This is a genomic window from Acinetobacter sp. CIP 101934 (assembly GCF_000369585.1).
GTDB classification, from domain to species: Bacteria; Pseudomonadota; Gammaproteobacteria; order Pseudomonadales; family Moraxellaceae; genus Acinetobacter; species Acinetobacter schindleri.
In genome coordinates this window covers 1,135,605-1,193,275 of the sequence record NZ_KB850094.1, presented here as the reverse complement: position 1 = coordinate 1,193,275, position 57,671 = coordinate 1,135,605, and the positions used below count along the sequence as shown (strand labels likewise).

The 57,671-nt window shown below is 42.5% G+C and carries 47 protein-coding genes and 3 tRNA genes (2 of these 50 cut by a window edge); 25 read left to right on the top strand and 25 right to left on the bottom strand.

Annotated elements, in window-relative coordinates:
* Positions 1-716 carry the 5' portion of an excinuclease ABC subunit UvrB gene (gene uvrB / locus F899_RS06040; protein ID WP_005221465.1) on the bottom strand. It extends 1,306 nt beyond the left edge of the window, so 716 of the gene's 2,022 nt are visible here — the first part of the coding sequence; the start codon lies at positions 714-716; its stop codon lies beyond the left edge, outside the window.
* A gap of 210 nt (positions 717-926) precedes the next feature.
* Positions 927-1,678 (bottom strand): IS5 family transposase gene (locus F899_RS15370; RefSeq protein WP_228127790.1). Its coding sequence is split into 2 segments (ribosomal slippage): positions 927-1,444 and positions 1,444-1,678, totalling 753 coding nucleotides; the frame shifts between segments, so codons are not numbered across the junction.
* A gap of 263 nt (positions 1,679-1,941) precedes the next feature.
* On the opposite strand from F899_RS15370, the gene F899_RS06030 reads away from it, so the two are divergent.
* Both F899_RS06030 and F899_RS06025 read left to right on the top strand, forming a co-directional pair.
* On the top strand, positions 1,942-2,730 hold the full coding sequence (locus F899_RS06030) for an A1S_2505 family phage non-structural protein (protein WP_005221462.1): 789 nt from the start codon (positions 1,942-1,944) through the stop codon (positions 2,728-2,730).
* A 186-nt stretch (positions 2,731-2,916) separates the two neighbouring features.
* Complete coding sequence (locus F899_RS06025) at positions 2,917-4,368, top strand: sensor domain-containing diguanylate cyclase (RefSeq protein ID WP_005221460.1); 1,452 nt, start codon at positions 2,917-2,919, stop codon at positions 4,366-4,368.
* A gap of 67 nt (positions 4,369-4,435) precedes the next feature.
* On the opposite strand, the gene F899_RS06020 is transcribed toward F899_RS06025, so the two are convergent.
* Positions 4,436-4,615: a hypothetical protein gene (locus tag F899_RS06020; protein WP_004810533.1), complete on the bottom strand. Its 180-nt coding sequence runs from the start codon at positions 4,613-4,615 to the stop codon at positions 4,436-4,438.
* A gap of 250 nt (positions 4,616-4,865) precedes the next feature.
* On the opposite strand from F899_RS06020, the gene F899_RS06015 reads away from it, so the two are divergent.
* The 4 genes from F899_RS06015 (at position 4,866) to F899_RS06000 (ending at position 8,435) form a co-directional block, all read left to right on the top strand.
* Positions 4,866-5,936, top strand: a complete 1,071-nt coding sequence (locus tag F899_RS06015; RefSeq protein ID WP_005221458.1) for an OmpW/AlkL family protein — start codon at positions 4,866-4,868, stop codon at positions 5,934-5,936.
* A gap of 224 nt (positions 5,937-6,160) precedes the next feature.
* Positions 6,161-7,375, top strand: coding sequence for an MFS transporter (locus F899_RS06010; RefSeq protein WP_005221457.1), 1,215 nt, complete (start codon positions 6,161-6,163; stop codon positions 7,373-7,375).
* Complete coding sequence (locus tag F899_RS15910; protein WP_004810539.1) at positions 7,368-7,502, top strand: hypothetical protein; 135 nt, start codon at positions 7,368-7,370, stop codon at positions 7,500-7,502. Before F899_RS06010 ends, F899_RS15910 begins: the two co-directional genes overlap by 8 nt.
* A 603-nt stretch (positions 7,503-8,105) precedes the next feature.
* Positions 8,106-8,435, top strand: a complete 330-nt coding sequence (locus F899_RS06000; protein ID WP_034433950.1) for a four-helix bundle copper-binding protein — start codon at positions 8,106-8,108, stop codon at positions 8,433-8,435.
* A gap of 130 nt (positions 8,436-8,565) precedes the next feature.
* Here the strand turns inward: F899_RS06000 and sthA are convergent, their stop codons facing one another.
* Positions 8,566-9,981, bottom strand: a complete 1,416-nt coding sequence (gene sthA / locus F899_RS05995; RefSeq protein ID WP_004810544.1) for a Si-specific NAD(P)(+) transhydrogenase — start codon at positions 9,979-9,981, stop codon at positions 8,566-8,568.
* Between the two features lie 217 nt (positions 9,982-10,198).
* Between sthA and lipA the strand changes: the two genes are divergently transcribed.
* From lipA to F899_RS05980, 3 genes are all read left to right on the top strand, one after another.
* Entirely contained in the window at positions 10,199-11,212 is a 1,014-nt protein-coding gene (gene lipA, locus F899_RS05990) for a lipoyl synthase (protein WP_005221453.1), read from the top strand.
* A gap of 351 nt (positions 11,213-11,563) precedes the next feature.
* Entirely contained in the window at positions 11,564-14,068 is a 2,505-nt protein-coding gene (locus tag F899_RS05985; RefSeq protein WP_005221451.1) for an acyl-CoA dehydrogenase, read from the top strand.
* A 166-nt stretch (positions 14,069-14,234) separates the two neighbouring features.
* Positions 14,235-14,627: a carboxymuconolactone decarboxylase family protein gene (locus tag F899_RS05980; RefSeq protein ID WP_004782744.1), complete on the top strand. Its 393-nt coding sequence runs from the start codon at positions 14,235-14,237 to the stop codon at positions 14,625-14,627.
* Between the two features lie 134 nt (positions 14,628-14,761).
* Here F899_RS05980 and F899_RS05975 read toward each other — a convergent pair whose 3' ends face one another.
* The 9 genes from F899_RS05975 to F899_RS05935 form a co-directional block, all read right to left on the bottom strand.
* Positions 14,762-15,601, bottom strand: coding sequence for an NAD(P)-dependent oxidoreductase (locus tag F899_RS05975; protein WP_005221450.1), 840 nt, complete (start codon positions 15,599-15,601; stop codon positions 14,762-14,764).
* 51 nt (positions 15,602-15,652) lie between these two features.
* A complete protein-coding gene (gene rutG / locus F899_RS05970) occupies positions 15,653-17,014 on the bottom strand; it encodes a pyrimidine utilization transport protein G (protein WP_005221449.1) in 1,362 nt (453 codons plus the stop codon).
* A gap of 33 nt (positions 17,015-17,047) precedes the next feature.
* The gene (rutF, locus tag F899_RS05965) at positions 17,048-17,566 is read right to left on the bottom strand and encodes an NADH-dependent FMN reductase RutF (RefSeq protein ID WP_416201955.1); all 519 of its coding nucleotides are present in this window, start codon (positions 17,564-17,566) and stop codon (positions 17,048-17,050) included.
* Positions 17,567-17,709: 143 nt separating this feature from the next.
* On the bottom strand, positions 17,710-18,090 hold the full coding sequence (gene rutC / locus F899_RS05960) for a pyrimidine utilization protein C (protein ID WP_005221446.1): 381 nt from the start codon (positions 18,088-18,090) through the stop codon (positions 17,710-17,712).
* 33 nt (positions 18,091-18,123) lie between these two features.
* Complete coding sequence (rutB, locus tag F899_RS05955; protein ID WP_004646492.1) at positions 18,124-18,885, bottom strand: pyrimidine utilization protein B; 762 nt, start codon at positions 18,883-18,885, stop codon at positions 18,124-18,126.
* Positions 18,882-19,988, bottom strand: coding sequence for a pyrimidine utilization protein A (gene rutA, locus F899_RS05950; protein WP_005221443.1), 1,107 nt, complete (start codon positions 19,986-19,988; stop codon positions 18,882-18,884). Before rutA ends, rutB begins: the two co-directional genes overlap by 4 nt.
* A 330-nt stretch (positions 19,989-20,318) precedes the next feature.
* A complete protein-coding gene (gene rutD / locus F899_RS05945; RefSeq protein ID WP_005221441.1) occupies positions 20,319-21,116 on the bottom strand; it encodes a pyrimidine utilization protein D in 798 nt (265 codons plus the stop codon).
* An 80-nt stretch (positions 21,117-21,196) separates the two neighbouring features.
* Positions 21,197-21,454: a hypothetical protein gene (locus tag F899_RS05940; protein WP_004810565.1), complete on the bottom strand. Its 258-nt coding sequence runs from the start codon at positions 21,452-21,454 to the stop codon at positions 21,197-21,199.
* A gap of 140 nt (positions 21,455-21,594) precedes the next feature.
* Positions 21,595-22,776: a trypsin-like peptidase domain-containing protein gene (locus F899_RS05935; protein ID WP_004810569.1), complete on the bottom strand. Its 1,182-nt coding sequence runs from the start codon at positions 22,774-22,776 to the stop codon at positions 21,595-21,597.
* A gap of 172 nt (positions 22,777-22,948) precedes the next feature.
* On the opposite strand from F899_RS05935, the gene F899_RS05930 reads away from it, so the two are divergent.
* From F899_RS05930 to F899_RS05905, 6 genes are all read left to right on the top strand, one after another.
* On the top strand, positions 22,949-23,707 hold the full coding sequence (locus tag F899_RS05930; RefSeq protein WP_005221439.1) for a Nif3-like dinuclear metal center hexameric protein: 759 nt from the start codon (positions 22,949-22,951) through the stop codon (positions 23,705-23,707).
* Between the two features lie 154 nt (positions 23,708-23,861).
* Positions 23,862-24,488, top strand: a complete 627-nt coding sequence (locus tag F899_RS05925; RefSeq protein WP_005221437.1) for a superoxide dismutase — start codon at positions 23,862-23,864, stop codon at positions 24,486-24,488.
* A 148-nt stretch (positions 24,489-24,636) separates the two neighbouring features.
* Positions 24,637-24,712: transfer RNA gene (locus tag F899_RS05920), tRNA-Asn, on the top strand.
* Between the two features lie 6 nt (positions 24,713-24,718).
* Positions 24,719-24,794: transfer RNA gene (locus tag F899_RS05915), tRNA-Asn, on the top strand.
* A gap of 288 nt (positions 24,795-25,082) precedes the next feature.
* Positions 25,083-25,158 (top strand) — tRNA-Asn (locus F899_RS05910).
* A 59-nt stretch (positions 25,159-25,217) separates the two neighbouring features.
* Positions 25,218-25,661: a DUF2726 domain-containing protein gene (locus tag F899_RS05905; RefSeq protein WP_026056769.1), complete on the top strand. Its 444-nt coding sequence runs from the start codon at positions 25,218-25,220 to the stop codon at positions 25,659-25,661.
* Positions 25,662-25,679: 18 nt separating this feature from the next.
* Here F899_RS05905 and F899_RS05900 read toward each other — a convergent pair whose 3' ends face one another.
* From F899_RS05900 to glnA, 6 genes are all read right to left on the bottom strand, one after another.
* Positions 25,680-25,946 (bottom strand): hypothetical protein, encoded by a 267-nt coding sequence (locus F899_RS05900; protein WP_005221434.1) that lies wholly within the window; start codon positions 25,944-25,946, stop codon positions 25,680-25,682.
* Between the two features lie 119 nt (positions 25,947-26,065).
* The gene (locus F899_RS05895; RefSeq protein WP_228127789.1) at positions 26,066-27,235 is read right to left on the bottom strand and encodes an alpha/beta hydrolase; all 1,170 of its coding nucleotides are present in this window, start codon (positions 27,233-27,235) and stop codon (positions 26,066-26,068) included.
* A gap of 163 nt (positions 27,236-27,398) precedes the next feature.
* On the bottom strand, positions 27,399-28,277 hold the full coding sequence (ubiA, locus tag F899_RS05890) for a 4-hydroxybenzoate octaprenyltransferase (protein ID WP_004893927.1): 879 nt from the start codon (positions 28,275-28,277) through the stop codon (positions 27,399-27,401).
* A gap of 6 nt (positions 28,278-28,283) precedes the next feature.
* On the bottom strand, positions 28,284-28,805 hold the full coding sequence (locus F899_RS05885) for a chorismate--pyruvate lyase family protein (RefSeq protein WP_017401580.1): 522 nt from the start codon (positions 28,803-28,805) through the stop codon (positions 28,284-28,286).
* Positions 28,798-29,073, bottom strand: coding sequence for a hypothetical protein (locus tag F899_RS05880; protein ID WP_004893922.1), 276 nt, complete (start codon positions 29,071-29,073; stop codon positions 28,798-28,800). Before F899_RS05880 ends, F899_RS05885 begins: the two co-directional genes overlap by 8 nt.
* A gap of 86 nt (positions 29,074-29,159) precedes the next feature.
* Complete coding sequence (gene glnA, locus F899_RS05875) at positions 29,160-30,569, bottom strand: type I glutamate--ammonia ligase (RefSeq protein WP_004810587.1); 1,410 nt, start codon at positions 30,567-30,569, stop codon at positions 29,160-29,162.
* An 806-nt stretch (positions 30,570-31,375) separates the two neighbouring features.
* Between glnA and F899_RS05870 the strand changes: the two genes are divergently transcribed.
* From F899_RS05870 to F899_RS05840, 7 genes are all read left to right on the top strand, one after another.
* Positions 31,376-31,960 carry an anthranilate synthase component II gene (locus F899_RS05870; protein ID WP_004893775.1) on the top strand — a complete coding sequence of 195 codons (585 nt, stop codon included), beginning with the start codon at positions 31,376-31,378 and terminating at the stop codon, positions 31,958-31,960.
* Positions 31,961-31,966: 6 nt separating this feature from the next.
* A complete protein-coding gene (trpD, locus tag F899_RS05865; protein ID WP_034434201.1) occupies positions 31,967-33,013 on the top strand; it encodes an anthranilate phosphoribosyltransferase in 1,047 nt (348 codons plus the stop codon).
* Positions 33,014-33,033: 20 nt separating this feature from the next.
* Positions 33,034-33,840, top strand: a complete 807-nt coding sequence (gene trpC, locus F899_RS05860; RefSeq protein ID WP_005221426.1) for an indole-3-glycerol phosphate synthase TrpC — start codon at positions 33,034-33,036, stop codon at positions 33,838-33,840.
* A gap of 350 nt (positions 33,841-34,190) precedes the next feature.
* Positions 34,191-34,874 carry a Smr/MutS family protein gene (locus F899_RS05855; protein WP_005221425.1) on the top strand — a complete coding sequence of 228 codons (684 nt, stop codon included), beginning with the start codon at positions 34,191-34,193 and terminating at the stop codon, positions 34,872-34,874.
* Between the two features lie 93 nt (positions 34,875-34,967).
* Entirely contained in the window at positions 34,968-35,516 is a 549-nt protein-coding gene (folE, locus tag F899_RS05850) for a GTP cyclohydrolase I FolE (protein WP_171063874.1), read from the top strand.
* A gap of 95 nt (positions 35,517-35,611) precedes the next feature.
* Complete coding sequence (locus F899_RS05845; protein WP_005221423.1) at positions 35,612-35,971, top strand: cupin domain-containing protein; 360 nt, start codon at positions 35,612-35,614, stop codon at positions 35,969-35,971.
* Between the two features lie 256 nt (positions 35,972-36,227).
* On the top strand, positions 36,228-36,791 hold the full coding sequence (locus F899_RS05840; protein ID WP_005221421.1) for a DUF4385 domain-containing protein: 564 nt from the start codon (positions 36,228-36,230) through the stop codon (positions 36,789-36,791).
* A 1-nt stretch (position 36,792) separates the two neighbouring features.
* On the opposite strand, the gene F899_RS05835 is transcribed toward F899_RS05840, so the two are convergent.
* The 5 genes from F899_RS05835 to hemE form a co-directional block, all read right to left on the bottom strand.
* A complete protein-coding gene (locus F899_RS05835) occupies positions 36,793-38,196 on the bottom strand; it encodes a diguanylate cyclase (RefSeq protein ID WP_034433947.1) in 1,404 nt (467 codons plus the stop codon).
* Positions 38,197-38,374: 178 nt separating this feature from the next.
* Positions 38,375-40,261, bottom strand: a complete 1,887-nt coding sequence (locus F899_RS05830) for an Lnb N-terminal periplasmic domain-containing protein (protein WP_005221418.1) — start codon at positions 40,259-40,261, stop codon at positions 38,375-38,377.
* 72 nt (positions 40,262-40,333) lie between these two features.
* Entirely contained in the window at positions 40,334-40,804 is a 471-nt protein-coding gene (locus F899_RS05825; RefSeq protein WP_005221416.1) for a DUF3015 family protein, read from the bottom strand.
* A 138-nt stretch (positions 40,805-40,942) separates the two neighbouring features.
* Positions 40,943-41,749 (bottom strand): DUF817 family protein, encoded by an 807-nt coding sequence (locus tag F899_RS05820; protein WP_005221414.1) that lies wholly within the window; start codon positions 41,747-41,749, stop codon positions 40,943-40,945.
* Positions 41,750-41,759: 10 nt separating this feature from the next.
* On the bottom strand, positions 41,760-42,830 hold the full coding sequence (gene hemE / locus F899_RS05815) for a uroporphyrinogen decarboxylase (RefSeq protein WP_005221411.1): 1,071 nt from the start codon (positions 42,828-42,830) through the stop codon (positions 41,760-41,762).
* Positions 42,831-43,028: 198 nt separating this feature from the next.
* On the opposite strand from hemE, the gene F899_RS05810 reads away from it, so the two are divergent.
* The 3 genes from F899_RS05810 (at position 43,029) to F899_RS05800 (ending at position 46,404) form a co-directional block, all read left to right on the top strand.
* The gene (locus F899_RS05810) at positions 43,029-44,252 is read left to right on the top strand and encodes a L,D-transpeptidase family protein (RefSeq protein ID WP_005221409.1); all 1,224 of its coding nucleotides are present in this window, start codon (positions 43,029-43,031) and stop codon (positions 44,250-44,252) included.
* Positions 44,253-44,415: 163 nt separating this feature from the next.
* On the top strand, positions 44,416-45,114 hold the full coding sequence (locus tag F899_RS05805) for a pirin family protein (RefSeq protein WP_004893742.1): 699 nt from the start codon (positions 44,416-44,418) through the stop codon (positions 45,112-45,114).
* Between the two features lie 318 nt (positions 45,115-45,432).
* Positions 45,433-46,404 carry a methyltransferase gene (locus F899_RS05800; protein ID WP_005221407.1) on the top strand — a complete coding sequence of 324 codons (972 nt, stop codon included), beginning with the start codon at positions 45,433-45,435 and terminating at the stop codon, positions 46,402-46,404.
* Between the two features lie 162 nt (positions 46,405-46,566).
* On the opposite strand, the gene F899_RS05795 is transcribed toward F899_RS05800, so the two are convergent.
* Positions 46,567-57,671, bottom strand: the 3' portion of a protein-coding gene (locus F899_RS05795) for an ESPR-type extended signal peptide-containing protein (protein ID WP_005221405.1). The gene runs 157 nt beyond the window's last position; only the last 11,105 of its 11,262 coding nucleotides appear in the window; its start codon lies off the right edge, out of view; it ends in the stop codon at positions 46,567-46,569.

Sequence of the window (57,671 nt, the reverse complement as noted above, 5' to 3'; positions counted from 1 at the left end):
TTGCGGATCATTTTGCCAGTCAATGGATCAAACCAGCGGATCGAATCTACCTCATCATCAAACAGCTCGATACGGATTGCATTCTGGTCCGATTCCGCAGGGAAAATATCAATAATTTCACCGCGAATACGATAGGTACCACGCAGAAACTCCAGTTCATTACGAGTATATTGCATCTCGACCAGACGGCGAATAATGTCATCCCGACCAATACGATCCCCTTCCACCACATGCAGCAACATGCTCATGTAGGCATTCGGATCACCCAAACCGTAGATTGCAGAAACTGAAGCAACAATAATGGCATCACGGCGTTCTAATAAAGCACGTGTTGCGGATAACCGCATCTGGTCAATATGATCATTAATTGCTGAATCTTTCTCGATAAAAGTATCGGAAGATGGCACATAGGCTTCAGGCTGATAATAATCATAGTAACTAACGAAATATTCCACCGCATTATTCGGGAAGAATGCCTTAAATTCGCCATAGAGCTGTGCTGCCAAGGTTTTGTTATGTGCCATGACAATGGTCGGGCGTTGCGTCCGCGCAATTACATTGGCCATAGTGTAGGTCTTACCGGACCCTGTCACGCCTAGCAATAGCTGATTCTTATAGCCCCGTTCAATTCCCTGAACCAGTTTTTCAATGGCTTGTGGCTGATCGCCAGCAGGTTGATAGCTGGTCACTAAATCGAAAGGGGTTTTATCAGACATAATTTGCGGCAATTCACTGGCAATATTTTGTTGTTCTAATTATGGGGTTAAATCTGAATTACTCAATGCCTAAACAGGTGTCTATTTGGTAAAAATTGAAGTCTATAAGTAACTTAATAGAATGATTACAAAACAGTTCCATCTCATCTTATCCGCCTTGAATATTTTATTAAATTTCAAAAATATTTATTTAAAAATTAGGGCGTGTCCTCATTTGGCTTTACACCAAATAAACATGCAAGCAATGTAAATCATAGACTGGTAATTTCGTGCAAGCTTATCAAATCGGGTTGCAATCGCTCGGAAATGCTTCAATCTCGCAAACACATTTTCAACTAAATGTCTTAATTTATATAGATATTTATCAAACTCCTTATTCGATCTTTTACTATTTGATCTCATTGGAATGATGGGAATTATATCCTTGTTCTGGGCATATATTCTAATGTGCTCAGCATCATACCCCTTATCAGCAATGAGATAAGTTGCCTCGCCTACAGTATCAATCAGTTGTTTTGCAACTTGACTGTCGTGGACGCCACCCCCAGTGATTTTAAAATCAATCGGTAATCCATTCGCGTCGGTTGCAAGATGTATTTTTGTTGTTCGTCCACCACGTGATTGTCCAATTGCTCTTTCGAAACCATTCCGAGCTCCACTTGCATGTTGATGCACGCGTATGTAGCTTCCGTCAATGAATACCCATTCTTGATCCAAGACGCCTCGTAATCTAAAAAAAATTTATTCCACAATCCCTTGCTTGCCCAACGATTAAAACGATTATAAGCAGTTTGCCAAGGACAAAATTCTTGAGGAATATCACGCCATGTGGCGCCTGTACGCAGTTTCCATAAGATCGCTTCCATGATATTTCTACTATTCTTTGAACGGTAGCAACCATGTAATCGCATAGTATCTTGAATTTGCTGCCAGATATCATCGGTAAGAAGAGTACGTGCCATTGAAAATATAGAAATAAAAAGAGCTTAAAGGAGGATTTTAAGTATTTAAAACCAATTCTTCAAATGAGGAAACGCCCTAGCTAATAATATTTAAGAACTCAAGCAAGTGGCACTTTAAACATCTCTATGAAGATAGCTAAAATTCAGTTACATAAAGTTCTAATTTCTCTTGAGACTTTTGCTTTCTTATAGACACAATTTGCCTTGACCCCTAGCAATTTCAAAGGCAACATGAAACCAATAAGGATATCGAATCAAAAGCCATGACTTACCAATACCATGATGAAAGCATCGTCAAATCCTTGCCAGAAAATACTGTATTTGTATTTGGTAGCAATATGGCAGGGCTGCATGCAGGCGGTGCCGCAAGAACAGCGCTTGAGCACTTTGGTGCTGTAGAAGGGGTTGGTCGTGGCTGGTCTGGTCAAAGCTATGCTATTCCTACAATGAATGAGCATTTGCAACAAATGCCGTTGTCACAGATTCAGCATTATATCGATGACTTTAAAATTTATACCAAGAATCATCCGAAAAATAAGTATTTCCTGACCTCGGTCGGCTGCGGCATTGCAGGTTATAAAGTAGAAGAAATTGCGCCTATGTTTAAGGGGATTTCACATAATGTGATTTTCCCGCAATCTTTTCGCCCGTTTGTAGAAAAACCGCTTCCGAAATTGAATGAAAAATTCCTTAAAACCATTTTCCGTGACTCTATCATTTTTGCTGACCCCACCGATGAACTGATCGAAGTGCTTGCAGTGACCGATAGTGAAAAAAGCCTGGCTAAAATTTTACTGAATACCCAAATGTATCCAACAGATAGTAATGGCCGTGATCGTGTTTTTGAGATTCAGGACATTCTGCATAATTTGAATGGTAAGGTTTTCGATTTCCAGAACAATTCTGAAGGTCCAATGGTCTTTGGTGGTGTGATTCTGGCACTGCTCGAACTGTATAATATTAATGAACAGGATTTTTCAGATGTCTGGCATGGTAAGCGTGAAATTGCGCCACCAAAGCCTGAAAATAAATCACGTAGAAACCTTCTCTAATTTCAGACTTAGTATCAATCAAAGCCAATCCTTGAATTGGCTTTTTTATTGTGAAATATAAAAGGTGATCTAATAAAAATAGCATTCAATTTCAAGATAAATATTTAATTATCACATTATTCTAAAATCATTTTTTTGGTCTTATACTTGCCTCATTAAATTAAATAATAAAATTGAGCTGCTTGAATGAACATGCTGGATTCTCCAATTTTTGAACTATCTCCTATTGCCATGTGGCTTGAAGATTTTAGTGAGGTAAAAAAACAATTTGATCTCTGGCGTGCTCAAGGGGTGCAGGATTTACTCACTTTTTTGCAAGAAGACGAATCACGTATTTTAGAATGTGCGAAAAAAATTAAACTGCTTAAGGTCAATCCTAAAACACTAGAACTTTATCAGGCAGATGACTTTAACCATCTCAGTCAAAATTTGAATCTCGTGTTCAAAGAGGATATGAGCAAATCCCACATCCAGGAACTCGTCGCTCTATGGAATGGAGACACCCAATTTTCCCATTCAGCAGTAAACTATACCTTGACTGGTCAACGTCTGGATATTCAGCTGAAAGGAATTGTCCTGCCACAACATGAGCATGATCTCTCCTTACTCTTGATTACTACTGAAGACATCACTGCTTATACACAAGCTCGTCGTTTAGAAGAACAAAATCGCCATCTGGCTGAAGCTCGTTTTATTTATTCACCGGCTTCATTATGGATCGAGGATTTTAGCCGTATTAAAATTAAACTAGATCATTTACGTGATTTAGGAATTGAAGATTTTCAGACTTTTCTGGATGTACATCATGATTTTATTTATGAGTGCATTAGAGAGATTAGAATCATTGATGTCAATCAGGCCACTCTCGATCTGTTCGGCGCCTCAACCAAAGATGCTCTATTAAAGAATGTACATAAAGTCTTTGCGAAAGAAATGGTACAGACCTTTAAAGAACAACTTATTGAGCTTTGGAATGGTAATCTGCATCATCAGCGTGAAGCCGTAAACTATGCACTGGATGGCAGTATCCGTCATGTCTTGCTTCAATTTACCGTATTTCCTGATTATCTCCATGACTGGAGTATTGTTCAGATCGCCCTGACAGATATTACCGCACGTAAAAAAGCTGAACATTATCTGGAATATTTAGGCAGACATGATGTCTTAACCCAACTATGTAACCGTTCATTTTACATGCAGGAACTGAACCGTCTGGAGCGTAATTTACTGCGTCCAGTATCCTGTATTTTTATGGATCTCAATGGACTCAAAGAATTAAATGACTGCCTTGGACACGATGCTGGAGACAATCAGTTACGTCGCGTAGGTAACATCCTGAATCAACTTATTCAACATACGCCCTATTCTGCCTCTCGAATTGGTGGAGATGAATTTGTCGTTCTTTTACCTGGTGCGGATCAAACTGCTTTGCAAAATTGTCTCAATAGTTTGCATGAACTTTTAGTGGTTGATAACCAGTTTTACTCACATCAGCCAATCAGCCTATCGATCGGACATGCAACCAGCTATGCAGATGAGCGTCTTGAAGACATGCTAAAACGTGCCGATCAAGATATGTATCATCAGAAAAGAAGTCATTATCAAAATAATGACCGCAGAATGCCAGCTTCTCAGTAAGTTGAATGATTTAAATAGCAATAAATAAAAAAGCCATGGTCAAACCATGGCTTTTTTATTAGAAAACTTATCGTTTTCCCATTGAACGACGGGTGCCACGTGGTGGCATCCAGGTTCGATCAGCATAACGTTGTGGCTTGGGACGAAGATCCTCTAAGATCTCATCTGTTGCACCTTGATCAGCTTGCTTCAATGGAAACGGCAAATTAACTAAAGGCTTTTTCTTGGGAGTATTTGGGGAGCTCATCAGCTTGACTCAATAATAACTCAGTCTATTGTACAAAAAAAAAGAGCGAGATGTAAAAACAAGTCTTTTTATTGTGTTATCAAACGATGTTTCATTTAATGTTGCTACCATTTTTTGATAAAAAAAACAATGTCTCAAGTATTCCATTTATCTTAATTTAAGCAATTTTAGAGTAGAGTAAATACTCTATAATTATCTAAATTAAACTTATAACAATCCGTCATTTAAACTTCATGGAGTGAACTTTAAGATGAAAAAATCAACTTTTATATGTATGGCTACCGGACTTATTGGAATTACTTCCACCACTCAGGCGGCCGACTATTCAAAATATTTCAGTATGGAAGCCGAGGGCTTTAAACGTTTTTCAGTCTCAGTGGGGGCTTTACATGTCATGCCGCAAGGCAAAGCACAGCCGTTTAAAGTAAGTACAGCTGCTTATGAAGGTATTCAATCTGATGTTGGAGAAATCTCGTCCCAGGCAGTTATTGATAACCGTGCAGAAAACTCATCAGGTTTGGCTAATTGGCTAATTGATTTAATTAATGGTGTGAATCCAAATAGTACATTGCCGGCGTTCATGAGTGGTACGGCAAATATTTATGGTTTAGAAAACTGGAATAATCCGGGAACTGGGTTAGAGGCAGATGATGTCACCACCTTAGGCATCATGACCAATTATTTCTTTACTGATAATATTTCTTTTGAAATGAAAGCTGGGATTCCACCTAAAGTAGACTTACAAGGAAAGGGAAAAATATATGCTCCATTTAGTGCAATTGCTTCGCCAATCGTCGGTTCTATTGAGTTAGACAATGATATTTTTATTACAGATTTAGAGGCACATGGTCCTGCAGCTTCTGCCCGAGCATGGACACCAGCTTTTGAATTCCAGTATCACTTTGGTAAAACTGGCGTAAACAAGTTCCGTCCTTATATTGGCGTAGGCCTCATGTATGCTTATTTTAATGAACTTGAAATTAATCCACAGACAGAAAGAGACCTGATTGCTGCGGGTCATATGATTGCTAATATTTTGGATAATAAAGCTGGAGCATCATTAGATGGATCACCAAATGAAAACGCTAATCCAAAAGTTAAAGTTGAAGCAACAGATGCTTTTGCTCCAGTCGTCACTGCAGGTTTTACTTATGACTTCAATGATAAATGGTTTGCGGTAGGTTCAATCTCTTATGCTCACTTAAACAATGAAACTACGATCACAGTTACAGATAATAACTTCGGCAAACTAATTGAATCCAAGGCAGATATTGAGGTAAACCCAATCTTGGCCTATGCAGGTATTGGTATACGATTCTAAGACAGTTCAATTTTAAAAGCAGAGCTAAGCTCTGCTTTTTTGAGTTTCGAATTCACCAAATTAGCAAACACTTTACGCAATATCTAGATTCTAATCTGGACCTGTCTATCCCTATAAATATCGAGTCTATAAAAAAAATTTATCTTTTAAGTAATTATTATTCTATCGCGACAACAAGTCGAATCGACTAACATAGATTGCGATACTCATCGTACAGATTTCTTATGACCCACAGCCAGTTTTCCAAGCCACTTATTTATATGCTTATTGGTTCAGCAGTAATTCTGGCATTGTCTTTAGGTGTCCGTCATGCATTTGGCCTATATCTGGTGCCGATGAGTGAGGAATTTGGCTGGGGACATAATGTATTTAGTTTGGCCATTGCCATGCAAAACCTGATTTGGGGTGCAGTTCAACCGATTACCGGGGCATTTGCCGATAAATATGGCAGCAAAATTGTCGTGGCGATCGGCGGTGCTTTATATGCCATTGGTCTACTCTTGATGGCATTCAGTTCGACCGGTTTGCTACTCAATATCAGTGTGGGCTTAATTCTGGGTCTAGCACTATCTGCAACTTCTTTTCCGGTGTTATTGTCTGCAGTCGGACGTGCAGCACCGCCAGAAAAGCGCAGTCTGGCCATGGGCATTGCCAGTGCAGCCGGATCTTTTGGTCAGTTTATCATGCTGCCTTCGACCCTACTGCTGTTACAGAATGTCGGATGGTCAGCTGCGCTGGTGGTCAGTGCCATTTTAATCGCACTGATTGTACCCCTCGCCTGGATGCTGAAAGCACCGATGTATGTTGCTGCTAATGCCATTCCTACACCCAATAAAGCATCACTCAGTTTTAAACAGATTCTAGTGGTGGTTAAAAATCATAAACCTTTCTGGTTCCTGGCACTGGGCTTCTTTGTCTGCGGGTTCCAGGTAGTCTTTATCGGAATTCATCTGCCCGGCTATCTGATTGATCACGGGTTTAATGCCACTACTGGAACGATTTTCCTGGCACTGGTCGGTTTGTTTAATGTGGTCGGCACCTATACCGCCGGCTGGCTCGGTGGGAAATACTCTAAACCACACTTATTGATGGGTTTATATGGCCTACGCGGCATTGCTATTATTGCATTTTTACTGCTGCCCCTAAGCACATGGACAGTGTATGCCTTTGGTGTCATCATGGGTCTATTATGGTTGTCTACCGTACCACTGACCAATGGTATTGTCGCCAATATGTTCGGGGTTAAGTATCTGACCATGCTGAGTGGTATTGTATTTTTCACTCATCAGGTGGGCTCATTCTTTGGTGGATGGCTCGGTGGTGTTAACCATGATATAGCAGGCAATTATAATGCGGTATGGATGCTATCAATTGTATTAAGTATATTTGGCGTACTGGTACATTTCTGGGTCAATGAGGAGCAAATTGTGCATGACTGATTCTCTGCTGAAACTCAAAATCTCGATTGCTGTGGCAATCCTGCTTTTACTCACATTGTCGATTGCACTATGGTTGCAAACCCCTGAACTGTTTGAATACTTTAATCAGGCTTTCTGCGCGCATTAAACTGCTGAAATAGCATCAGTAAATTTCACTATGTTTCAGCACAAAAACTAAAAGTAGTAAAACCCAACAATTACTATATTTCTTTATTATTTCAAAATTTTAGAATTCATAATAATTTTGCGCTGTCTGGGTTTAAGTTTTTTCATATGTTTTGATTATCAGAAATAAAGTTGAGGCCTCGTAATAACAAATTTATCCCAGTGATCACGAGCAAATTATTAGTTAGAATTGTATTCCGAGACAATCAGGTCATTCCATCTTCCCGGCACTCTTTCCAACTGGTCTTGCCCTTTCTTGAAATGCGATAGCCTGGCGGATTTCCGTCCATTTTAATAAAAAATGAGAATAACGAGAAAGGTAGCCTAAACCTTTGATAAGAATGACTCTGCATATAGATTGTCTACCATTAAGACTGTAACCGCACCAAAAATCTTTTATTTTCAAGCAAAAATTTAACTTTAAATATTAGGTGTGATCTAATCGATCTTTAACAAAACCAAGCAGCTTTTTACTTTTTCTCACTTAATCTGCCTAGTGTATTTTCCTTTTTCCGCTTAGCGTATTAGAAAATCAGGATTCAGCATGTGGATAGAGGAAAAGACCATGAATGAACTTCAATTTTCAGATTGTGTTCGGGCCTGTATGAGCTGTTCACTCGCATGTGCCAACTGTGCTAGCGCCTGTCTCAAAGAAGAAGATCTGGAGATGATGCGGGAATGCATCCAGCGCTGTCTGGATTGTGCAGATATTTGCCAGCTTTGCGCCCGTACGGAACAGAAACAGTCTCCTTTCATGCATGAGATGTGTGAACTCTGCGCAAAAGCGTGTGACTACTGTGCAGAAGAATGTGGTCATCATCAAGACGATCATTGCCAGCAGTGTGCCGAAGCGTGCCGTCGTTGTGCTGAAGAATGCCGAAAAATGGCGGCTTAAAAAATTAATTTGATAATCCTGTTCTTCATTTCAAATAGCATAGGTTAATAGTTGTATGCTCAAACCATTCCAATAAAAAAACCCGCAAGCAAATACTTACGGGTTTTTGATCTAACTTGAATTAATCAAATTAGAATAAACGGTTCATACCATTCAGTGTCGCTACACGATATGCTTCCGCCATGGTTGGGTAGTTAAACGTGGTTTCCACAAAATATTTGATAGTATTGTTCGGACTGTTCATCACCGCTTGACCAATGTGGATAATTTCAGAAGCATTGTTACCAAAACAATGAACGCCTAAAACTTCCAGCGTTTCACGATGGAACAGAATTTTCAATTCACCTACCGTATCACCGGTAATCTGGGCACGTGCCAGATGACGGAATGAAGCTTGGCCAACCTCATACGGAATTTTTTCTTCAGTCAACTGCTGTTCAGTTTTACCGATTGAAGAAATTTCTGGAATGGTATAAATACCTGTCGGGATATCCGTCACTGGTGCAACATCTTTTTCTCCACTCATGTTGGCACCCGCACAACGACCTTGGTCATAGGCAGCAGAAGCAAGAGATGGCCAGCCAATCACATCACCCGCAGCGTAGATATTTTCGACTTCGGTTTGATATTGATCATTTACAGTCAATTGACCACGGCTGTTCGGTTTCAGGCCAACGTTTTCCAGACCCAAGCCATCCGTGTTCCCTGAACGACCATTACACCAAAGGATGGCATCTGCCTTAATTTTCTTGCCACTCTGTGTATGTAGAACTACATAATCATCAGATGTTTCAAGGTAATCAATCTGCTCATTGTGACGGATTAACACGCCCTGCTCACGCAAGTGATAAGACAATGCATCAGAGATTTCATCATCCAGGTAGCTCAGCAGTTTCGGTTGCGTATTGATCAGGTCAACTTTATGGCCCAGACCAATAAAGATCGATGCGTATTCACAGCCAATCACACCTGCACCGTAAATAATGATTTTTTGGATTGAATAATCCAGATCCAGAATTTTGTCTGAATCAAATACACGTGGGTGATTAAAGTCTAAAATTTCCGGACGATAAGGACGAGAACCTGTCGCAATCACTAATTGTTTAAACTGAATCGTTTCCTTGATGCCATCTGGAGTAAATACAAAAATAGTATTTTCATCCTGAACATAGGCACGGCCATGGAAGATATCAATTTTATTACGGTCGTAAAAACGTGAATGTGTTTCAACCTGCTGTTGAATCACTTTATGCGCATTACGAAGTACCTGCTTCATGGTGAACTGTTTCCATTCACCGACTTTCTGGAACATTGGATCACGTTGATAACGGATGATGCTTGATACCGTTTGACGCAATGCTTTACTTGGAATCGTACCAACATGCGTACAGTTACCACCAAGTTGTTCACGCATATCAACGATTGCAACGCGCTTACCCGATTTGGCAAGTTTCATTGCCGCGCCTTCGCCCGCAGGGCCTGAACCTAGAACTACCGCATCGTACTTAACGAAAGTCCCACTAACGACCTCTTTCTTACGTGGCATTCAACGCTCCTTTATAAATTAAATTCATCTGCAATATCTGTTTGCCATATTATGACGTAAATCATGTCATTTTGGTGTATTTAACTGACATATATTGTGTGATGAGAACATTTTTTAAATGAATAGTCCTTTTTGCCCCATTTGTAGCTAAGTCCGTTATAATAAAAGCGCTATCTTTGATTATCTCCTCCCTTCAAAAACAGTGGAAAAGTTGAATATGTCTGAAAACCGTAAACCTGAACAGGGTGTCAAACTTCGCGGCGCGGAAAAGGTCGCCCGTATTCCTGTAAAAGTTGTACCTACGGTTGAAACACCACGGAAGCCGGACTGGATTCGCGTCAAAATGGCCGCACCTGAAGAAGTACAACGTATTAAAACTACACTTCGTCAGCAAAAATTACATACCGTATGTGAAGAAGCCGCCTGTCCTAACCTGCCTGAATGTTTTGGCGGTGGTACAGCAACCTTTATGATTATGGGTGACATTTGTACCCGTCGCTGTCCGTTCTGTGATGTGGCACATGGCCGTCCAAATGCACTAGATCCAGATGAACCGCGCCATATGGCAGAAACGATTGCTAACTTAGGTTTGAAATATGCGGTGATCACTTCGGTAGACCGTGATGATTTACTGGATGGCGGTGCACAGCATTTTGTCGATTGTATTAAAGAAGCACGTGAACTGAGTCCAAAAACTTTATTAGAAATCCTGGTTCCTGACTTCCGCGGTCGTATGGATATTGCGCTACGTATCATGACTGAGTGTCCACCTGATGTGTTTAACCACAATATCGAAACTGTGCCACGTCTGTATAAAGCGATGCGTCCGGGTTCTGATTATCAGCACTCTTTAAACCTGCTGAAAATGTTTAAAGAATACTGCCCGGATATTCCAACCAAATGTGGTTTGATGGTCGGTATTGGGGAAACTGAAGAAGAAGTCATTGCGCTGCTGGATGACCTGAAAGCACATGAGGTCGATTATGTGACGATTGGTCAGTACTTGCAGCCTTCCAAACAGCATGCGCCAATTGATCGCTTTGTAACGCCAGAAGAATTCGAACGTTATGCAGAACATGGCCGTAAGCTTGGCTTTAAGAATATCTGGTCGGCTCCAATGGTACGTTCAAGCTATTTTGCCGACCGTCAATACTATGGTGAACCGGTTCCAGAAGTACGCCGTAAAGTTGATCCAGCGAAAAAAATCGCTGTACAGGCAATTGAAGCTTAAAATGAATTAGATCAAAGCCCTCTTAAGTAGAGGGCTTTTTTATGCCTAACTAATTTTATATTTGTTCACTTTTTAATTATTTTATCTACCATCTCTTAGAGATTAAGTTATTACTTATCTTCACATTTCTTTGCGTGTTCTCACTTGAAGACTGCGCATTTTTCAAACAATCTCAAAAACAGATAAAACACTTCAATATATCGTTGAAATATTTAATAACGATCATTCTCACAACAACAATTGTGAATTTGCCAGTTGCTTAAGCGATGTAAAAAAATTGATCAAGTCTTATGAAGACACCTTAGGGAGATCGGCAGCATCACAATTGTATGACCCTGGAGAAATATAACAATGCTATTTATTTTCGCCGTACTTCTTCTCATTGCCAGTTTATGGGCGATTTTCTTTTTTCAACTCTCCCGTACCACTGGGGCAATTACCCTGATTGTCATGTCAGTGGTTTGTGCCTTTATCAGTCCTTGGTCACTGATTCTGGGTATTCCCCTGATCCTGATCAGTCTGGTCGTCATGATCGAACCTTTACGTATGTCTTTCATTTCCAGGCCAGCCTATAAAGCTTTAGCGGATGCCATGCCGAGCATTAGTCCGACAGAACGTGAGGCTCTTGATTCCGGCACTAGCTGGTGGGAAAAAGAGCTCTTTATGGGTGCGCCGAACTGGGAAACCTTTAATAGCTATCCTTATCCAAAACTTTCCGTTGAGGAACAGGCATTCTTGGATAACGAAGTCGAAACGCTCTGTAGCATGCTGGATGAATGGGAAATTCATGAGAAGAAAATGCTGCCTGAACATATCTGGCAATATATTAAAGATAACGGTTTCTTGGGACTAATTATTCCCAAAGAATACGGCGGTCGTGCCTTTAGTTCCTTTGCTCAAAGCCGAGTGATGAGCAAAATTTCTTCACGCTCTCTCACTGCTGCTGTGAGCTGTATGGTGCCTAACTCTCTCGGGCCGGGTGAGTTGTTACTACATTATGGTACTGATGAGCAAAAAGATCGTTATTTACCCGGTCTGGCCAAAGGTGAAGAAATCCCATGTTTTGGTTTGACCAGTCCTGAAGCCGGTTCAGATGCCGGTGCGATTCCAGATACCGGTGTGGTTTGCTATGGACAGTTTGAAGGTCAGGAAGTCTTGGGATTGAGAATGAATTTCTCTAAACGCTGGATTACCTTGGCACCGATTGCCACTGTCGTCGGTTTAGCTTTTAAAATGTATGATCCTGACCATCTACTCGGTGATAAAACGGATTATGGGATTACTTGTGCCTTGCTACCGGCCAATCATGAAGGGGTAAAAGTCGGTCCACGTCATAATCCTGGCTCCCCTTTTATGAATGGTACTGTTGAAGGTAAGGATGTATTTATTCCTTTAGACTGGATCATTGGTGGCGTGAAAAATGCCGGTAAAGGCTGGCGTATGCTGATGGAATGTCTAGCGGTTGGTCGTGGTATCTCCCTACCGGCTTTATCTACCTCTAGTGCCGAAATGACTTATCTGAATGTCAGCGCGTTCTCTCGAATCCGTCAGCAATTCAAGATTTCGGTGGGTAAATTTGAAGGGGTTCAGGAAGCCAATAGTGAAATTGCCAGTGATGCCTATATGCTGGAAGCATTCCGTTATTTAGTGACTTGTGGCTTGAATCAAGGTGGTAAGCCGGCAGTTATGACCGCGATTGCCAAATACTATGCCACAGAGACCATGCGTAAAATCGTCAATCATGGTATGGATGTCGTGGGCGGTCGTGCTATTCAAATGGGGCCTCGTAACTTCCTGGCTCTCAACTATCAGGCCATTCCAGTATCGATTACAGTCGAAGGCGCCAATATTCTGAGCCGTTCATTGATGATCTTTGGTCAAGGCTCAATGCGTTGCCATCCTTATCTATATGAAGAATTACAGCTTCTGCAAGCTGAAGACCCAAAAGCCGCTCTGAATCCATTCGATATTATGTTATTTAAGCATTTGGGTTATACCTTTAACCGGACTGCCCGCTCTTTTGCCTATGCTTTTAGCGGTGGTTCAAGTGCTGCGCCACAAAGTGCAGTTGATTTTACCCGTCCTTATTACAAGATTATTAACCGGCTCAGTGCCAACTTTGCCCTGACTGCAGATATGTGTCTGGGTTTACTTGCCGGTGATATTAAACGCAAGGAAATGCTTTCTGGCCGTCTGGCTGATATTCATGCCCATCTGTTTATTGCGACGGCAATCCTGAAATTCTTTGAACATAGCAAAAAAACTGAAGCTGAACGTCTGCATGCACAATTGGCAATTGAGAAATCTTTATATACGGCTCAGGAAGCGTTTTATGACCTGTTTGCAAATTTCCCGGTGGGTGTTGCTACTGGCATGGTCAAACTTATCTGTTTCCCATTTGGCCGCCCTGTCGCGAAACCATCTGACCGACTTAAACAGGAAGTCGCAAATGTCATGATGGAAGATAACGCTTTCCGGAAAGTACTGAAAAAGCATGTTTTCTATAGCACAGCGGAAGATGATGTAAATGGTCGTATGGAATCAACCTTCATCATGTTACTGGAAATTGAGCAGCTTTGGGATCGCTTTAAAAAAGCTGAAAACAAAGGTCAATTTAAGGGACTCAGTTTTGCTGATCATGTGGCTGATGCGCATGAACAAGGCTTTATTAATGAAGAAGAAGCCAATAAGTTACTGCACTATAATGCGCGTCGCTATGACAGCATGTTGACTGATGTCTTCGATTTGCATTTACAGGAAGTATTGGAGCTGGAAAATCCTCATATTTCGAAAGCAGATGCAACAGGTACTGATACTTCAGTTCAAAGTGCACCTTCACATTCAACCAGTCCTTAGATAGAACTTTTATCTAAATCAGACCTTGATTACAAAGTGAAGTTATTTATTGACCTCACTTTGGATATCTCAAGTGGCTATTCAGCCACTTTTTTACGACTATTGCACGATGGTATTTAAGAGATAAAACGTTAAGCTAGACTCATAATAAAATTGAGGGTCAATGATGTCACAACAAGATTATGAAAATGGCTTGAAAGTCCGTACTGAAGTGATGGGTGCAAGCTTTGTAAAGCGCGCTCAGGACAATACGGTTCCTTTTACTCAGCCTTTGCAGGACTGGATTAATGAACATGCCTGGGGCTCAACCTGGCAACGTGAAGGGATTTTACCACGTAAATACCGTTCTTTAATTACCATTGCTTTTCTTACCGCGCAAAAAAGCCCAACTGAATTGAAAGGCCATGTTCGTGGCGCTTTGAATAATGGTGCAACAGTTGAAGAAATTCAGGAAGTGCTACTGCATAGCCTGCCTTACTGCGGTGCCCCTGCTACTCAGGAAGCCTTCCGTGCAGCGCTTGAAGTGATTCAGGAATATCAAGCAAATCAGCAGAATTAAGATTTACTTAGGCTATTGAGCTGCTTAATGAATAAATAAAGCCGGGAATTAAAATTCCCGGCTTTTTAAATTTTAAAATGATATATCTATAGCTATAACGTCTTTAAGACTGTCTTTAATATTGTTTGAAAAGATTATCCTCTTAATTCAATTTGAGTACGTTGCTCCAAGCCTTGCACCGCAGCGGAGAAATCCAGCTGGCTGGCCTGTGGCTTGGAAATCTGCTGAAACTCCTGCTGAACCAAAGATATCACTGATAAATCCAGTTGCTGTTGTTGTGCCAGCTCCAAAGCAATGCCAATATCTTTCTGCAACAAATCCAGTGCAAAGGTCTTGTGAAACTCACGGTTCAGTACACGCTGCGCCATGATATTTTCCGACATGCTGCTTTTACCGCTAGAATGATTAATACAGTTTAGTGCACTGCTTAAATCAACTCCCTGTCCTTTCAGTACAGTCAGCCCTTCAGCCAGGGCCCACAAGTGAGTCGCCATTAGGGTATTATTCACGGCTTTTACCGCAAAACCAGAACCACTTTCTCCCACATATTCAATCAGACCAGCAAAGGCTTCAATAATCGGTTTGGCTTGTTCAAAGGCTTGTTCATTGCCTCCGACCATAACGGTTAAAGTGCCGTGTTCCGCCCCGATGGTCTGACCAGAAACTGGCGCATCCAGATAATAACTGTCTTGTTGCTCCAGGAGCTTCGCCAGTTTCTGTGCAGATTCCGGTACACCGCTGGTACAGTCAATCCAGATTGCACCTTGTTTGGGTGGATGAGCTGCAATCAATGCTTCCACATCCTGACTGGTCGGCAAACAGGAAAAGATAAAATCTGCCTGAACCGCCTGCTCAATACTCACTGCCTGCGTTGCAAAAGTTTCAGCATGCGCTACAGCTTTCTGTTCAGTCCGGTTCCAGACCCAAACCTGATGTCCGAGTTTTGGCAAATGGGAGGCCATATGCCAGCCCATTGCCCCGAGTCCTAAAAATGCAATTGTATGACTCAAAAAATGCTCCTCATATTAAGCGACTGGCTTAGCCTCGACCTCAGTTACGGTTTCAGCTGGTTCAGAGGCTGGCAATTCTTTATCTTCACCACGATTCAGGAATAGATTGAGTAAGATCGCAGCTAAAGTCGCAGTACCAATACCCCCTAGATCAAAACCACCAATCTGCAAGCTATAGTTCCCTGTACCCATGATCAGACACACGGCACCAATAATCAGCGTACTGTTCTTGGTAAAATCAACCTTGTTATCTACCCAAATTTTCGCACCAGCCACCGTAATCAGACCAAATACGACAATCGATGCACCACCCAATAAAGCCACTGGAATGGTACTGATCACTGCACCAAATTTAGGTGAAAGTCCGAGTAAAATCGCGAAGATACCCGCGAAGACAAATACCGTGGTTGCATAAACCTTGGTGACTGCCATCACACCGATATTTTCAGCATAAGTGGTCATGCCTGTACCACCGACAGAAGCGGACAATGAAGTACACACCCCATCAGCAAAGAAACCACGACCCATATATGGAGACAGGTTTTTACCGGTCATCGCAGAGACTGCCTTAAAGTGCCCTAGATTTTCTGCAACCAAGATAATTGCCACTGGTGCAATCATCAGCATGGCATTCATTTCAAAGACCGGACTCTGGAAATTCGGCAAACCAAACCATGCTGCTTCACTGACTTTGGTAAAATCAATCGCAGGTCCGAAGCCCATCACATTGGTGAAAAGGAAATAAATCAGGTAGGAAGATAATAAGCCCAATAACAATAATAGACGGCGTACCATTCCTCGGGTAAACACAGCAATCACACTGATACAGATAATCGTGATTAAAGCCATCCACGAATCAAACTGGTTCGCTGAAACACTCTTAATCGCCACGGGCGCCAAGTTCAAACCGATGATCATCACGATCACGCCTGTCACTACAGGTGGCATCAGTTTTTCAATCCAGTTGGTACCAGTTTTCATCACCAGTAGCCCAATCAAGGCATAAACGATACCGCAAGCAATGGTGCCGCCAAGGGCCAGTCCGATATTTGGATTCGCTCCAACTCCAGAATAACCCGTCACTGCGACGACCGCACCAATAAAGGCAAAGCTTGATCCCAGATAACTAGGCAATCGACCGCCCGTGATCAGGAAAAATAAAATGGTCCCAATCCCAGTAATGAAAATCGTGAGATTGGGATCAAACCCCATTAATAAGGGTGCCAGCACGGTTGCGCCAAACATGGCAAACACATGCTGCAACCCGAGAATAATACTTTTTCCAGCAGGCAGATATTCATCTGTTTGCACTGGGGTTATATCGATATTGCCTTGGTAAGGCTTAAATTTTGGAAACCACGTTTCTTTTTCTTGCATGGGCTTCCCCTCCTTGATTAGGACTGAATTGATTTAGCACATTTTGTGTGGCTCACAGTAAGAACGGTTAAAGTACATCAGCGCATTGCCTTGACGCTGGCACATGGCTTTCACTTCACAGAACAGCACGTCATGACTGCCTACAGATACTTGCTGCACCACCTCACAATCAAAACTGACCAAGGCATCCTCAAGTACAGGTGACTGGGTCAGCAAAGTTTTCCAGTTCCCCTGACTGAAACGCTCTGCCATCGGTGTTTTTCCACCAAACAGATTGGATAGATGCTGCTGATGTGAAGCTAGGGTATTCACACACAACACCTGATTATTTTTAAAAGTTTCGTAAACTGATGCTAAACGGTTCAGACAGACCAACAAAGTCGGTGGCGTATCAGTCACACTACACACGGCGGATGCGGTAAATCCAGCCATGCCTGAACGACCTTGTGTAGTAATCACATTCACTGCCGTACCCAGATTGGACATGCCTTGACGGAAAATCTGCTGATCGACCTGAGTAAATACTTCAGCTGCGTTTTCAGTCTTTACCACCTTATTTAATGCACTGTTTTCTGCAACTGCTTCGTCAATGATTTTAGACAATTTGGCATTCATGCTGTTCTCCTCCGCCCCAAGTCAGTTTTCAGTGACAGACTTAGGGCTGATATAGATGAAATTGAATCAGGTGGTTCGGCTTATACATGAGCAATCGAGGCGATTTCGACCAGCGCCTCAGGTTTGACTAAGCCCGTCTGTACGCAATATCGTGCCGGTTTATCTCCCGGAAAATACTCTGCATAAACGGTATTAATTGCTGCATAATCTGCCCAGTCTTTGACAAACACATGATTGAAAGTGACGTCATCCATGCTGCCACCGGCTTCTTCAATGACACGCTTGATGGTTTCCAGAATATGACGGGTCTGGGCCGCGGCATCACCGACATGCACCACGTTATTATTTTCATCAAAGGCCAGCGTGCCTGATACATAGACAATATTGTCGGCCTTGGTTGCCGGTACAAACGGCGCTAACGGTTTTGAAGTTCCTGCTGGAATAATGATTTCTTTAGGCATACTATTTTTTCCTTAATTCTGTTCTTTAATTCTTTATGCGCTTACAGCTAATTTAGTTTCTTTTAGTGACTCACTTTCTTTTTGAAAGGTCTCTACAAAATTTTTGGTATCTGATACCCAGCCAAAGAAAGTCTTGATGTTATACAGACTGGCTTCATGCGCTTCGACTGGACCGGCCTGATGGCAGGCATCAGCAAGTGCGATACCAAAATATTCTAAGAAGAAGCCATCACGTAGTGTCGACTCCACACACACGTTGGTGGCAATCCCCACAAAGACCAGATTGCGAATTCCTCTTACACGCAACATGCTGTCCAGCGCAGTATTAAAGAAACCGCTATAACGTGGCTTTTCGATCACCAGGTCTTGTGGCAGTGGCTTTAACTCATCAATCAGCTCAAAATCCCAGCCACCTTTTGCTAACAATTGCCCCTGTAATTCAGGACGTTTACGCATGGTCTTTAAGGCATTGGATTTATGGAAATTTGGAGAGTCCTTACCACCCGCTTCCTTATATTCTGCATCCCAGCCATTTTTGAAATAAATCACCTGAATACCGGCTGCATGTGCGGCATCAACGGCCTTTTTAATATTTTCAACCACGGGCTTGGTTTTCGAGACATCAAAGCCCGCCAGATCCAGATAGCCACCCTGAGAGGTATAGGCATTTTGCATATCAATCACAATCAAGGCTGTCTGTTCTGGTGCAAGACAAATCGCTTCGGGTTCCGCTTTAAGCGTTTTTCCTGTGCCGAGTTTTTCCGTAAAACCGGCTGTTACGACTGATTCACTCATGCGCTTTTCTCCAAAACTGGCGCTGCATCTTCAATGACAATATGATCACGGCATTTCATTAGCGGCTGGATTTTTTGACCAAAGTCTTCAACCCCTTGAATAAAATCATCAAAAGTTAGTAGTACGCCTTCCGTACCTTTGATCTCACCAATTTCATCCAACATTCGTGCCACATTTTCATAAGAACCCACCAGCGTACCCATATTGATATTCACTGGAGATACGCTAGAAGCCATTTGACGGATATTGGTGTCTGCACCGGAAGTGGTATCTTTACCGCCTTGATTCATCAGCCAGTTAATCGCTTCCATATCAGCACCATCGTTATAGTGCTGCCATTTGGCTTGCGCTTCTTCATCAGTTTCTGCAGCAATCACCATAAACAGCACATAAGTCTGTACATCACGGCCAGTCACATCTGTTTTTTCTTTGAGGCGGTCATTAATTTCTGCATAAGCTGTTGGAGTATTCAGGCCTTTACCAAACACGAAGTTATAGTCAGCATATTGTGCAGAAAACTCTAAACCTGCATCAGATTGACCTGCACAGATAATCTTCATGTCGGCTTGTGGACGTGGGCTAACACGGCAATCTTCCATCTGGAAATGTTCGCCTTTAAAGTCTGATTTACCAGTCGCCCAAAGTTCACGCAGAATTTGTACATATTCAGACAGATATTCATAGCGTTTGCCAAAATAGTCATTACCTGGCCACATACCCATTTGGGTATATTCAGGTGGCTGCCAGCCAGTTACGACATTCAGACCAAAACGGCCATTTGAAATCGAATCAATGGTTGATGCCATGCGCGCGACAATTGCAGGTGGCATCACCAGAGTTGCGGCAGTTGCGAAAATTTTAATTTTGCTGGTGACAGCCGCAAGACCTGCCATCAGGGTAAACGTTTCCAGGTTATGTTCCCAGAATTCAGTCTTGCCGCCAAAGCCACGCAGCTTGATCATGGAAAGTGCGAAATCGAAACCATAGTGCTCAGCGCGCTGTACGATTTGTTTATTTAACTCAAAAGTCGGCATGTACTGCGGTGCATTTTCAGAGAGTAACCAGCCATTATTTCCGATTGGACAGAAGACACCTATTTTCATTTTCACACCTCATTATTTTTAACACTTATTCAAAATTCTGATTCCACTTCGGGAATTTTATTTACAAGATAAACATTGCAAAGCGTGTGCCAACTATATTTAATTTATAAATATCATACACTTAATATTTTATTTTTTGAATTTTTAGTAAAATATCTATTTTTACCTATGAGTCAATTTTGAACATACTGTTTCATTCAAGTGCACTCGTAGCAATTTGTGCATTTGCAGTTCATGCATCAATTCGAAGTAAAAACCATGCTGATGCTACAAAATGATTGATTAGAAAAAATGAAAAACCAGACACGAGGTCTGGCTTTTAAAAAATCTTCAAGCTAAGGGGGAAATCAGGAAGGAAAGGATCCGTTGATTGACCTGATCTGTCTCGGTCACAGTGGAGGCATGCGCACCTGTAGCAAGCAAACTGAGGTAACTATGCGGCAGGCATTGCTGTAATTGCTGTGACCGTTGATAAGGCACCAGAAAATCATCCTGATTGGCAAGCAGATGCACACGAACATCTTTGAGTGCTTGCTGATGCTCTTCGTTCAGTTTAAAGGCCTGTACAGCTTGTAAGCGTGCTAGAACATTTGAAATTGGAGGAAAATCTAAAAGCTGCTTATTTTCTGCTTCAGTTAACTGATCAATATGAGTCGAGATCCATTGCGGCGGATAAAGAAATAAAGCCTGTGCTCTCACATAAGCCTCTGCCCCGCTATTCACCAATAAGGAAGTTCGTGCCTCGAAACATTTCTGAGTATGAGCATCCAGCTCTCCCCAAGCATTTAACATGGTCAGACTGAGCAGCTTAAACTTTCTTTCAGCCTGATAGGTCGCCAGTTGCATGCCGATATGTCCGCCCAATGCATGCCCGATAAAATGAAACTCTCGAATACCATCATTGATCAATAAATCCAGAATCTGGCAGGCCATATGGTCGATCGAATAAGACATGGGCAAGAGTTCAGAATCTGAATGACAGCCTTCCTGATCATAAGTGACTACATGAAAATGCTGCTGTAAAACTCTAATTTGAGGATTCCAGAAACTGGCATGCCCGCCCAGTCCGGGTGAAAGCACCACATAAGGTGCATCTGCCCGTGCTGCAAGATGAATAGATAAAGACATATCACTCTCATATTTTAACTATGAGTTGAATGCAGCAAGATATATGCCTGAACAGGATTTTTTTTGAACAATTGATAAAATTATAGCCAGTAGACATTAAAGCTATAATAAAATTCCTGCACCTCAAAGCGCACGTTATAGCCCAGTTCAGTCAATTCTGCCGAAAGACCACGGATCTCTTCTAAAGGCAAATGTTTTGGAAATACCGTTAATACAGCAGTATTGCCTTGTCGGGCATTGTCCTCAATTAATTGAGCCAAACGGGGCTTATACATTTCAATATTCAAGTTGGCTACATTCGATAAAACTTTGGCCTGATCAGCAGTCATAAAACTCATTGTTTTTACTCTTTTTTGATTTTATTCAATGAAATTAAATGATTTAAATCACATAAAATATTCGTGTTTTGTAAACCAAAAATAAAAATTGGTCATAAAAAAATCCCTCACCAGGAGAGATTTTTTAAGCGATTTAAATTTTATTCTGGTAAAGGAATATATTGCGATGATGTATTTTGCTGCTGTTTACGTTCACCCACCACAACCTCCAGATCCTGTTTTTTACCTTCACGTTCCACTTCAATCCTAATTTTACTACCTGGAGCTTGCAGAGCTACGTAGTTAATCAGATGTGAGGCTGAAGTAATCTGTTCGTCATTGACCATGATTATCTTATCACCGCGCTGAATACCTGCTTGGGCGGAAGGACCATTTGGCAATACTTCTGCCACAGTCACGCCCTGTTCGGATGGTTTCATTACATCATTTCGTTGTGGAGGCAACAAGCTAATACCTAACCAGCCACGCACTACACGGCCATCTTTCAAAATGGCATTCATGATCTGCTGACAGACTTTGGCTGGAATTGCAAAACCAATGCCTAATGAACCGCCAGACTGAGAGAAAATTGCCGTATTCACCCCAATCAGATTCCCTGAGACATCAATCAGGGCACCACCTGAGTTTCCTGGATTAATTGCTGCATCCGTCTGGATAAAGTCTTCATAGGTATTGATACCCAGATCAGAACGACCCGTCGCAGAAATAATCCCCTGCGTCACGGTTTGACCCACACCGAACGGATTACCAATCGCCAGAACGACATCACCAACTTCATTACCACTCAATTTAAATGGCAATACCGGTAATTTATCCAGCTCAATCTTGATCACTGCCAGGTCAGTATCCGGGTCAGTCCCAATCACTTCTGCTTCAGCACGGCGGCCATCATTTAAGGCGACAATGATCTGGTCAGCCTGTGCAATCACATGATTATTCGTCAGAATATAACCATCTGCACGCACAATTACGCCTGAACCCAGGCTATTTTCATTTGGCCCCTGAGAGAACTGTTCTGGTAACTGATCACCGAAAAACTCACGGAACACAGGATCATTCAGTAAAGGATTATCCTGTCTCTTCACTTTTTGTGTGGTAAAGATATTCACTACAGCCGGTGCAGCCACTTTCACCGCAGCGCTGTAAGAAACCACCCCACCAGCACGTGAAGTATCCAGTAATGGTTCAACTTTTTCAGCAGGCATTTTGACGCCATCTGGCGCAACAGGTGCTTTTGGCTTTTGCAACTGTTGCCAACCTAGAAAGACGATGATCACTAAGATCAGCAACACCCAAGGTAACCATGTAAAGGTCCGACGCACGTTATTATCCTCTGACAATATTTTTAATTTATTGATGACTAAGCAATTTGTGCTCTATTGTAAAGCTAAACACAAAACTAAACATAAAAAAAGCAAAAGAGATTTGTGCTGCTTTAGTTACAATTCAAAATATGTTTTGATGATGACAATTGAAAGGTTTAGAGAGAAATTTATGGCCAGATTGCAGGACATTATTCAATGGTGCGACCAAACGCTGATTGCACATGAATTCAAGGACTATGCCCCAAATGGTTTGCAAATTGAAGGTAAGTCTGAGGTCAATAAAATTCTGTGTGCTGTGACTGCTTCTCAAGGAGCCATTGAAGCCGCAATTGCTCAGGGTGCGGATCTCCTACTGGTACATCATGGCTATTTCTGGAAGGGTGAACCCTACCCAATTACTGGCATGCGCGGTAAACGGATTAAGACGCTAATTCAACATGATATCTCACTGGTTGGCTATCACCTGCCTTTAGACAGTCATCCGACTTTGGGAAATAATGCGGCAATTGCCGACCTGCTGGAACTGGAAAATCTGGAACAATTAGATCCAAATGAACGTCGTCCAATTGGCAATATTGGCTATTTAAAACAGGCCATGACACCAGAACAATTTAAGGCTTATGTTTCTGAAAAATTGGGCTTTGATGCGATTCATTTACCAGCAGACAAAACTGAAATTCGTAAAGTTGGTTTCTGTACTGGAGGTGCGCAGGATTATATTCAAAAAGCTGCAGCACAGAACTGTGATGCCTATATTTCTGGTGAAGTGTCTGAACGGACCTTCTATGAAGCTCAGGAACTGGATGTGCATTATTATGCCTGTGGTCACCATGCAACCGAGAAATATGGTGTTCAACGCCTTGCAAAAGCTATTTCCCAGCAGTTCAATATTGAGTATAGTTATTTCGAATTAAACAATCCGATTTAATTTCACCTGACGGTATTTGACAGCGGCTTTATACGTATAATTTCAGGCTTTATTCTGTATTCTTATTTATCTACAATGCGCATTTCTGCCTGTTTTTCTATTACAATAAAGCCACTTATTGTCAAAACCCAGCAAAATGCAAGGAATTGAAAACATGACAACCATTACTTTACCAGCATTACCTTACGGCTACGAAGATCTTGCTCCACACATCAGCAAAGAAACTTTAGAATACCATCACGACAAACACCACAATACTTACGTGGTTAACCTGAACAACCTGATCGCTGGTACTGAGCTTGAAGGCAAAACTTTAGAAGAAATCATCCTGGCTTCTGCTGGCGATTCATCTAAAGCAGGTATCTTCAATAACGCGGCTCAAGTTTGGAACCACACGTTCTACTGGAACTGTATGGCGAAAAATGGCGGTGGTGCTGCAACTGGCCCATTGGCTGCGAAAATTGATGAAGCTTTCGGCTCTTACGAAAAATTCGCTGAAGAATTTGCCAATGCTGCTGCAACTCAATTCGGTTCAGGTTGGGCTTGGTTAGTTGCTGACCAAGTTAACGGCAACCTTTCTATTCTTAAAACGTCTAATGCTGATACTCCAATGGCACACGGTAAAATTGCTGTGTTGACAATTGACGTTTGGGAACACGCTTACTACATCGACTACCGCAATGCTCGTCCTAAATATATCTCTACTTTCCTAGAAAGCCTGGTGAACTGGGACTACGCAAACGCGAAATATGCAGGCCAGCCTGCAGGTGTTGAGAAATAATTCTTTATTTCTTTACTAAAAAAATCACCCATTTTGGGTGATTTTTTTATTTTTAGGCTCTAAATGAATATTTATAAAGCAAACAATTCATTTCTTTACATTAATTGATTGACGACCTGCCGATTCCTCCCTAAAATGCCGATCAGATTCTCCAATAGCTCAGTCGGTAGAGCGACGGACTGTTAATCCGCAGGTCCCTGGTTCGAGCCCAGGTTGGAGAGCCAATCTATTCTCCCATAGCTCAGTCGGTAGAGCGACGGACTGTTAATCCGCAGGTCCCTGGTTCGAGCCCAGGTGGGAGAGCCAAGATTCCAGAAAGCCCTCTCATTGCGAAGTGGGCTTTTTTTATACCTATATTTTTAGATTGAAATCGTGTTGATCTGTATGCACTGTGCCATATTATTTCCGACATTTCAGATCATTTACAAGAATTAAGGCTTATTAAAATCTGACCACTGGCCTGTTTTAACTAAAGATAACAGTTTGAACTAAAAACCTTTTCGACTATTTTTAAAACACTTGATTCAATTTCTGCAGCTTTTTGCTAAAAGTGCCTTGACCCCTTTTCAAATCTCTCTATAATCGCTTTCAGATTCTCCAATAGCTCAGTCGGTAGAGCGACGGACTGTTAATCCGCAGGTCCCTGGTTCGAGCCCAGGTGGGAGAGCCAAGATTCTCGAAGAACCCACTCATTATGAAGTGGGTTTTTTATTTGCCCTAAGTTCTGCTGTGTTTCATTTGAGTCAGATTATTTTTTTTGTGATTGGCTGTCTGGCAAGTTTCGCTTTATTTTGCCTGCTCTTCCCGCACCTGTTTACCCGCCAGCAAAAATTTTATCCCAAACGTGTCATTACTGCCTTTGAAAGCAGGATGTTTACTCGTCTGAAAGATGCTTTTCCCCATCATCATATTTTGGCACAAGTTGCTTTCAGTGCCTTGATTACTCATGACCAGATGAATATGCGGAGTAAATTCAATCGCAAGGTGACTGACTTTGTAGTGATGGACCGGGAATATAATGTCGTTGCAATTGTAGAGCTCGATGATCCGAGTCATTTTGGCAAAGAAAAGGAAGATGCAGAACGCGATGCCATGCTGATTGCAGCAGGCTATACCGTTGTCCGATACACGGAAATACCGAGCATCAGACAACTACAACGGGATTTAAGATAATAAATTTATATAAAATACTTATTGCTGAATATTGGCCTCTGAGGCTGCCTGCACATCTGTTTCAGCATTTTCTTGCTGTTCCACTGCCTGCTTTTTCTCAGCTGCCTCTCGTGCTTCAATTCGGGCGATCATTTCAGTCTGCTGCTGTTTATACTTTTCCTGATTTTTGGCATCACTATTTACAGCCAGAAATGCCATCGTGACCAAAAAAATTGGAATACATAAAGCCAGGGTTCCAAAAATAACCAGTTTCTTGACACTGCGGGGTTTTGTCTGTTGCGACATAACAAACCTATACTCTTGACCTAAAATCTTGAGCCACTATAACAAACTCAGATGATTGCTCAAGACTTAGCAAGATAACAAATAAAAAAGGAGCCGAAGCTCCTTGCAACATTCTATTTCTATTGATTCATAAACTCGTCTACTTTGTCTACAATAGCAGAAATATTCTGCGTCATAATCGTTTGATGATTAGCATCTGGATCAAGAAATAAATCATCATTATCCATTTCTTCTGCAACCTCTAAAAGTTTCGGAAACAATAATGTTGTAGTTATATAAGCAGGCACAGTTGTATCTTGTTCACCCTGGAATACATATACAGGTTTAGGAATTGGATTTTGTCCTGGCAAGTTTTCCTCTAAATAAGTACTCACATCATCATCCAGGATAAAGTTGGGTTGCAAAGCCTGATAAGTAGCGTACGTTCCACCATTATCAATATAAGACTGAATATCATTCCTAAAACCTTCAGCAACTCGTGGTGAACATTCAACTTCCGCAATTTGTGCAAGAGGAACTTTAGTTTCCAGGAAAGCCTGACTGTATTGGAAAGCTGGTCTTTCTGCCTTAATTCCTGAACTTACAATTGCCGCATAACCATATAAGGTTCCAGCAATCTGTTTTGCCGCCTGGATAGCTTCCGGTGTACCGGGATCTGCAACAGTAGCAGCAACACCCAATCCATAATTTAAAGTTTCTGCCAGATAAGACGCTGGAGCAATTGCTACTGCACCCTTGTAATCAAAGTTAGTTAGCACACTACTAAATTCTGCAGCAGCAAGCGCTGCATGCCCACCTTGTGACCACCCTACCACGCTCCACTCATCAGCTAAAACATTGCCATAATATTTTTTAGCTTCGCTAATAGCAGAAAGAATAGAATTGGCTGCACTTTCAAGATTTAAATAAGGATGTGGTTCATTATTATTACCCAGACCCTCATAGTCTGGTGCAATGACCGCATAACCGCGCTCTACCAATTCCATGACCAGATCTTTTTCCTCTCCAGTTAATGGAAGACGTGAAGGAGCACATTTGTCTGCCGCTCCGGTCGTGCCATGCGCCCAAACCACAATCGGCCAACCACCTGCAGGTGGTGTACCTTTAGGTGTAAAGACCAAGGTTGTAGCACGAATATTTTTATCTTGAATGCTCTGCATGCTATAGCTGAAAATATCATGACGGTCGACCATTGCCTTTACTTCATCATCGACTGCATAGATTTGTACTGGATTAAATCCGATAAATTCATCATCACCGTCATTACATGCTGTTATTAACAGTGTCATTGAACATATGACTGCCAAAGAAGTTTTTTTGAAACCGTTTTTCATTATGCTATTCATATTCTAATCCCTTATTGTTGTTTATATTTTCATGAAGCAGATTTGAATTAATCATAAAAAAAAGCACCCTTATAGGATGCTTTTGTTATGAATTGACAGTATGCAGTTACAGAAGTGCAGCAAAGATTCCCAGGAAAATCATCAGGCCAACCCAACGGTTATGCCGAAAAGCCCAGAAACAGCGCTGCGGATCTTTGTCTCTGGTTTTTAACCACTGGTAAGCAAAATCGATTGCTACCGCAATTAAACCAATCAAGCCAAATGGAACGAGTAAGCCTTCGACCCATAAGGCTGTGCCAATCAGAACAAGACTAATGACCTGCAATACACTGATGATCTGAATATCGTATTGGCCAAATAAAATAGCTGTCGATTTCACCCCAATTTTAAGATCATATTCACGATCCGTAATCGCATATTGGGTGTCATAAGCTACAGTCCAGGCCAGATTACCAAAATATAAAAGCCAACAGGTTAAATCCGGAGTCTGCCCTACTGCGGTATAAGCCATGGGAATGGACCATGAAAATGCCGCACCCAAGAATACCTGCGGTAAATGCGTATAGCGTTTCATAAAAGGATAAATGAAAGCTAGAAATAAAGCCCCAAATGACCAATAGAACGTTTCAATCGGTAAGAAGAACAGTAAGCAGGCACTAGCAGCCACCAGCACCAGGAACACCATCACTGCTTCTTTACCACTAATGATTCCAGTTGCCAGTGGACGTGTTTTGGTTCGCTCCACATGTGCATCCACCTTTCGGTCGGCAAAGTCATTAATGGCACAACCTGCTGCACGCATAAGGATGACACCAAGAATCATCAGCATCAGAATACTCAGATCAGGTATTCCCTTTGCAGCCACCCAAAGTGCCCACATGGTGGGCCAAAAAACCAGTTCTGTGCCAATAGGCTTATCAAAACGACAAAGATAATAATAGGCGCTCAGACGTTCACGCCAGCTAATTGCTTGTGCAGTTGCCATATCAAGTTAAGCCTGTTGATTTTCTATATATTGCTGGAAAGCCGGTAAAAATGTTTCTTGTACGATAAATTTACAGCCATGCCAAGTATAACAGCTCTGGCGGGTCCACCCATCTTCAAGATAGATCACACGACGCTCACAATACGGATTGGTACGCTGGAATAACAGCCAGCCAATCGGCTTCGATCCAATATGCTGAAAAATCCGTGCCCGTTTTTGCAGGCTTAAAATCGGGAAAATACTTTTAGCCTTCACCCAAGGTTGTTCATCACAACCATATAAATAGCTTTCCCGCACCCAAGAGGTATGCTGATGTGGCATCCTCATCCAACTGGCATTTTCAAAGCTTAATCGCTGAAAATGTTCTTTTAACGGCCGCACCCTAAATTGCCCATCTGCCAAATCAGTTAGTTGCTGGGTCAATGATCCTGATGCATATAGCCATTCCCGAAATACAGCTGGTATCTGCTGTCTAGGCTGATTCTTAAATTTTAAACTCACAACATTCCCAACTTCATGATCAGGCATTATCTGTCTTGGCGATAACTTCATATTTGCCACTTGGCAGTTTTTTCAGAATTATTCCATCTGTGGTGATATAAAAGCTTTGCGGATAGTCATAATCCAAAGCCAATTCAGGATTTCGCAATGCAATGAATTCCACCTGCTTATAACCTTCAGGTGTACGTCCGACTTCTATATAGGTCACTTCAGAAAAATTCAGTTTAAAACCTTTACTGTGATCTTGCGGATCAATCCAGGGAAAAAAGCCAGTATGTTTTTTACGTGCTGCCATAATCATTTATCTTTAATCAATAACAGCATCATACAAAAAAACCCGCACTAAGGCGGGTCTTTTTTACAGTGAAATTCTTGGAAGAATTACAGGCTGTAGTACATATCAAATTCAACTGGGTGAGTAGTCGTGTTCAGACGACGAACTTCTTCAGTTTTAAGCTCGATATAGGCATCAAGCATTTCTTTAGTGAACACACCACCTTTAAGCAGGTAATCCTGGTCCGCTTGAAGCGCTTCAAGAGCCATTTCAAGACTGTGTGCCACTGTAGGGATTTTAGCCTCTTCTTCTGGAGGAAGATCGTACAAGTTCTTGTCTGCAGCTTCACCTGGATGGATCTTGTTCTGGATACCGTCAAGACCAGCCATCAACAATGCAGCGAAACCTAGGTACGGGTTCATCATTGGATCAGGGAAACGTGCTTCGATACGTTTGCCTTTAGGACTAGAAACATATGGAATACGGATAGAAGCAGAACGGTTACGCGCAGAGTAAGCCAACATAATTGGTGCTTCGAAGTGCGGTACCAGACGCTTGTATGAGTTTGTAGACGGGTTAGTGATCGCATTCAATGAACGCGCGTGTTTGATCACACCACCGATGAAGTAAAGTGCAGTTTCAGAAAGACCTGCATATTCATCACCAGCAAACAGGTTCTTGCCATCTTTAGAGATTGACATGTGAACGTGCATACCAGAACCGTTGTCGCCTACCATTGGTTTAGGCATGAAAGTCGCAGTTTTCGCGTATTGGTGCGCAACGTTCCAAACAGCATATTTAAACTGTTGTACTTCGTCTGCTTTACGAACCATTGTGTTGAAGCTTACACCGATTTCAAGCTGGCAAGATGCAACTTCGTGGTGATGTACTTCTACACGGCCTGGGCCCATGATCTCTTCGATTTTTGCACACATGTCTGCACGCATATCGTGGTGAGAATCTACAGGAGGAACTGGGAAGTAACCCCCTTTAACGCGTGGACGGTGACCAGAGTTACCTGATTCGTAGTCTTTACCAGTTGACCATGCAGCCTCTTCAGCGATCAATGTATGGCGAGCGCCAGACATGTCGATTTCCCATTTTACTTCGTCAAATACGAAGAATTCTGGTTCAGGACCGAAGAATGCAGTATCACCAATACCAGTAGATTTCAGGTATTCTTCTGCACGGCGAGCGATTGAACGTGGGTCACGGTCATAACCTTGACCAGTTGAAGGTTCAATGACATCACAAGTCACAACAACTGTAGGCTCAGCGAAGAACGGGTCGATAAAACCTGTTTCAGCATCTGGGCGTAAAATCATGTCTGACGCTTCAATACCTTTCCAGCCAGAGATTGAAGAACCATCGAACATTTTACCGTCTTCAAATGTATCTTCATCAATAGTGTCTGCTGGGTAAGTCACGTGTTGCTCTTTACCTTTAGTGTCTGTAAAACGGAAGTCTACCCATTTTGCGCCACTTTCTTGGATGAGTTGAAGGACCTTGTTCGCCATGCTCAATTTGCTCCGATGTTTTTTTGTTGCACTTACGAAGTGCGTGTTAGTAGTTGGTAGTTATTAAGCAATTACCGTACCAACTTTTAAAAGTATAGCTAAAATCTTGAAATCCTTATGAGAATACGTGGATTGAAAGAAATACTTTCGGCCTATTATACTGTCTGTATAATTAAATGCACTATATTCAAGCATTCTCTGTGATTTTTGTTTCGTTAGATTTCACACTGCACCTTAACAGTGCGGTAAAATCACTATAGATGTTATTTCTGGTAAATAATGATGAGCTTATGTAGCTTTTATAAACCTTAGGTGAGTTTTTAATCGATTTAAAAGGTATTTTTGTATTATACTGCGAATATTCAGTTTTTCTTAAAGACTAAGGTTAAGAAAATACTCACCAAATTGAGTCACTTTAGATAAATAAACGATAAGAATACTGTTCCGTTTTCTCCGCCTGCTAATCAACTGTTGTTTTTTAAAGCAACTCATAAAAAAATTAAAACATCAAAATTATGTATACATATTTTTTGACCTTAACTTACTTTTAGTTATTTACTATATTTTGGTTATATCCCCGTGTGTGTTGAGCCTTATCAACCCTGTTCATTTGGCTAAGCAGAAAAATTGGGCAAATTGTTGCGCCGTAGTTTCAGATTATTTGCTATGATGATTGTCGCTTTATTTTCACACAATGAAATCAACAGTTTAATCAGCTTTTCTAGCTAGCTAAAAAACTGCTAATAAAGCACGCTCTGAATTACTCAAGCACAATTTAAGTGCATTAATTTCAATAGGTTAAGCTCATGCTTTTAATGATCGACAACTATGACTCCTTTACTTACAACATCGTCCAGTACTTTGGCGAGCTGAATCAAGAAGTAAAAGTAGTCCGTAATGATGCCGTGACTTTAGAAGATATTGAGCGATGGCAACCTAAATATCTGGTCATTGGCCCTGGTCCATGTTCTCCAAGTGAAGCCGGTATTTCTATTCCTGCGATTCAGCACTTTTCTGGCAAGATTCCGCTATTAGGCGTATGTCTCGGCCATCAAAGTATTGGTCAGGCATTTGGCGGTGACATTGTGCGCGCTAAACGTGTCATGCACGGCCGTCTATCCGACATGTATCACAGTGACAAAGGGATTTTCAGCAACCTGCCTTCTCCATTTTCTGCGACGCGCTATCACTCACTGGTGATTGATCAGGCGACCTTGCCGGAATGTCTGGAAGTGACCTGCTGGACCAATGAAGCAGATGGCTCAATGGAAGAAATCATGGGCGTAAAACATAAGACATTACCTGTTGAAGGTGTGCAGTTCCATCCGGAGTCCATCCTAAGCCAGCATGGCCATCAAATCTTTAAAAACTTCCTAGAAATTTATGCGTAAATAATGATGAATATTCAACAAGCTTTAAACCATATTACAAAAAACATTCACCTGACTCAGCCACAAATGGAAGACGTGATGCGTTGCATCATGTCGGGTGAAGCCACCGATGCACAAATTGGCGCCCTGATGATGGGTCTACGCTTAAAAGGCGAAAGCATCGATGAAATTACTGCTGCAGCACGTGTAATGCGTGAATTGGCACTGAAAATTGATGTCAGCGATTTGCCATATTTGGTCGACATTGTCGGTACAGGTGGTGATGGTCAGAATTTATTTAACGTCTCTACTGCTTCAAGTTTTGTGATTGCGGCTGCAGGCGGAACTGTTGCTAAACATGGCGGTCGTGGTGTATCTGGTAAATCCGGTTCATCCGATGTCCTAGAGCAAGCAGGTATTCGCCTTGATCTGAGTCTTGAGCAAAGTGAACGTTGCATTCGTGAAATTGGTGTAGGGTTTTTATTCGCCCCAAATCACCACAAAGCCATGAAATATGCCGCTACGCCACGTAAAGAATTGGGTTTCCGTAGTATTTTTAACTTACTCGGCCCGCTTACGAATCCGGCTGGAGTAAAACGCTTTGTCATTGGTGTCTTCTCGCATGAATTGTGCCGCCCAATGGCTGAAGTGCTTAAGCAACTCGGTGCTGAACATGTCATGGTGGTGCATTCACAAGATGGTTTAGATGAAATCAGTTTAGCATCTAAAACTTATGTGGCTGAACTCAAGAATGGTGAAATCACTGAATGGGAAATCATTCCTGAACAGGTCGATATTGCCTCTCAAACCTTAACAGGTCTAACCATTGACAGTGCTGCCGACAGCTTAAAACTGATTAAAGACGCGTTAAGCAAAAAGAAATCTGAAATTGGTGAGAAAGCCGCAAATATGGTGGCGCTTAATGCTGGTGCAGGTATCTATGTAGCTGGTTTAACCACCAGCTATAAACAAGGTGTTGCTCTTGCCCATGACATTATTTATGGGGGGCAAGCTCTAGAAAAAATGGGCATTTTGGCAGAATTTGGCAATACGCTCAAAGAATACGACATCTAAGACAGCAGGAATTTTTAATCATGGTAGATATCGCAAATACAATTCTAGGTAAGATCGTAGACCGGAAAAAAGAAGAATTTGCTACACGTCTGAAGCAAAAAAGTTATAAGGATGTTGAAGAGCTGGCTCAAGCTGCCACACCTGTACGTGGCTTTGCTCAATCATTGCTGGCTAAGCACCCGGGGGTGATTGCTGAAATCAAGAAAGCGTCTCCATCCAAAGGCATTATCCGTGAAAACTTTAATCCAGCGGAAATTGCCGCACAGTATCAGGATGCAGGCGCTGCATGTTTGTCCGTCTTGACCGATGTGGATTTCTTCCAGGGTGCTGATGAGAATATTCAGATTGCACGTTCGCATTGTGATTTGCCAGCCCTACGTAAAGATTTCCTGATTGATCCTTATGGGGTGATTGAAGCGCGTGCTTTACATGCAGACTGTATCTTGCTGATCGTGGCTTGCCTGTCTGATCAGCAACTGGAAGAAATGTCGAAGACTGCTTTTGAGCATAATCTGGATATTTTAGTCGAAGTGCATGATGAAGCCGAACTTGAACGTGCGCTTAAACTTTCAGATCGCTGCCTGTTGGGTGTAAATAACCGTAACTTGAAGACCTTTGATGTTGATTTAAATACCTCACTGCGTTTAAAACAGTTACTCGATCCATCTCGCTTGTTGGTGACTGAAAGTGGTATAGCAACACCTGCAGATGTCGCGATGATGCAGGAACATGATATTCATGCCTTTCTGGTTGGTGAAAGCTTTATGAAACAGCCACGTCCGGATCATGCATTCCGCGACCTGTTTGGTGAACCAGAAACTGTATAAAAATTTTCAATTCAGGGCAAAATTCGTTTTGCCCTGATTCTTCCCACTCCCTGAATCAACTTTTAGACCTTCTAATTTATCTGTTTTTCTGTTCTGCCCCAGCTTGAAATCTCTCTCTAAAATTCAGCCTATCAGCCTGGATATAATCAAATACATTCTGCTTATATGAACAGTAAGACCTAAAAAATCAAATAATAAACGTGAGCTCTTATTGTATATTCACGTTTAAATTTCATTTAAATATTCACTTGAACAGAATACCTAAACAGTATGCGCGCAATGCAGTTCTCATTTTCTTGAATCAGGACTATAATTTATCAATATTTTCGCATCTTGCATGTTTTTTGATTATGAGCAAACACGATTCTTCGCTTTCCAAAGATCAGTTTAATTTGCTGAAGCAATTTAAAAAACAGATCAGCAATCCACAGCCACGCGTTGAAGTTGAAGCACCTGCGGTGAAAACACCTGAACAGGAACAAGCTGATGAGCTGGAATTGTTTCGTAAACAGATGCAGGGTGTACAAAAAATCGATAATAGCAATATCGCAAAAATCGAAAAAGCCGGCAAGAAAAAACCGGATGCACAGACACTAGCCAAACGTGCTGCTGCTGAAGGTCCGATGCAGACTGATGAAACTGCCCTTTCAGATACCCAAGCCATGCTGAATCCAGTCGGAAGTCAGGCTGCGCTGAGCTATCGCATTGCGACCCTCCAGCATAAAGTCTTTGAAGATCTGAAAGCCGGCAATCTGCGCTGGTATGAAGCAGTCGATCTGCACGGCTGTACCGTGGAAGAAGCACGTGTTGCAGTATTGCAAATTATCCAGATGGCGAAAGATGAAAACCAGAACGTGATTAAGATCGTGCATGGTAAAGGTCCGGAAGCCATTTTAAAGACCTACGTAAATGGCTGGCTGCGTCAGCACCGTGATGTTTTGGCCTTTGTCAGCGCACCTGAAAACCAGGGCGGTACTGGCGCTGTGCTGGTTCTGCTCAAGCGTGCGGAAAAGAATCCAAAGTTCAAACAGTAATCGGAATTAACTCCAAATTAAGGCAATGTAATAGTTTTCTGCTACAATGCCGTCCTTGTTCTATCTCAGTGTAAGTGAATACGTCATATGACTATGCAGCAATCCTACGCAAACATTCTTACTGCCGTTGGTGAAGATTTAAATCGCCCTGGTCTCAAAGATACGCCTGTGCGTGCTGCGAAAGCGTTTTCGTATTTAACTTCCGGCTATAGCCAGACTCTGGAAGAAGTGACCAATAATGCGGTATTCCCGTCTGATAACCATGAGATGGTTCTGGTCAAAAATATCGAATTCTATTCGCTGTGTGAACACCATTTATTGCCATTTTATGGTCGTGTGCACATTGCTTATTTGCCAGAAGGCCATGTTTTAGGCCTGTCTAAATTTGCCCGTATTACTGAAATGTTTGCACGTCGCTTACAGATTCAGGAAAATCTGACCCAGCAAATTGCAGAAGCAGTGGCTGAAGTGACTGGCGCACGTGGTGTGGCTGTGGTGATTGATTCTGCGCATATGTGCATGATGATGCGTGGTGTGGGCAAGCAGGAATCAACGACACGTACTGTTTCTTTTGTGGGTGATTTTAAAACCAATAAAGAAGAACGTCGTGAATTCCTGAGCGCAGTACCTGAAGCTTATTAATCGTTTTGATTTCAAAAGCCTCGACACTTGTTGAGGCTTTTTTATATGTGCTTTAATTTGTTCAATTTCAGATAACTTTAGCTTGAGGATTCACTATGTCATCGATTTGGTTAGCAGGTCACGGTTTAACCCAGAGTGAAACCACAATTGATTATCCCCGTCCTGATCGCCTGGTCACTGGCAATCCTAAACGTTCTACACAAAGCTTGTATGATCATCCCAATATGAATTGCGGTATCTGGGAATGTGAAATAGGTGCATGGAATATTGTGTTCGCTGAGAATAAACAGGAATTCTTTACGGTCATTGAAGGTACAGTTCGCCTGCATGATGCCAACAAAAAAAGTTATGTAGAAATCAAAGCAGGTGATGCAGGTATTATTCCGCCAGGCTTTGTCGGTACTTTTGAAGTGGTACAGGCAGTCAAAAAGTACTTTGTCGTAGTTGAAGCCTAAAACCTGCTTTTGCAGGTTTTTCTTTTTTAAAGCTATAAATAAATTCTACTTCTACAATTCATTACAGCATCACTACCCGCTTTAGCACTCTTCCATCCTACATTATTCCTGATCATCTGTGCATTTATGCAGATTGATCTGCTTGTGTATATGCACTTAATAAAAAATACATACATTTTAAGAAAGCTCATGGACTTCAAAAATACAGACAGGCATTCATGGTTATAGGGGAAATATAGATACATAAGGAGAAAATATGACGATTAAAAAAGTTTCAAAAAATGTTCCCCGTAAAACCTCACGGGCAGTTTCGACCAGTTTTGATTACTCGCTGGATTTTGAAAAAATTGATTTTAGAAAACGGCCTGAATTGTACCGGATTGGACGTGGTGAACAGGGCGTGCTTTCAGTTGAACCGTATAAATCGGAAATTTTGCCACATTGGCGTTTTGCCGATGAAGAGAAGGCTCAAGCAAGCAGCACTAAGATTTATGCCATGTTTATAGATTATCTGGAAAAAGAAGATTTTATTGGTGCGGATATGGCACGTAAATTCTTGCAGATGGGCTATACCCGTGCCCGCCGCTATGCCAATCATAAAGGCGGTAAAAAATATGACGGTCCGGTGCCAGATGACAAAAAAGGATTGAGCGGCGCCCACGGCAGAGACGAATTACCTCGTCAGCGAGAAGATCCCGTGAAAGCTGCCGCAGCACGTATCTTTAAACAAAAATGGGATGAAGCCAAACTGCATCCCGAGTACATTAAGCAAAAACAGAAATTTAAAGACTGGATTGAATCGCTGCAATCCCATCAATAATTTAGGTCAGTGATGGCGTATTCAATACTCGTGTATCCGGGTCATTTTTTGCCAGATACACTCGATTACGACCAGTATTTTTTGCTGCATATAAAGCTGTATCGGCAGTATCCAGGAACTTCTGGTAATCTGGATGACCGTCATAAATCACACAGCCAATACTCACGGTAAACTTGAACTGAATACCCTGTGCAGTCGTGATTATGCCTTCTTCAATAAATTTACGGATATTTTTTGCAATATTCATGGCACGGCGTTGATCGGTATCGACCAGCAATAGCAAGAATTCTTCACCACCCACACGGAAAGCATAGTCACTGCCCTGACTGTATTTCTGTAATCCATCCGCAATAAATTTCAGGGCCAGATCACCCGCCGCATGACCAAATTTGTCGTTAATGGTTTTAAAAAAATCGGCATCCAGCGCCAATAAGGCAAGCGGTGTCTGGTTCTGACGTGAATAAGTAATTTCGCGGGAAATAATGGTATTTAGATAGCGACGATTGAGTAATTGAGTCAGGGAATCATTACCCGATTCAATATATTCTGCCACCTGAAATAGCTGATCAATCAGATGCTGAATCTCACGATTCAGCTCACGAATCTGCTGAATCAGGTTCAGTTTTTTTGTTTTGTCCTGACATTCTAAAATGATCTGATTTAGCGTATCGACCTGATGAATGCGTTCAATAATTAGCTGAACTTGATCTGAGCCGGTAAATGCATACGAGGCTTTATGAATAAACCATAGGCCAAATTCAGATTTGGACAGTAGCGGATGACGTAAGGTTTCCTGACCTGAGAACACTTTGTACATCAGCTCATTTTCCCAGTCGAGTAAGCAACTACGCTGCTTATCTTTTTGTACTGCAACATCCTGCATGGCAGAGAACAGACGATAACTATGCTTTATTTCCTGATTTTTGGCAGTTTTTGCCTCATAGGAACGGCACATGATTTCAGTGGCAAAGCTCATAACCTGTACCAGATAGCTACAGGTCGTCAGCGTCAGCAACTGTTCATCTTCTTCTAACAGCTCAAATATCTTGCGTTCAATTTCACGTACACCACGCATAATCAGCCAGGATGGAATACCTACCCGGGCATGGACATGACCTACGGTATGCTGTTTCTGTACTGCCTGTAAATAGTGCTTATTAATACCCACACTAAAACTTTCTAACAGCCATTGATGCAAGGTGTTGCGCAGGCGCTGCTGAATCAGATCGTCAGAAAAGAACTCTGCCGACTCTTTTTCCACCAGCATATTTTTATAAAACTCTTCCACCAGTATCAGGGCATTATCCTGTATAAACTGGAAGGCATGGACTAAATCATCTGATGAATAATTTTGGCATATATGCTGCCACTGTCCCGCTAGCATATCCATACATTCATTGTCCATACTCAAACACCCCAATAAATCAGGTGAACAATATATCAAATTTATAAGCTATCGTTATCCCATGCATCCATAATTTTGATAAAACGACATCTAAATCGGCCACAAGATCCTTATATCTTTGTAACTTCTATTTTTTATTTAAATCAGCAACTTTTAGAGATTTTACTCGAAAATTCACTTAAAAATAACGAATATAGTGTAAATGCAATGCCTGCCAGTCCAGACTCCCCTGCTGCTGGTATTGCCATCCAATCCGAATGGCATTTTGCATATTTAGGCTATATTGCAGTTCTGTATTCAGGTTGAGCATCCATTGCTGACTGTCATGCCAATAAGGGAGCTCTATCTGTACCAGACTGTTAATTCGGTCCGTCCAGATATTCTGACAGCCTGCGGTTGGTCCCAGGCCTGCACGCCAGCCATCATCAAGTGCTTTACCAGCCTGCACATGCGTTTGTAATTGCACATAACATAGATGTTCACGTTCGGCATTAGCCCAGCTATAGCCACCCTGTACCTGAAAATTGGCTACACCATGCTGCTGCTCAGTACTGAACCCTCCTTCCCGGTCAAGCGCTTCCTGTTTCCAGCCCAGATTAAAGCCCCAAGACAACGGAACCTTAAATGCATGAATCGGGTTATAAGAATTAACTGTTAACAGGTCCAGATGTTCCAGTTTTATACGATCATCACGGTATTGCAGCGCACCATCGAGAAATAATAATTGAGTGCCTGTGCGTAATCCGCCTTGTGGATCCATCAGATCATGATAAGCCTGACGGAAACCTAACTGAATCGCAGTTTGATCCTGTACCTGTCCAGCCTTAAATACGAAATTACGTGCATGATGGCTTTGTGTCGGATCTACTTTTGGAGTTTCTGGCTGCTGACGCTGTTTCTCTATGGCCAGCTGACTCCTTAATCCCAATAACTTGCGAAAGCGGGGTTGGGCAAATGCTTCATCTACTTCCTGACGCAGAAAATCCAGATATAAATGATCATAAGCCATTTCCAGTATCTTGGCCTGATCTTCAGCAGGATAATTCTGCAAGATCTCAGACATCTTAGCAGTTTCTGCATAAGCGACCTGATGTGCAGTTTTTGCCAGAACTTTACCATGCTGGCGAGATTGAGCCAGCAACTGGGTTTCGAGGGCTGGTCGGTAGATTTTTTCCCGAATCAGCCCCTGCTGCTCTACAACTTTTAGGGTTTCTACCGGAATAGTGGTCGTACCGAACTGTTTTTGCAGATTCAGTCCAGGTCGGACTAAGTCGAGCAGACCTAAGAGACGATATGAACAATTATCATTAATAAAATAATAAGGGAAATTGACCTGTTGCATTTCCCACAGATGCTGTACCAGAAAAGTGGTTTCTTCGGGCGTCAGATTAAGTTCATATTCCCATAAATCCCGGCTTTCAAAATCGCCATATTCTTTGACCTTACGGTAATAAGGCATCAGTGAATATTCACCCGGATATTGTCCGGTTAGGCCTTTCCAGGCAAAGGACCAGTTATCATTACTGTCTACGGTCGCTGCATAATTGACTGCATAAGAAATCAGCTTCAGTTCCTGCTGGTCTTTAGGGTCCAGACGCAGCAAAGTATGCCCAAACATTGAGCTCGGATTCCCCATAAAATCTGTCGCATAAATCAGGGTAGCTTTATAAGGCTTCACCTCCCCAATCCAGCGTTCAAGATCAGGGCAACTTAGCTCAGGCAATTGCTGCTCAGAGATATTTAACTGCTGCATGAGCCAGTGACTACGTGCGGGAAACTTGCAGCGCACGGACTGGTTGGGGGCAGCTGCTAAAAATAATGCCTGTATATTCTGCTGCATTTCCTGTTGCAGGTTACTTCCTCCCTGCTCTGCCAGAAAATAACCAGAGTAGCTGACCTCACTCTGACCTTTGCTATTGGCATACATTAAACGCTGCCAGGTTTCCGCCTTAAATAGCTGCTTCTGTACCGCCTGATCAAGATAAGGCTGAATATCTGGGGAAATGGTCGTAGCAAAACTTACGGGACTCGATAGCAAAGCTATGAGTAAAAAGGCATATTTCATTCAGTCAATGTATTCTTGGGTTTTTATAGTCATAAGAAAACCCTGCCAGTAGCAGGGTTTTTTAAGGATCCGTTAGATGTAAGATTTTAACACTTCATCTTTAGCCATCACGTTTTGTAATGAGCTCAAAACCTGTAAAGTATTTTGATTTTCTTCTGAATAGATTTCAGAGAAATTCTGCTTGGATAAAGTAAAGAAGCGTGCTTTATCTTCAGATTTAATATTCAGCAATTCTGCAAGTACATTCAGGCTTTCACCTTCACCAACAGCCATATCGCGTGCCAATGCTTCCGCATTTTCATTGGTAAACGTCACAACTTGTGCAGTGACTGTTCCTCCCTGACTACAACCCAAGGTACCGAAAGTAATCCCTAGCCATTGGTTAGTAAACAGAACGTTTGTAGTACCAGCAAGCAGTTTAGGAATAATGCCTGACTGACCTGCCCACACCTGACTACCGACACCACAACCAACATCATTGTCAGCCATCGCCAGGCTCGAACCAGTCGTTAATACTGCTGCGAGCATAATTTTTTTCAACATACTTATTCTCCGGTTATTCTCTGCATCTTTGTTATTGATATAATTATGTAATTTATATTACACATTAAGCAGATTAGCTGGAAGCTGATCGATACGCAATGTCAAAAACGTCCATGTTAACCAAAGAAAACATTAATTTTATGAAGAAGCTTTCAACTGCCAATTTCCTCTAGAATCACGCACCCCTAAAATCTTCATAACCAGAACCAGACTGAGCAATAATAACAAGTACCAGGAACCTAATTTTGCCCAGCCGACCATATGCCATTTTTCTACCTGACTTGGATAGAGCCAGATCTGGTAAAAGGTACTGATATTCTCTGCAATCCAGATAATAAAAGCCAGTAAAGCCAGGACCGGTAACATCGGCAACTGAAAGGAATGCCGGTTCAGCTGAAAGCGGATTTGAGTTTTCCAGAAGATCAGCGCGCTCCAGATAAAAAGAAGAATACGATAGTCTGGAATAAAGAACTTGCTCATGAAGTTAATATAGGACAACACGGCCAGTGCCATCATATTGGCAAAACCAGGCAAGTGATTAAAAGAGACCTGAAACAGACGTAATGAACGCGCAAAAAAACTGCCTACAGCTGAATACATAAAGCCTGCAAACAACGGGACGGTTAAGATCTTGAAAATGGCGGGTTGTGGATAATGCCAGGAAGCAATCGCTGGATGAGTCAGAAAAATTTCCATCACCATCGCTAGAATATGAAATAGCGCAATGACTCTGGCTTCTGCCCAGGATTCTAATTTGGCATACAATAGAATGACCTGAATCACCAGAGCATAAAATAGAAGATAGTCATAACGGTAGAAGCCGTAAAACAGTTCACTCCCCATTGAAGCACTAAAAGCAAAAGCCAGCAGGAGTAAGATCCCAAATAAGGCAGCCGATGCTGCCTTATAAGAAAATTCAACCCCTGATTTGAGTAGGTCGATCAAGGTTTACATCCTAAAGATATTTAGCGCTGTACTCATGCACGGTATCAATAAACGCTTTAGGATGGGCTGGATCTACCCATTGTGTAATGCCATGTCCAAGATTTGCCACATAACCGGTCTTTTCACCATTGGCATAGGCATCATCCAACATCAGCCGGGTAGCTTTAGCAATTGCGTCTGGAGAACCATATAAGGTTGCAGGATCAAGGTTGCCTTGTAATGCTGCACGACCAGCAACAGTCTGACGGGCAACATTCAACGGCGTAGTCCAGTCCAGTCCAAAAGCATCTGCACCTGTTGCTACCATTGGCTCAAGCCACTGGCCACCACCTTTGGTGAAAAGGATCACAGGGATCTTGCGGCCTTCTTTTTCACGCTGCAAACCTGCGACAATTTTCTGCATATAATTAAGTGAAAATTCGATATATTCACGATGCGCTAGTGCACCACCCCAACTATCAAAAATCTGCACCGCCTGAGCACCTGCATCAATCTGGGCATTCAGGTAATCCGTTACTGCATCTGCCAGACGTGTAAGTAATGCATGCAGCACTTCAGGCTGTGCATACATCATTTGTTTGGTAAAGCGGAAATCCTTGCTGGAACCACCTTCAACCATATAAGTCGCCAGTGTCCATGGACTGCCCGAGAAGCCAATTAAGGGAACTTGTCCACCTAATGCTGAACGGATCGTAGTAACCGCATTCATGACATAGTCTAGATCTGCTTTGGCATTAAATGCTGGCAGATTCGCTACATCCTGCTCGGTACGTACGGTTTTATGAAACTTAGGACCTTCACCGGCTTCAAAATACAGACCCAGACCTAATGCATCCGGCACAGTCAAAATGTCCGAAAATAGAATGGCTGCATCAAGTTCATAACGGCGCAGCGGCTGCAAGGTCACTTCACAGGCAAATTCGGTATTCTTGCAAAGAGACAGGAAATCCCCTGCCTTAGCGCGTGTTTCACGGTATTCTGGTAAATAACGGCCTGCCTGGCGCATCATCCATACGGGTGTGGTATCTACAGGTTCACGCAACAATGCACGCAGAAAACGATCATTTTTTAAGGTCGTCATTCACATTACCATCAATCTTTGACATTCAAGACATCATAGCAAAAAGCCTCCATTTTTAATAACTTCACATTACTTTAAAAATCGATCATCATAAGTGAAGAATTAAGGGTGTCACAAAACAACTACTGCATCTCCATAGTTTTTCTGTAATACTTATTACGTTATTTAAATAGTTTATGAATAATTAGGTTGAATTACATGTTCGTTCGCACAATGCTCGCAATGAGTTTAAGTTGCATTATTGCAGGTACTGCCTTCGCTGCTTCTGCTACTGAACAGCCATTAAATCCCAAAAAAGTAGCGAGCGATGTTACGGTTCAAGACCCGATCGATCCGCTTGCTACAGAAGCATCAGCAGCCAAATCTACAGATACTCCTATTTCAGCTCAGGAACAAAGCGATCTTACTCAGGCTTCTGAGACCCTGGATGGACTGCAGGCAGCTGAAGATCAAAATGCGGATATCGGTGCTGCCCCAACAGCAGCCGCTAAAAGCACTTCTGCTCATGCCAATAAAGCCTCTTGGACGCTAGATGGTCTGAATAATGCTGAATGGTATGAAGACATCGGTAAAGGTCAGTTCCCTGTATACGCACGTGCACATGTCATGTTGAACAATGCTCATGCTTCGCCAGGTGCAATTGATGGAACCAGTGGTAAAAATACCCTGAAAGCACTGGCTTCTTTCCAGCAAATGAATGGTATCAAGCCGACCGGTACATTGACCAAAGAAACCTGGGATAAGCTGATAGAGTTGCAAGCATCTAAGCCTGCATTTGTCGAATACACCATTTCAGCAGAAGATCTGAAAGTACCTTTGGCAAAATCAATTCCATCTGATTATGCGCTACAGGCTAAAATGCCTGGTCTGTACTACACCAGCATGTCGGAAATGCTTGCTGAAAAATTCCACATGGATGAAGCATTCTTGAAACAGCTCAATTCGGGAGCAAATTTCAGCAAAGCAGGCCAAAAACTTTTGGTTGCCAATGTCCGTAACAACCTGCCAGAAGACATTCATTTGATTGTAGCGCACAAAGGTGCCAAACAGCTGTATCTGTTTAACAGCAAAAATAAAATGATTGCCTCTTTCCCGGCAAGTATTGGTAATACCAGTACGCCTTCTCCAACAGGTACTTATAAAGTAACAGGTGTGGCGCGTAACCCGTATTATAGCTATTCACCTTCTAACTTTGTTCAAGGTAATAATACCAAACCGCTTTCCTTACCACCTGGCCCGAATGGTCCAGTCGGTAATATCTGGATTGGTCTGAGCAAGAAATCATTTGGTATTCATGGTACGCCAAATCCATCGATGATTTCCAAGTCTTATTCACACGGTTGTATCCGTTTGACCAACTGGGATGCCAATGATCTTGGCCGTAAAGTGAAGTCAGGTGTAACTGTCCGCTTCCTGGAATAATCAGTTCTATATAAAAAATGCCCGCTTTCGAGTGGGCTTTTTTATGCTTCAATAAAATTCAGATCGTTGCAAAACTGCAATGATCTGTCGCATGGATAGGCTTTTTATAAAATAAATACAACGCTAAGATAGGATCATGTTAAAAAAATAGATGAGATGAAAAATGGATGCTTTCCTGCATAAAAGCGAAAACCGTGGTCATGTCAAAATGGGCTGGCTAGAATCCAAACACAGCTTTTCATTTGGTAACTGGTATAACCCTAAATATATGGGTATCAGCGCACTGCGTGTGATTAATGATGACTTGATCGATGGTCACCAAGGCTTTGGTCAACATCCGCATGACAATATGGAAATCCTGACCTGTGTACTTAAAGGTACGATTACCCATCAGGACAGCATGGGCAATCACGGAGGGATTTCTGCGGGTGAGTGGCAACTGATGAGTGCCGGTACAGGTGTTCGCCATAGTGAAATGAACCAGGGTGATGAACAGGTCCATTTGCTACAAATCTGGATCATTCCAAACGAACATGATGCACAACCGAACTATCAGCAAATTAAGCTGGATCCACGTGAACAACCTAACCAGTGGCATCTCATTTGTGGACCAACTGACAACGCACCGATGCATATTCGTCAGAATGCTGAAGTGAAAACCGCAGTGATCAAAAAAGATCAGGCTTTAGCAATCAAAGCCACTCAGCATATTAACTATGTGCATGTGATTTCAGGTGCAGTACAGATTGCCGAATACACCTTAAATGCAGGTGATGCAATCGCTTTCCTGGATGAAGTAGATATGAGAGCTCTGGATGATGCTCAAGTAATCTGGTTTGATTTGCCGGAAGTCAAAGACTAAGATTTTTATCAATTTTAGTTCTAAAAGGCTATTCATCTCATCTGCAAGGTGGATAGCCTTTATTTTTTATATCGTGAACTTATTTCTCTCTATGCAAGCTTGCAGATAAAAATAAATAATACCAATCCACAGCACTTCTTTACCTAAGAGTTTCCCATTTTCAGCGATGATTAAGCTTATTCATTTTAAACAACCGTCTATTTATAACGTACGAAGAAACTTAACCAATTCTTATGGCTATCCTTCGAGTCATTTTTTATTATGAGCACAACAGAATGATTACTTGATATTTTCTAAGAATCAGAAGAGAAAATCCTTATGAACCAGATCTTAGATATAAAAACCAGCCAACAGCAGGCCTTACTTTATTTATTGAATTTCTTAAAACAGCAAGACTATCAATTTACTGCAATTACCCCACTTTCTCATCAACGGATTCTGGATCGTAAACAAAATGATTTAAATAAAGAAATTACGCTCAAGGATATATTTGGCTGGAATCTTGGATTTAAAAAAACAGATCTTGATCCTGCGCTTTTTTCCATACTTGAAGAACATCAGCTTCTTAAATTTCAGGAAAACTTATATTTAAGTCAGGTACGGGTAGCTTCTCTCAACAATGCGTTATTTATTCACTCTGCCTTTCCGACCATAGAACAAGATGCAGTATTTTTTGGCCCAGATACTTATCGTTTTGCCTATCACTTGAAGCAACATTTAGCGAGCCGATCTGATCCATTGAAACGCGCAGTTGAACTATGTTGTGGTACTTCGGCAGCTGCCGTCAGTATCGCAAAATATTTTCCAGATTATGATGAGCTGATTGTCGCGGATCTTAATCCGAAAGCCCTGTTATATAGTCAAATGAATATCGACTTTGCTGGTTTAAAAAAAATCCATCCGGTACAGAGTGATTTATTTGCAAATCTGCAAGGTCAGTTTGACCTGTTTTTTGCCAATCCCCCCTATTTAATCGACCCGTATCAACGTCAATACCGGCATGGCGGTGATGAGCTAGATGGCAATGCTCTCTCTTTTCGCATCATTAAAGAAGGTATCCAGCATCTTTATCCACGGGGATGTATATTCTTATATACAGGCGTTACCGTCACTCAGGATGGCAATCGTTTTTTAGCGCATTTAGAAAACTTAATGAAGCAGTATAAAAATATCAGCTGGTCTTATGAAGAGATTGATCCGGACATCTTTGGAGAAGAATTAGAACAACCGGCTTATCAGCATGTGGACAGGATTGCTTTGGCATTAGTGAAAATTGAAGTCAAACAATAATATTGTCGTCATTAAAAGTTCTTTATTTAATGGGTAAATACTCAGAAAATTTATAAATTTTTATGAAAAATCTATAAAAAATATCCCAGTAATTTATTGATATTTTAAAGGTTTATCTTTAATAAAAAACCGGCCTAAGCCGGTTTTTTATTAACTCATCTATTACCAGTTCAGCTCTAAACCGATACTTCCGCCTTGATCACTCGAACTTGATGAAGCGTACTTTCCATAGTACTGACCAAAAATTGACAGATTGGTAATCGAGGTCATTTTAAAGCCCACATTCATATCAAAACTATTACGTTGTGGTTCACCACCTTGTGTCCTAAAGACATAACCTGGTGCAGAAACAAAACTTGCATCCATTTCTCGTTTGCTAGACAACTCATGGCTGAATGCAAAACGGGCATATGGCTGAATCACGCCTTCGCTAAAGACAAAGTTTTTGTCAAACTGCGCACCGATGAATAACGGCGCACTATAGACACTCGTTTTTTCATACTGTAAAGCCAATGGATCTGTACTTTCTAACGCCGATTCGCGGAATGCTTTTGTATCTAGTTGGCTATACTGCGCTCCGATAAACGGGGTCACATTTACAGCATCTAATTCAAACAGACGCCCCGTCTCTAAACGCAGACTGTAGGCATCTGCCTTAGCTTCACCAGTCAGATTATTTTCAACACCTGCCACCTGAACTATTGGATCTAGAGCAGGATCAATGAATGCATAACGATTTACTTCGGTTGAAACTTGGTCATATCCAATCAAAGCTTTTACGTATGCGTCCTGAATACGATGTGAAGCAAATATATTCACTCCTTCAAAGTCCATTAAACCTGTAGTCAAACGGTCCTGAACTTCATACTGGGTCTTGCCATTGCTATATGCCACACCAACCAGCGTATTTGGCGATAGCGCATAGTCCAGTCCGACCATGGTACGATAACTGTCGCTATTGACATTTGCCATGCCTGAAGATGTTTTGCCACGTTGCTCCTGCTCGCCATTGTGACCTGCGATCCATAAGCTCCATTTATTATCTTCCAGACAGTTTTTCACATCTGTACGTGCAGAACCGGCTTCATTTTCAGCTGAACAACTTACTGTAGCAAATCCATTATTTTGGGCATGTGCCGATTTCGAACGCCAAAAATCGATATGCATCGAAAGGTCTGACATCACACCTGCATTTTGGGTGAAGTACAATTGTTGGCTAGCCACACTCCCTTCACCACTCAATAGATTATACGTTTCCTGTAAAGCCTCTAAATCAGGTCGGTAGAATAGTGGTGCTGCAACAGGTCTAAATGTTGCAATTTCTGCTAACTGGATTTGATTAATCACTTCACCCAAACTTGCAGCATTTTGACTTAAGCCAGTAGGTGCAAAATTAATATTTGAAACAATCGCACCGTTACCATTTATCAAGCTGCGATTATAGGTCGCAATAGCAGAAGCAACTGCATCTAGTTTTAAAGCACTGATATCAACTGCATTCGCATTGATAAAATTAAGTGCAAAATCACCAGGTTTAACATAGCCTGAATCCATAATATTAATAGATAGCACGCCATCGACCACTGCATTACCACTAACATTTAAGACATCGTAATTTGGTGTTGCCGCAGCCAAAGCTCGGGCATTTATACCGGCTGAAGATGCTGCAGATTTAAAGTTCCAGTCCCAGAATAAAGTTCCCGATTGCTCCTGACTGAAGTCCCCAATCAAGTCAGTTTGACCAACCAGATTTACCCCCGATACCGCCCAGTTCGCTTCATTACGGGCCACCCCATTAATCACTTGTGATTGACCTGAAATAATCCAGCCATCACCTCTATTATTCAATGCATTTGTACCTGAACCTAAATCCAGATTTCCTGTGATAAAACCAGTGTTGTTAATCGTGTCTTCGGCATTACCGGCCAATACGGCATTTGCATTTAACAGACCAATATCAATCAAATCATGTTGACCTGATAAATATTGACCAAAGACGTTATCAGATGCGGATCCGGTCAAGATACCTGCGTTATGAATAGCGTTGTCACGTCCATCAATCAGACGAATCGCAGCACCCTCTGCTGATCCACCACGAATCAGTGCATCTGCAGTGTTGTTAATGATAATCGTGCCCGCATTAAAGCCTGTACTTTGTGCCAAAATCCCTACAGAGCCAACCCCTGTCGTATAGATATTGTCATGCTGATCCACATTCACATTACCTGCATTACCGCTCACTAATGCACTCTGAGCAACTGTCTGGTAACCAGTAACATTACCTGAAGCATCAACGTTATTGCTATACCCCCCACCATTTGAAATGGATTGAGCAATAATACCGTGGGCATAATTACCGAATGTGGTAATCCCTTTAGATGGAGTGGTATCAGTACCAGATGCTGCAAGTTTTCTTGTCGATAAGGTTCCATTAGTCACGCTTACGTCAGCACCGTCTCCCATACCATTGCCAGCGCTTACATTACCATTGACGACACCCGCAGCAAAACCGCCACCACCACCAATGGATTGCGCAACAATTGCAGACGAACCATCTGTGGTTGTTTCAATATATCCATTATTACTTACGGTAACATCTTCTGCATGACTGTCAGCATTATCTGCTCCACCCAAAACCAACTGATGGCTGAGTGCTGTAGCCCCACCACCCCCAGAGATAGATTGAGCAATAATCCCTTGAGATAATTTATCTTTGGTAAATAAAACACCCGAGTTACTAACACTCACTGTATTGGCTAAGCCTGTAGCGCCTTCTGCACCTAACTGGGCAAATTGACTGATTTGATCAATGCCACTGCTTAGTCCCCCACCGCCGCCAATCGATTGTGCAACGATCACACTTGAATTTTGTCCAAAGGTAAAAGCTTCACCTGCATGATCAACTTGTACAGCACCAGAGATACCGTTCGCACCAGCTGATGCACCAGCGACAAGTAGGCCAGCTGTACTACCCGTCGAACCACCACCGCCAGCAATAGACTGTGCAACTATAGCCTCTGAAGCATGACCTGATGTCTGAACGGCACTATCCGGACCAAGGCTTAATCTGACTGTTCCTGCATCACCACCTTTAACAGATCCTGACATTAAATATTCTTTAATATACGGCGTCACCCAACCAGACACCTTTTCAATCACAGTATCTGCAAGGTCTAATGGCTTCATTAATATTTTATTGACACCGCTTCCTAAACCTATGGATTCAATTTCATCGCGAATTTCATCCGTTGAGAAACCTTTGGTACTACCTGCAACACCACCACCACCACCAATGGATTGCAGCAATATACCTTTAGAGTTATTGCCTAAGGTTTGGATTTGGGCATCATGTTTTACAGTTAAATCGTTACCATTACCACCTGCAGAACCGTTCCCCCCTACAGATAACATTGCACTCTTGGTTTCGTTGTTTTTATTGCCACCATCACTGTTTCCGCCAACACCACCACCACCGCCAATGGATTGAGCTAAAATTGCGGATGAGTCATCTCCTAAAGTCTGTAGATTTGAGAAGTTATCAATGGATACAACACCGCCATCACCACCTGCGGCTCCCGCTCCACCAACAGCTACAGTTCCGCTAGCATGACCACCTACACCACCGCCACCACCAATAGACTGTGCAAGTATTGCTGATGAGAGATTTCCTTGAGTTGCAATCGTAGTCAGTTTAGCTTTACTTCCACTCAGAACTTTCACTAACCCGCCGTCTTGCCCATTATTAACAGGTAAATTAGCTCCAAAACCATTTAGTAAAGTCGTGAGTGTTCCGCCACCTAATGCAATGGTTGCCTGTTCCACACTGCCACCAGCACCACCACCGCCTCCAATGGACTGCGCCAATATACCTTCTGACATTGTGCTTTGTGTATAAATAGAGCCTTGGTTATTAACAGAAACCTCACCACCTTTACCCGCCATGGATCCTGAACCACCAATGCCGATGGTTGATTTTCCATCTGAATCTCCACCTGCACCACCACCACCACCAACGGATTGGGCAAAAATACCACGTGAGGATTTGTTCGCAGTATATAAATCGAGTTCGTTATTGACAGTTACAACACCGCCATCACCACCCGCACCGCCATCGCCACCGAGTGCGAATAAACCTCCATCTGCTTTCTTAATAGTCTGTTTAACTGTCTTCGGAGCATATATATCATTACCGTGCTCATCTTTTTCACCAGTAGGTAAATTGACCTCAATTTCGAAAGCAATTTCAGGTGTCCCCCCTTCGACAGTACCACCTATACCACCGCCACCACCAACTGATTGAGCAAAGATCGCGTCGGAGAATTGACCTTGAGTCATGATGAAATTCTTGAGCGTAAATGTAGTCTGATCCGCTCGAGTGAATTCAATTTCTTCAGCTTCCGCATCGAGTCGAGTATTTACGATGACATCACCACCATCACCAGCAGCACCATCTGTTAAACGGGGCAAAATTTTTGCAAGTTCATCTGCACCTAAGTTAGATAATGATTCTTTGAGTTTGTCGAGCAAGTGACTCATCTCATCTTGGAATGCTCCACCACCGACACCAATTTTGGAACCCGAAGTATCACCACCATTGCCACCGCCGCCGCCAATAGATTCAGCTAAAATACCTTTTGAATTATAGCCATTGGTCATGATTGAATTGGCATGTGTGACACTCACATCCCCACCATGACCACCTGAACCATAATAACCGCCAATTCCTACAGAAAAATTAGATGAACCTGCCTTTTGGGCACCAGTGATTGTCGTAGAGTTCGCAAATGTGCTACCACCGTCGCCCCCACCACCTCCAATGGATTGTGCGTAGATCCCGTTCGAACTATTTCCTTGAGTTTGAATTAAGCCTTTGGTATTGACGGTAACAGTATTAGCGTCATTTCCAATCCCCCCTAAGCCACCAATACTGGTAGAAATCGATGTTGATGGAGGTGAAGATAAGTTTTCATTTTTTAGTTGATCCGCACATACTTCATCGCATTGCATATTCACTGCGAGTGTTGAGGCATTACCACCATTACCCCCACCACCTCCAATGGATTGTGCTTGTACTGCGCTTGAACGATCACCTTCGGTATAGATATCGCCCGTATGCTGAACATCCACTTCGCCTGATTTATTCCCTTCACCAGCGAAACCACCTAGTGCAAAAGTAAATGACGTTGTTTTCCCTTGAGGTCCTACAGATGGTGCCATTAAGGTACCTGAATAGGCATTACCACCATCACCACCACCGCCGCCAATCGACTGCGCTAAGATGGCTTGAGCGCTATTACCTCGTGTTATCAACAGCCCATCATTCTTCACTGTGACTTTATCGGAGAAGCCTCCATCACCGCCCCAACCACCTACTGCAGCTGTAATAACAAAATTACTTTTTATATTAATGCCTTTGGCATCAAATGCAGCTGAAGTACCACCATTACCACCGCCACCACCAATCGACTGTGCCTTAATTGCTTGTGATTTAAAGCCTTTTGTCAGAATGGTTCCAACATTATCTATGTTGACCTTGCTACCAGCATGTCCATCACCACCAGCCCCACCCAAAGTAAAACCAAGTTGGTAGGAGTCAGCTTTAGCTAAATTTGCAGTGATTGCCATACCGCCATCACCACCGCCACCTCCAATAGACTGTGCAAAAATACCCACCGCCTCTGTACCATGCGTATAAATATCGCCCATGCGGTTCACAGTCACCAAATCAGCGCTGTTTCCATTACCCCCGAAACCACCTACACTCGCATTTGCTTGAAATGTTGCAACATTACTAGACAGCGATCCTGTTACAGCAAAACCACCATCACCACCGCCACCGCCTAGAGATTTCGCATATACTGCATGCGAATAATCTCCTTCTGTAATAATTAAACCTTCTGAATCAACCTGAACTTGGCCCGCTAAACTCCCTGAACCACCTTTTCCGCCCAGTGTAACGCCTAAATCAATTCCTGTTCCTTCGGTGGCATTGATATTTACATCGAGTGCTTTACCGCCACTACCACCACCTCCACCAATGGATTCAGCCTTAATACCTATCGCATTTATACCTTTGGTGACAATATTGTCTGTGCTATCCACATAAACATCACCCGCACGGTTGCCTGTACCACCACCGCCACCAATCGTTACACTTGCAGATAATGAACTACTTTGAGGCTGAGGCGTACCTGGCATACCTTTATTATTGCCATAATTTAAGCTAAAGTTCCCCGCAAATCCGCCTTGACCACCGCCACCGCCAATGGACTTAGCCGCAATACCATGAGACAGATCCCCTAGGGTCGAAATGGTTGCAATATCTTCTAAGGTTTCAGCATCTTTTAATGAAGCCTGATTATTCGAAATAACAGTTACATCACCCGCCTCATTACCTATACCACCCCCACCTCCAACACTTGCAGTAAGTGAAGCTGCTTGTACTTTGGCATTGGTTAAACTCGCAGAAATGGACGTACCACCTTTACCGCCATTACCACCAATCGATTCCGCGAGAATAGCACTTGAGTTTTTACCCGTCGTTTCAATCAGAGTGTTCTGATTATTAACCAAGACATCCCCAGCTACACCACCATCACCACCGCCACCACCAACGGCAACAGCCAAGTTGGTTGCAGACCGGCCTGAACTTAATGTGCCATTAATGCTAAGACCACCTGTGCCACCATTACCACCTATAGACTGGGCAACAATGGCATCAGCATTCATTCCCGAGGTTTGAATCACTTTAATGTCATCAGTATGGGTGAATTGTTTTCCAACGTTCACAGTGACATGATTGAGATTGCGCTCTCGCTCTAGTTTTTCAGTCAAAATGGCCGCTAAATAGTTTTTCCAGTCCCCGTTGTATTGATCTACAGTTGTCAAAACTCGTTTAGCTTCAAAATCACTCATTTGAGGAATATTTGAGAGATCAATACTTCCCCATTGGCTCTGATCAATGTGAATAACATTTTTTTGACTATCTATTTCTTCTGTTCCATCAGCTTTAACCTTGTTACCGACCTCATTCACATTACCCTGAGCTGTAACAATGTAACCTTCTGATGTCACCTCATAACCTTGATCGTTATACCGCTTTCCATCAACTAGATAGTTACCATTCTGATCTCGCTCACGCCCTTCGGCATCTACAATTTTGTTATCATCTAAGATGAAATGACCATGAGCAGTAACACGATACCCCTCACTATTAACAATCTTTCCTGCACTATCAAGTAAACGCCCTTCTTCGTCGACCTTTTTACCACTTAAGTTTCGATAAGTCCCATTTACATTTAAACGGCCATACTGATCTTTCAGATCATTACCATCTTTATCTTTAAAGGTAGCCACGCCGCCACCTTCTCCACCAATAGAAACTGATGCAGTTGTAGCAGGACCATTGGATAAAGACACAGATGCATTTATGGCGTTACCACCGCTACCGCCATTACCATTAATTGACTGTGCAAGAATCGCATGTGAAAAATCACCAGCCGTATTGATATTGCTCTGGCTATTTACTTCAACACTTTTCGCTGTACCACCATTTCCCCCATCTCCACCAACACTTGCACCTAAGCTCAATGCAGCAGATGAGCCCGCTGCGGCAGAAACTGCCAAAGACATTCCACCTTTACCACCTGTACCACCGATTGACTGTGCATAGATAGCGGATGAATTGTGGCCCTCAGTCGCCATATCAGCAAAAGAATCGACATTCACTGTGCCTGCCTGACCACCATCACCGCCAGTTCCGCCTACAGCGACACTGGCTGCAATAGCACCTACTTTTGATGCGCTTAGGCTAAATGCACCTGAAAAACCACCACTACCACCGCCACCACCAAGTGATTGAGCAAGTATGGCATTGGAGTTATTACCTTTTGTGCCAATAACATTATGGCTGGTCAGCTCTACAGATTTTGCAATGCCTCCACTACCACCTTTACCCCCAACTGCCGCACTTAAAGCTACAGATGGGAGACCGCCTGCATTTACAATACCAGCCAATGACCCAGTCGCAGCGATACCCAATGCCATGCCACCATTACCACCATCGCCCCCCATAGATTGAGCCGTCAATCCAGTTGAATTTTCACCTTCTGTAAATATTGCATGATGTGAGGTTAAGGTCACAGCTTCGGCTGAACCTCCCTTGCCACCAGTCCCACCAAGTGCAACACCTGCACTCAAACCACCAGCGACATTTACATTGGCAGCAGCTCCAATAGCATATCCGCCATTACCTCCAGAACCACCGATAGACTGCGCCAAAACTGCACCCGAGTTAAGACCTTGTGTTATAACCACGCCTTCCAATGCAGTGGTTTCATCACCAATAACCACTTCGACAGCACCAGCTTTTCCACCAGTCCCCCCTGTACCGCCAACGCCAATACCAGCTCCTGCCAAGGCTGAGCCAGACACACCAATTGCATTGCCGCCATTACCCCCATCTCCACCGATAGATTGGGCAATAATTGCCGTGGCGTTATCACCTTTTGTTATTATTCTTTCTGCAAGTGAATGTATTTTAGAAAGTTTTGCAGTACCCCCTGCACGAGATTGACCACCTAAAGAAAGTCCGGCGCTTATGTTACCCAATGCACCAGTAATTGCTGTTCCTGCATTACCACCGCTGCCCCCAATAGACTGACTTAAAATGGCAGATGAACTCGCTCCTTGAGTCATAATATCCGCGCTATTGATGACGGTAACAGAATTACTAACACCTCCGGCACCACCTGTACCCCCCAGTCCAACTGCGCCAGCGTACATTCCTCCTGAGAAGCTATATACGGCTCCTCCTGCACCGCCATCACCACCGATCGACTGCGCAACAATAGCTGACGAATCAGCTCCTTGGGTATGGATTAAGCTATTATTGTTGACTTCGACAGTTCCCGCTGTACCTCCATGTCCACCTTCTCCACCCAAGCTTAAGCCCAGGCTAAAACCAACTGATACACTGCCAGCTCCAGCAACACCACCATCACCACCTGCACCGCCAATGGACTGTGCAACAATAGCAGCTGAACGATCTCCTTGAGTAAGAAGCTCCCCACTTAAAGTATCAATCCGCACATCACCAGATGTACCTCCAGCACCACCATCTTTAGCCATCGCTAAGCTAAAGCTAAATCCGCCGCCAACACTATTAGATACTGCATAACCCGCATTACCACCACCACCTCCAATCGACTGTGCTTTAATTGCATTGGATTGATTTGCTTTTGTTGAAATCCTCGGCTCAGAACCATCAGTACCACCATGACGAACCTGGACATTACCCGAGTCGCCTCCAGCTCCACCTTTGCCGCCCAGCGCTAAACTGACAAAAGCCCCCGTTGCAACTGAATTACCACCATTACCACCACCACCGCCGATCGATTGGGCCAAGATACCAATGGAACCAACTTGCTGTGCTTTTTCTATTTGTCGTTCACTATCATTATTTGCTGTAGATAAATAATTTGTTGTTATATTTGCATTATTATTGACAGTAACCGCAGTACCGTGACCACCTGCACCACCATTTGCCCCGAAAGAAACCCAACCGACACTTAACCCTGCATTACCACCACCACCGCCAATCGATTGCGCTATGATTGCATGCGCTGCATCACCGAGGGTTGCAATATCTCCACCAGTGGTATTATTTACTCTAACTACACCTGCATTACCGCCACCAGCACTACTTTCTGTCTGCTTTCCACCCAATGCCACCATGCCAGCAGTTAAACCAGTATTACCACCACCACCACCAATAGATTGGGCAACAATACCGTGTGATGACTGTCCCTCAACTGTCAGTTGATTACTATTCGTGACATCAACAATTGAACTATCACCACCTGCACCATTCATAGAGCCTAGTGTAACCAGTCCAAATCCACTACCGCCATTACCACCACCACCGCCAACCGATTGCGCAGTAATCGCATTGGATTGTGTTCCTTTAATTACTATCTCAGCTTCATTTATAATTTTTACATTATTGGCATTTCCACCATGACCGCCTTGCCCACCCATCGATACAATACCGATACTGGCACCGGAGGAACCGCCTGCTCCCCCCACCGATTGTGCTAAAAGACCATTACCATGTGATCCAATAATTTCTATTCGGCTTTGGCTATCTGTATAAATTTCAACTTCGCCAGCTTGTCCAGCGTTATTTCCTTTACCACCAGATGAGACAATACCTCCAGCTTTACCACCATTACCACCATCACCCGCTGCACTGATCGCAACCACGCCTGATGAATAATCATCATTAATCATGATGTGAGTATTGAATATATTTGCAGATGCTTTTTTGCCTTCTCCGCCTACATTCCCTTTTCCGCCCCCAGCGTCAATCGTATAAGAACCACCACCATCACCACCATCACCGCCCTGAGACTTCACTAAGACGCCGGTACTGCCTTTACCTACCCCTGTTGCTCGCGTTGACGCAACAATAGCAATGTCTAGATCATGTAAGTTTAGAACCGAATTTGAAGCATCCCCACCTACACCGCCCGGTTTTCCTTTTCCACCTAAAATATATTGCCCGCCATTTCCGCCATCACCACCGCGACTGCTTAATTCCACAGCGGTCGCTGTTTTAGTAAAGTTGAGCGTCTGATTTTCCCCATGAACGGAATAGTTCAGTTCAGCATTAAGAGGTTGACCTGATGTACTGGTCTGGTCTCTATCTTCTAAATCTATATTCAAATCATAATGCGGAATTTGAACACTTTTTAGATATGTTTCTTGACCAGTATTTGAATCGACATTGAATTCTAAAGTGACATTTACCGTAGTTGTGTTTATTGCTGAAGCCACACCACTCGATGAATAGTTAACGGTATTGACCTGATACCTAGGATTGACTTCATCTAAAAAAATGTCATTTCCATCTACATCATGTGGAGTGAATGTAGCCTGCATATATTCACCGCTTGGCACACCTCCACCATTAAACGCCCCATCATTATGGTAAATGACAACAATTGGATCTAAGCCGTTTGTTTCAGATATATCAGAGTTCACAACATAGCTATATTCCCAGCTCGTACCAACATCCCCACCTGGTTTACCCGCTTTGGGCTTAACAAATAATGCACCTGTACGGCCATTACTACCATCATTAGCTCTTGCTGTAATCGAGATTACTTGATCGGTATATGCTTGTTCATGGCTTTGTTTTAATACAACAGAATCAAATAAATTGGTAAATGACTTACAACCCTCATCTGGCATACAAAGTTCATTTT

What these genes read in the sequence shown, in the direction of transcription:
- F899_RS06030 (WP_005221462.1), top strand. Translation starts at nt 1,942, where the DNA reads ATGACTTACCAATACCATGATGAAAGCATCGTCAAATCCTTGCCAGAA.
- F899_RS06025 (WP_005221460.1), top strand. Translation starts at nt 2,917, where the DNA reads ATGAACATGCTGGATTCTCCAATTTTTGAACTATCTCCTATTGCCATG.
- F899_RS06020 (WP_004810533.1), bottom strand. Translation starts at nt 4,615, where the DNA reads ATGAGCTCCCCAAATACTCCCAAGAAAAAGCCTTTAGTTAATTTGCCG.
- F899_RS06015 (WP_005221458.1), top strand. Translation starts at nt 4,866, where the DNA reads ATGAAAAAATCAACTTTTATATGTATGGCTACCGGACTTATTGGAATT.
- F899_RS06010 (WP_005221457.1), top strand. Translation starts at nt 6,161, where the DNA reads ATGACCCACAGCCAGTTTTCCAAGCCACTTATTTATATGCTTATTGGT.
- F899_RS15910 (WP_004810539.1), top strand. Translation starts at nt 7,368, where the DNA reads ATGACTGATTCTCTGCTGAAACTCAAAATCTCGATTGCTGTGGCAATC.
- F899_RS06000 (WP_034433950.1), top strand. Translation starts at nt 8,106, where the DNA reads ATGAATGAACTTCAATTTTCAGATTGTGTTCGGGCCTGTATGAGCTGT.
- sthA (WP_004810544.1), bottom strand. Translation starts at nt 9,981, where the DNA reads ATGCCACGTAAGAAAGAGGTCGTTAGTGGGACTTTCGTTAAGTACGAT.
- lipA (WP_005221453.1), top strand. Translation starts at nt 10,199, where the DNA reads ATGTCTGAAAACCGTAAACCTGAACAGGGTGTCAAACTTCGCGGCGCG.
- F899_RS05985 (WP_005221451.1), top strand. Translation starts at nt 11,564, where the DNA reads ATGCTATTTATTTTCGCCGTACTTCTTCTCATTGCCAGTTTATGGGCG.
- F899_RS05980 (WP_004782744.1), top strand. Translation starts at nt 14,235, where the DNA reads ATGTCACAACAAGATTATGAAAATGGCTTGAAAGTCCGTACTGAAGTG.
- F899_RS05975 (WP_005221450.1), bottom strand. Translation starts at nt 15,601, where the DNA reads ATGGGCTGGCATATGGCCTCCCATTTGCCAAAACTCGGACATCAGGTT.
- rutG (WP_005221449.1), bottom strand. Translation starts at nt 17,014, where the DNA reads ATGCAAGAAAAAGAAACGTGGTTTCCAAAATTTAAGCCTTACCAAGGC.
- rutC (WP_005221446.1), bottom strand. Translation starts at nt 18,090, where the DNA reads ATGCCTAAAGAAATCATTATTCCAGCAGGAACTTCAAAACCGTTAGCG.
- rutB (WP_004646492.1), bottom strand. Translation starts at nt 18,885, where the DNA reads ATGAGTGAATCAGTCGTAACAGCCGGTTTTACGGAAAAACTCGGCACA.
- rutA (WP_005221443.1), bottom strand. Translation starts at nt 19,988, where the DNA reads ATGAAAATAGGTGTCTTCTGTCCAATCGGAAATAATGGCTGGTTACTC.
- rutD (WP_005221441.1), bottom strand. Translation starts at nt 21,116, where the DNA reads ATGTCTTTATCTATTCATCTTGCAGCACGGGCAGATGCACCTTATGTG.
- F899_RS05940 (WP_004810565.1), bottom strand. Translation starts at nt 21,454, where the DNA reads ATGAGTTTTATGACTGCTGATCAGGCCAAAGTTTTATCGAATGTAGCC.
- F899_RS05930 (WP_005221439.1), top strand. Translation starts at nt 22,949, where the DNA reads ATGGCCAGATTGCAGGACATTATTCAATGGTGCGACCAAACGCTGATT.
- F899_RS05925 (WP_005221437.1), top strand. Translation starts at nt 23,862, where the DNA reads ATGACAACCATTACTTTACCAGCATTACCTTACGGCTACGAAGATCTT.
- F899_RS05900 (WP_005221434.1), bottom strand. Translation starts at nt 25,946, where the DNA reads ATGTCGCAACAGACAAAACCCCGCAGTGTCAAGAAACTGGTTATTTTT.
- F899_RS05895 (WP_228127789.1), bottom strand. Translation starts at nt 27,235, where the DNA reads ATGACACTGTTAATAACAGCATGTAATGACGGTGATGATGAATTTATC.
- ubiA (WP_004893927.1), bottom strand. Translation starts at nt 28,277, where the DNA reads ATGGCAACTGCACAAGCAATTAGCTGGCGTGAACGTCTGAGCGCCTAT.
- F899_RS05885 (WP_017401580.1), bottom strand. Translation starts at nt 28,805, where the DNA reads ATGCCTGATCATGAAGTTGGGAATGTTGTGAGTTTAAAATTTAAGAAT.
- F899_RS05880 (WP_004893922.1), bottom strand. Translation starts at nt 29,073, where the DNA reads ATGGCAGCACGTAAAAAACATACTGGCTTTTTTCCCTGGATTGATCCG.
- glnA (WP_004810587.1), bottom strand. Translation starts at nt 30,569, where the DNA reads ATGGCGAACAAGGTCCTTCAACTCATCCAAGAAAGTGGCGCAAAATGG.
- F899_RS05870 (WP_004893775.1), top strand. Translation starts at nt 31,376, where the DNA reads ATGCTTTTAATGATCGACAACTATGACTCCTTTACTTACAACATCGTC.
- trpD (WP_034434201.1), top strand. Translation starts at nt 31,967, where the DNA reads ATGAATATTCAACAAGCTTTAAACCATATTACAAAAAACATTCACCTG.
- trpC (WP_005221426.1), top strand. Translation starts at nt 33,034, where the DNA reads ATGGTAGATATCGCAAATACAATTCTAGGTAAGATCGTAGACCGGAAA.
- F899_RS05855 (WP_005221425.1), top strand. Translation starts at nt 34,191, where the DNA reads ATGAGCAAACACGATTCTTCGCTTTCCAAAGATCAGTTTAATTTGCTG.
- folE (WP_171063874.1), top strand. Translation starts at nt 34,968, where the DNA reads ATGCAGCAATCCTACGCAAACATTCTTACTGCCGTTGGTGAAGATTTA.
- F899_RS05845 (WP_005221423.1), top strand. Translation starts at nt 35,612, where the DNA reads ATGTCATCGATTTGGTTAGCAGGTCACGGTTTAACCCAGAGTGAAACC.
- F899_RS05840 (WP_005221421.1), top strand. Translation starts at nt 36,228, where the DNA reads ATGACGATTAAAAAAGTTTCAAAAAATGTTCCCCGTAAAACCTCACGG.
- F899_RS05835 (WP_034433947.1), bottom strand. Translation starts at nt 38,196, where the DNA reads ATGGACAATGAATGTATGGATATGCTAGCGGGACAGTGGCAGCATATA.
- F899_RS05830 (WP_005221418.1), bottom strand. Translation starts at nt 40,261, where the DNA reads ATGAAATATGCCTTTTTACTCATAGCTTTGCTATCGAGTCCCGTAAGT.
- F899_RS05825 (WP_005221416.1), bottom strand. Translation starts at nt 40,804, where the DNA reads ATGTTGAAAAAAATTATGCTCGCAGCAGTATTAACGACTGGTTCGAGC.
- hemE (WP_005221411.1), bottom strand. Translation starts at nt 42,830, where the DNA reads ATGACGACCTTAAAAAATGATCGTTTTCTGCGTGCATTGTTGCGTGAA.
- F899_RS05810 (WP_005221409.1), top strand. Translation starts at nt 43,029, where the DNA reads ATGTTCGTTCGCACAATGCTCGCAATGAGTTTAAGTTGCATTATTGCA.
- F899_RS05805 (WP_004893742.1), top strand. Translation starts at nt 44,416, where the DNA reads ATGGATGCTTTCCTGCATAAAAGCGAAAACCGTGGTCATGTCAAAATG.
- F899_RS05800 (WP_005221407.1), top strand. Translation starts at nt 45,433, where the DNA reads ATGAACCAGATCTTAGATATAAAAACCAGCCAACAGCAGGCCTTACTT.